This window comes from Haliscomenobacter sp., from assembly GCF_965225875.1.
Classification (GTDB): Bacteria; Bacteroidota; Bacteroidia; order Chitinophagales; family Saprospiraceae; genus Haliscomenobacter.
This window is the reverse complement of the sequence record NZ_CBDDBS010000001.1, coordinates 230,686-288,356: the sequence shown is the minus strand read 5'-3', so window position 1 is coordinate 288,356 and position 57,671 is coordinate 230,686. Positions and strand designations below refer to the sequence as shown.

General features: G+C 47.0%; 43 protein-coding genes (2 of these 43 only partly in view). 22 read left to right on the top strand and 21 right to left on the bottom strand.

What is annotated here, in order from left to right; translation table 11 throughout:
- The 3 genes from ACO08K_RS01080 to ACO08K_RS01070 form a co-directional block, all read left to right on the top strand.
- On the top strand, window positions 1–934 hold the 3' portion of the coding sequence (locus ACO08K_RS01080; protein WP_421794535.1) for a DUF2157 domain-containing protein. The gene continues 350 nt to the left of window position 1, outside the view; the window shows 934 of its 1,284 coding nt (coding positions 351–1,284); its start codon lies off the left edge, out of view; its stop codon occupies window positions 932–934.
- Window positions 931–1,464, top strand: a complete 534-nt coding sequence (locus ACO08K_RS01075) for a GDYXXLXY domain-containing protein (protein WP_421794534.1) — start codon at window positions 931–933, stop codon at window positions 1,462–1,464. The genes ACO08K_RS01080 and ACO08K_RS01075 overlap by 4 nt, the downstream gene beginning before the upstream one ends.
- A gap of 162 nt (window positions 1,465–1,626) precedes the next feature.
- The gene (locus ACO08K_RS01070; protein ID WP_421794533.1) at window positions 1,627–2,067 is read left to right on the top strand and encodes a hypothetical protein; all 441 of its coding nucleotides are present in this window, start codon (window positions 1,627–1,629) and stop codon (window positions 2,065–2,067) included.
- A 373-nt stretch (window positions 2,068–2,440) separates the two neighbouring features.
- On the opposite strand, the gene ACO08K_RS01065 is transcribed toward ACO08K_RS01070, so the two are convergent.
- The 3 genes from ACO08K_RS01065 to ACO08K_RS01055 form a co-directional block, all read right to left on the bottom strand.
- Window positions 2,441–4,636 carry a DUF5916 domain-containing protein gene (locus ACO08K_RS01065; protein WP_421794532.1) on the bottom strand — a complete coding sequence of 732 codons (2,196 nt, stop codon included), beginning with the start codon at window positions 4,634–4,636 and terminating at the stop codon, window positions 2,441–2,443.
- Between the two features lie 147 nt (window positions 4,637–4,783).
- Window positions 4,784–7,258, bottom strand: coding sequence for a hypothetical protein (locus ACO08K_RS01060; protein WP_421794531.1), 2,475 nt, complete (start codon window positions 7,256–7,258; stop codon window positions 4,784–4,786).
- Window positions 7,259–7,281: 23 nt separating this feature from the next.
- Window positions 7,282–8,427 carry a hypothetical protein gene (locus ACO08K_RS01055; RefSeq protein ID WP_421794530.1) on the bottom strand — a complete coding sequence of 382 codons (1,146 nt, stop codon included), beginning with the start codon at window positions 8,425–8,427 and terminating at the stop codon, window positions 7,282–7,284.
- A gap of 453 nt (window positions 8,428–8,880) precedes the next feature.
- On the opposite strand from ACO08K_RS01055, the gene ACO08K_RS01050 reads away from it, so the two are divergent.
- Together ACO08K_RS01050 and ACO08K_RS01045 are read left to right on the top strand one after the other, a co-directional pair.
- Entirely contained in the window at window positions 8,881–9,090 is a 210-nt protein-coding gene (locus ACO08K_RS01050) for a YgaP family membrane protein (RefSeq protein WP_421794529.1), read from the top strand.
- A 140-nt stretch (window positions 9,091–9,230) separates the two neighbouring features.
- Window positions 9,231–9,674 (top strand): DinB family protein, encoded by a 444-nt coding sequence (locus ACO08K_RS01045; RefSeq protein WP_421794528.1) that lies wholly within the window; start codon window positions 9,231–9,233, stop codon window positions 9,672–9,674.
- A gap of 110 nt (window positions 9,675–9,784) precedes the next feature.
- Here ACO08K_RS01045 and odhB read toward each other — a convergent pair whose 3' ends face one another.
- Together odhB and ACO08K_RS01035 are read right to left on the bottom strand one after the other, a co-directional pair.
- A complete protein-coding gene (gene odhB / locus ACO08K_RS01040) occupies window positions 9,785–11,047 on the bottom strand; it encodes a 2-oxoglutarate dehydrogenase complex dihydrolipoyllysine-residue succinyltransferase (RefSeq protein ID WP_421794527.1) in 1,263 nt (420 codons plus the stop codon).
- 108 nt (window positions 11,048–11,155) lie between these two features.
- The gene (locus ACO08K_RS01035; protein WP_421794526.1) at window positions 11,156–12,094 is read right to left on the bottom strand and encodes an SdiA-regulated domain-containing protein; all 939 of its coding nucleotides are present in this window, start codon (window positions 12,092–12,094) and stop codon (window positions 11,156–11,158) included.
- A 95-nt stretch (window positions 12,095–12,189) separates the two neighbouring features.
- Between ACO08K_RS01035 and hpt the strand changes: the two genes are divergently transcribed.
- Together hpt and ACO08K_RS01025 are read left to right on the top strand one after the other, a co-directional pair.
- Window positions 12,190–12,720 carry a hypoxanthine phosphoribosyltransferase gene (gene hpt / locus ACO08K_RS01030; RefSeq protein ID WP_421794525.1) on the top strand — a complete coding sequence of 177 codons (531 nt, stop codon included), beginning with the start codon at window positions 12,190–12,192 and terminating at the stop codon, window positions 12,718–12,720.
- A 29-nt stretch (window positions 12,721–12,749) separates the two neighbouring features.
- Complete coding sequence (locus tag ACO08K_RS01025) at window positions 12,750–15,965, top strand: UvrD-helicase domain-containing protein (RefSeq protein ID WP_421794524.1); 3,216 nt, start codon at window positions 12,750–12,752, stop codon at window positions 15,963–15,965.
- Between the two features lie 552 nt (window positions 15,966–16,517).
- On the opposite strand, the gene ACO08K_RS01020 is transcribed toward ACO08K_RS01025, so the two are convergent.
- Together ACO08K_RS01020 and ACO08K_RS01015 are read right to left on the bottom strand one after the other, a co-directional pair.
- Complete coding sequence (locus tag ACO08K_RS01020) at window positions 16,518–18,194, bottom strand: sensor histidine kinase (protein WP_421794523.1); 1,677 nt, start codon at window positions 18,192–18,194, stop codon at window positions 16,518–16,520.
- 79 nt (window positions 18,195–18,273) lie between these two features.
- Window positions 18,274–18,915 (bottom strand): response regulator, encoded by a 642-nt coding sequence (locus tag ACO08K_RS01015; RefSeq protein WP_421794522.1) that lies wholly within the window; start codon window positions 18,913–18,915, stop codon window positions 18,274–18,276.
- A 307-nt stretch (window positions 18,916–19,222) separates the two neighbouring features.
- On the opposite strand from ACO08K_RS01015, the gene ACO08K_RS01010 reads away from it, so the two are divergent.
- Complete coding sequence (locus ACO08K_RS01010; RefSeq protein ID WP_421794521.1) at window positions 19,223–21,658, top strand: ABC transporter permease; 2,436 nt, start codon at window positions 19,223–19,225, stop codon at window positions 21,656–21,658.
- 400 nt (window positions 21,659–22,058) lie between these two features.
- Here the strand turns inward: ACO08K_RS01010 and ACO08K_RS01005 are convergent, their stop codons facing one another.
- Window positions 22,059–22,505 (bottom strand): Hsp20/alpha crystallin family protein, encoded by a 447-nt coding sequence (locus ACO08K_RS01005; RefSeq protein WP_421794520.1) that lies wholly within the window; start codon window positions 22,503–22,505, stop codon window positions 22,059–22,061.
- A gap of 158 nt (window positions 22,506–22,663) precedes the next feature.
- Window positions 22,664–24,184, bottom strand: a complete 1,521-nt coding sequence (locus tag ACO08K_RS01000) for a GH3 auxin-responsive promoter family protein (protein WP_421794519.1) — start codon at window positions 24,182–24,184, stop codon at window positions 22,664–22,666.
- Between the two features lie 185 nt (window positions 24,185–24,369).
- Between ACO08K_RS01000 and ACO08K_RS00995 the strand changes: the two genes are divergently transcribed.
- A complete protein-coding gene (locus ACO08K_RS00995; RefSeq protein ID WP_421794518.1) occupies window positions 24,370–25,182 on the top strand; it encodes a hypothetical protein in 813 nt (270 codons plus the stop codon).
- Window positions 25,183–25,214: 32 nt separating this feature from the next.
- Window positions 25,215–26,747: a hypothetical protein gene (locus ACO08K_RS00990; protein ID WP_421794517.1), complete on the top strand. Its 1,533-nt coding sequence runs from the start codon at window positions 25,215–25,217 to the stop codon at window positions 26,745–26,747.
- A gap of 96 nt (window positions 26,748–26,843) precedes the next feature.
- Here ACO08K_RS00990 and ACO08K_RS00985 read toward each other — a convergent pair whose 3' ends face one another.
- The 3 genes from ACO08K_RS00985 to tsaB all read right to left on the bottom strand — a co-directional run bounded on the left by ACO08K_RS00985 (window position 26,844) and on the right by tsaB (window position 28,468).
- The gene (locus ACO08K_RS00985) at window positions 26,844–27,149 is read right to left on the bottom strand and encodes an ArsR/SmtB family transcription factor (protein WP_373550123.1); all 306 of its coding nucleotides are present in this window, start codon (window positions 27,147–27,149) and stop codon (window positions 26,844–26,846) included.
- A 202-nt stretch (window positions 27,150–27,351) separates the two neighbouring features.
- The gene (locus ACO08K_RS00980) at window positions 27,352–27,696 is read right to left on the bottom strand and encodes an ArsR/SmtB family transcription factor (protein ID WP_373550122.1); all 345 of its coding nucleotides are present in this window, start codon (window positions 27,694–27,696) and stop codon (window positions 27,352–27,354) included.
- Window positions 27,697–27,787: 91 nt separating this feature from the next.
- Window positions 27,788–28,468, bottom strand: coding sequence for a tRNA (adenosine(37)-N6)-threonylcarbamoyltransferase complex dimerization subunit type 1 TsaB (gene tsaB / locus ACO08K_RS00975; RefSeq protein WP_421794516.1), 681 nt, complete (start codon window positions 28,466–28,468; stop codon window positions 27,788–27,790).
- 346 nt (window positions 28,469–28,814) lie between these two features.
- Between tsaB and prfA the strand changes: the two genes are divergently transcribed.
- Entirely contained in the window at window positions 28,815–29,891 is a 1,077-nt protein-coding gene (gene prfA / locus ACO08K_RS00970; protein WP_421794515.1) for a peptide chain release factor 1, read from the top strand.
- A 72-nt stretch (window positions 29,892–29,963) separates the two neighbouring features.
- Window positions 29,964–31,550 (top strand): peptide MFS transporter, encoded by a 1,587-nt coding sequence (locus ACO08K_RS00965; protein ID WP_421794514.1) that lies wholly within the window; start codon window positions 29,964–29,966, stop codon window positions 31,548–31,550.
- 78 nt (window positions 31,551–31,628) lie between these two features.
- On the opposite strand, the gene purD is transcribed toward ACO08K_RS00965, so the two are convergent.
- Complete coding sequence (gene purD / locus ACO08K_RS00960; protein ID WP_421794513.1) at window positions 31,629–32,894, bottom strand: phosphoribosylamine--glycine ligase; 1,266 nt, start codon at window positions 32,892–32,894, stop codon at window positions 31,629–31,631.
- Window positions 32,895–33,043: 149 nt separating this feature from the next.
- On the opposite strand from purD, the gene ruvA reads away from it, so the two are divergent.
- The 4 genes from ruvA (at window position 33,044) to ACO08K_RS00940 (ending at window position 42,797) form a co-directional block, all read left to right on the top strand.
- Complete coding sequence (ruvA, locus tag ACO08K_RS00955) at window positions 33,044–33,634, top strand: Holliday junction branch migration protein RuvA (protein WP_421794512.1); 591 nt, start codon at window positions 33,044–33,046, stop codon at window positions 33,632–33,634.
- Between the two features lie 284 nt (window positions 33,635–33,918).
- Complete coding sequence (gene sprA / locus ACO08K_RS00950) at window positions 33,919–41,301, top strand: cell surface protein SprA (RefSeq protein ID WP_421794511.1); 7,383 nt, start codon at window positions 33,919–33,921, stop codon at window positions 41,299–41,301.
- A 160-nt stretch (window positions 41,302–41,461) separates the two neighbouring features.
- A complete protein-coding gene (locus ACO08K_RS00945; RefSeq protein WP_421794510.1) occupies window positions 41,462–42,226 on the top strand; it encodes a hypothetical protein in 765 nt (254 codons plus the stop codon).
- Window positions 42,227–42,242: 16 nt separating this feature from the next.
- Window positions 42,243–42,797, top strand: coding sequence for a hypothetical protein (locus tag ACO08K_RS00940; protein WP_421794509.1), 555 nt, complete (start codon window positions 42,243–42,245; stop codon window positions 42,795–42,797).
- Window positions 42,798–43,095: 298 nt separating this feature from the next.
- Here ACO08K_RS00940 and cysM read toward each other — a convergent pair whose 3' ends face one another.
- Window positions 43,096–43,980 carry a cysteine synthase CysM gene (gene cysM, locus ACO08K_RS00935; protein ID WP_421794508.1) on the bottom strand — a complete coding sequence of 295 codons (885 nt, stop codon included), beginning with the start codon at window positions 43,978–43,980 and terminating at the stop codon, window positions 43,096–43,098.
- 2 nt (window positions 43,981–43,982) lie between these two features.
- The gene (epsC, locus tag ACO08K_RS00930) at window positions 43,983–44,792 is read right to left on the bottom strand and encodes a serine O-acetyltransferase EpsC (protein ID WP_421794507.1); all 810 of its coding nucleotides are present in this window, start codon (window positions 44,790–44,792) and stop codon (window positions 43,983–43,985) included.
- A gap of 153 nt (window positions 44,793–44,945) precedes the next feature.
- On the opposite strand from epsC, the gene ACO08K_RS00925 reads away from it, so the two are divergent.
- The 6 genes from ACO08K_RS00925 (at window position 44,946) to ACO08K_RS00900 (ending at window position 50,247) form a co-directional block, all read left to right on the top strand.
- Window positions 44,946–45,722: an enoyl-CoA hydratase-related protein gene (locus ACO08K_RS00925; protein WP_421794506.1), complete on the top strand. Its 777-nt coding sequence runs from the start codon at window positions 44,946–44,948 to the stop codon at window positions 45,720–45,722.
- A gap of 9 nt (window positions 45,723–45,731) precedes the next feature.
- The gene (gene meaB, locus ACO08K_RS00920; protein WP_421794505.1) at window positions 45,732–46,814 is read left to right on the top strand and encodes a methylmalonyl Co-A mutase-associated GTPase MeaB; all 1,083 of its coding nucleotides are present in this window, start codon (window positions 45,732–45,734) and stop codon (window positions 46,812–46,814) included.
- 192 nt (window positions 46,815–47,006) lie between these two features.
- Window positions 47,007–47,597 carry a LemA family protein gene (locus tag ACO08K_RS00915; RefSeq protein WP_421794504.1) on the top strand — a complete coding sequence of 197 codons (591 nt, stop codon included), beginning with the start codon at window positions 47,007–47,009 and terminating at the stop codon, window positions 47,595–47,597.
- A 124-nt stretch (window positions 47,598–47,721) separates the two neighbouring features.
- Window positions 47,722–48,162 carry a TPM domain-containing protein gene (locus ACO08K_RS00910; RefSeq protein ID WP_421794503.1) on the top strand — a complete coding sequence of 147 codons (441 nt, stop codon included), beginning with the start codon at window positions 47,722–47,724 and terminating at the stop codon, window positions 48,160–48,162.
- 24 nt (window positions 48,163–48,186) lie between these two features.
- On the top strand, window positions 48,187–48,987 hold the full coding sequence (locus tag ACO08K_RS00905) for a TPM domain-containing protein (RefSeq protein ID WP_421794502.1): 801 nt from the start codon (window positions 48,187–48,189) through the stop codon (window positions 48,985–48,987).
- Between the two features lie 21 nt (window positions 48,988–49,008).
- On the top strand, window positions 49,009–50,247 hold the full coding sequence (locus ACO08K_RS00900; RefSeq protein WP_421794501.1) for a M43 family zinc metalloprotease: 1,239 nt from the start codon (window positions 49,009–49,011) through the stop codon (window positions 50,245–50,247).
- Window positions 50,248–50,312: 65 nt separating this feature from the next.
- On the opposite strand, the gene ACO08K_RS00895 is transcribed toward ACO08K_RS00900, so the two are convergent.
- From ACO08K_RS00895 to ACO08K_RS00870, 6 genes are all read right to left on the bottom strand, one after another.
- Entirely contained in the window at window positions 50,313–51,215 is a 903-nt protein-coding gene (locus ACO08K_RS00895) for a DUF5777 family beta-barrel protein (protein WP_421794500.1), read from the bottom strand.
- A gap of 5 nt (window positions 51,216–51,220) precedes the next feature.
- Entirely contained in the window at window positions 51,221–51,796 is a 576-nt protein-coding gene (locus ACO08K_RS00890) for a YceI family protein (protein ID WP_421794499.1), read from the bottom strand.
- Window positions 51,797–51,950: 154 nt separating this feature from the next.
- A complete protein-coding gene (locus tag ACO08K_RS00885; RefSeq protein WP_421794498.1) occupies window positions 51,951–52,619 on the bottom strand; it encodes a hypothetical protein in 669 nt (222 codons plus the stop codon).
- A 305-nt stretch (window positions 52,620–52,924) separates the two neighbouring features.
- On the bottom strand, window positions 52,925–53,431 hold the full coding sequence (locus ACO08K_RS00880) for a heme-binding domain-containing protein (RefSeq protein WP_421794497.1): 507 nt from the start codon (window positions 53,429–53,431) through the stop codon (window positions 52,925–52,927).
- A gap of 96 nt (window positions 53,432–53,527) precedes the next feature.
- Window positions 53,528–54,718 carry an efflux RND transporter periplasmic adaptor subunit gene (locus ACO08K_RS00875; protein WP_421794496.1) on the bottom strand — a complete coding sequence of 397 codons (1,191 nt, stop codon included), beginning with the start codon at window positions 54,716–54,718 and terminating at the stop codon, window positions 53,528–53,530.
- A gap of 27 nt (window positions 54,719–54,745) precedes the next feature.
- Window positions 54,746–57,671 carry the 3' portion of a CusA/CzcA family heavy metal efflux RND transporter gene (locus tag ACO08K_RS00870; RefSeq protein WP_421794495.1) on the bottom strand. It continues 1,424 nt past the right edge of the window, so only the last 2,926 of its 4,350 coding nucleotides appear in the window; its start codon lies beyond the right edge, outside the window; it ends in the stop codon at window positions 54,746–54,748.

The following is a 57,671-nucleotide window of genomic DNA, read 5'->3' as shown; positions in this document are numbered from 1 at the left end:
TTCCCTAGTGAGCCAGATTTATCATTTGTTGGGGGATCTAAGTTCCTTCCTGTTTTGGTGGACCTTGTTGAGTTTGCCGCTGATGTATTTGTTGCGCTCCTCGATGGCATCTTTGTTGTTCTGGTGTGGCATCACGTATTACGGTTGCCAAGCAGGATATTTTGAATGGGGGAAAACGGCGAGCCCCTGGTATTGGTTGTTTGTACTGGCGGCATTGCCTTATTATTACCAATTGAGCAAACGAGCGGCAGCCAGTAATTTTGCCAATTTTCATCATTTTCTGGTGCCCATGTCGTTGGTGGTGGTATTGGGCACGGAGTCGTACCAGCAATCATCCTGGATGTTTCTGGCTTATTTCAGTTTGTTTGGGTTGTTGCATCTGGTAGGCACCTGGATCAAGCAATGGAATCCGGTGAGCCATATTTCAGGGTATCAAATGGCGGGTAAACTGGGGCCTTTGGGCTTGTTGTTGTGGTTTAGTTTTGGGTGGGCCTGGAAGAATTTGCACTCTCATTTTAAAGCGGAGGCTTGGGCGAGCGCTCAAGAATTTCACTTGTTTTTGTTGCTCACTGTCCTGAACCTTGCTTTGTTACTTTGGCTGCATTTTCGAACCAAAATTAAAGTTTTTAGCCCCTTTAACTTGTTGCCCTTTGTTTTTGCATTCCTCTTTTTCCTTGCGCTATTTTATCCGCTGATTAGTGCAATCGTGACGAATTTGTTATTGCTGGGCATGGGCATTGCCACTGTGCTGGAGGGCAGTCGGACCAATTCCATCACCACTCTCAATATTGGTTTATTGACCATCACCGGATTGTTGATTTGCCGATTTTTTGACCTCAAAATCGACTTCGTAGTACGGGGAATCTTGTTCATCGTGGTAGGGGTTGGCTTCTTCCTGAGCAATTATTGGTTGATCAAAAAGAAAAAAGCATGACTACTCAACTGCGTTTTGGATTGTTCGTGCTACTGGCACTGCTCCAATTGTCCTTTCCAGCTAAACTGGTTTTTGACAGCAATAAAGTGTTGTGGTTGGGCACCACGCTCAAGTTTGAAACCCGTCCGGTAGACCCTGCCGATCCATTTCGGGGGCGCTATGTGGCGCTCAACTTTATGGCCAACCAATTTGTGGATAAGTCAGCAACCAAATGGAAACGCAATGACCCGGTCTTTGTACTCTTGGACCGGGATGCCCAGGGCTTTGCTCGCATCAAAGGCCTTAGTGCGGTGCGGCCTGCGGTGAGCGAACTGTTTGTCAAAGCGACAATCACTTACATTTATGGCGATCAAGTGACGGTTTATTACCCCTTTAGCAAATTTTTTATGGAGGAAAGCAAGGCACCGGAAGCAGAAAAGATTTATCGCGAGGCAGGGGAAGGCTATGCCTTGGTGAAGGTGTACCATGGCGAAGCGGTATTACAGGATGTTGTGGTGAAGGGGAAATCTTTGAACGAATTAGCGGAGTAGGGGAGGTTGCGAGGGATATATTTGGAATTATCTCCCTTTTTTGAGGACTTAATTCCAAATATGGGGGTGATATTTGGAATTATCTATCCATTTTGGGCACTTAATTCCAATTATAAGGTCAAATTTGGAACTATCTCAATAACATATCTCATGGTGTAATGTATGAAAAAGCTGATAGCCAGTAGTTTATTGATGATGCTTTTGTTTTTACTCTTTATTATCGGACTGGCACTCAATTTCTACCTCCAATCCACCCCCACTTTTCTCGATCGCCCTTACAAACTATCAGCAACTACCGAAACCATTGAAGTGAATTACATCAATTGGGCTTGCGATTGTGCCAATTTTATTGAAACCAAATATGCCCTAAATGACCTGAATTATGAAATTCGGGAGCAGGATTGCATTTTTATCGAACCCGCCAATGCTAAGCTAAAACTACCTGAACAATATTTTGAAAAAGACCATTTTGAAAAGAACCTTCGTTTAACCGGGCAGTTTTACCTTAAAAAGGGAATCCCTCGATTTCATGAGCAAAAAACACCGGAAAAACCAGCGCCAGCCAGGGTTTTTCGGTACAGCAAATTTGAAGTAGTAGATTAACGTGAATTTTGAATCATTTTTCTTAAATATCAAGGGGTGAATGAGATTTCGAACAATTTATCTCATACCTCAAACGTGTTTTAGCCGCATAGTTTCGCAGAGTACACACAGAGTTTCTCAGAGTTTAGGCCACCTTCGGTGGCAAAGATTACACAGAGGTGGAGTAAATGAACCCCCATGCAAAACAATCAAATTTTAAACGTACCCGACCTCCAGCCACCAAAGGTGGCGAAACTCCCAAAACTAAAAACTCCGAGAAACTCTGCGTGTACTCCGCGAAACTCTGCGGTAAAAAATAAATTAATTCATAACTCACGTTAGATTAATTTAGGTGGGTACCCACGTGGGACTGCCTTGAGGGCTGCCCGAGAGCTCAGCCATTCCACCAATAAGTTAACTTTGCCACCAGCGCCCGATTCCGAATCTGCAAATTCTCCGAATAATAATTATCCGTATAGACAATGAAGAAGTCCGAAGCAGGACTATATCGCCACTGCACCCGCAGGTTCAGGTTGACGTTTTTGTTCTGGTTGTTGAACTGGATGAAGTTGGTAAAAAACAACTTATTGGTCAGCGTGAGGTCGATGCGGGGGCCAATCAACCAAAAATCCCAATCGGAATTCTTCAACTGTTCCGGTAAAACCGCCGCATCACCAAAATCCAGGTGGTTATAATTCACACTCATGGTAATGGCAGCGATGGGTTGCAGGCGGTAACCCAGTTCTCCGCCCAGGCGCAAGCGTCGACCATCCCCGTAATATCCCCCATAACGCCAGGAAGCCGCGTAAGTAAATACACTTTGAGGTTTGGAAGTGAAGTCACCCCCAAAAGAACCCCAGTGGTGCTCCGTACCAGTTGCCAAGGTATACCCAGCAAAATTGGTTGGATCAAAAGGCGCCAATAATTTGACATAATCCCGGGCAGTCCACACCAAAAGTTCCCTTCGGTTTTGAAAACTGAAGCGGTACATGAATACATGGGTGAACTCGGTCTGTTGCCCGCTGGGATTGAGGTACTGGTTGTACATCAGCTGTGGACCATGATTGATCAGCAGTTTGGATTTGGGGAAAAACAAATACCCGGCTTGCGCATTGACGAATTGATAACCAGTGCGGGGCACGTAGCCCACCTCGGCGCGGTAGTCTTTGCCTACATTTTCGTATTGAAAACTGTAAGTCCAGCGGCGGGCATTGTAGGCCAGGTTGGCGGCCATGACCTGATCCTTGCTGTTGACGCCTGGCGAAAAGGATTTGAGGTACATCAGTTTTCCTTTCCAGATGTTGTTGGAGGAGAGTAGGTTGTATTCAAAACCTAGGTTGCGGTTGTACTTGCGTACTTTGGTAGGATCAGTGACCGTTTCAAAATCCAGGGTTTCTTTGTTGATGGCCAGTGCCGTGATGTTGGAGCGGGCAAAAATCTGGCGTTGGAGCGCCAAAACGGCAAAGTTCTGGCGAGGTGTACCTTGTTCATCCGCATTGGTTTGCATGTCCATCAAGCCGATGCGCCAGTTTTTATTCAATTTTCCACTCAAACGGGCACCATATTGGATAGGCGTATTCAAACCGATGCGGCGCGAGAAAAAGGGGCGAATGTTGGTGTACCCCACGTTGGTAAACAAGTCCCCGTTTTCCAAAAAGAACTGCCGCCGTTCCGGGAAAAACAATTCAAAACGATCGAGATTGGTTTGCTGGCGGTCTACTTCTACCTGCGAAAAATCGGGGTTGACCGTCAAGTCGAGGTTCAGCGCGGAAGTGATGGCGATTTTGGCATCTACGCCCACATCTCCTGATGTTTTTCCTGGGCCAGATTTGGTGTAATCTTTTGAAGTATTGGCCAGAGCATACGGAATAACTGAAAAGTTAGCCCCTGCAGGTGGTGGTGGTTCGTCCCAAACCAGGGTGCCTGTATACGCCAATGAGGCGGTTGGAAATTGACGTGGGACGGGTGTCCAGGATGATTTTTCAGTGGTTTTGAGGTCCAATCGACTAAAATTAATGCCCCAACGGGTGATCCCACTTTTGTAGCGCAGGGTTTTGAAAGGCACCGCCATTTCAAAAGTCCATTTGTCTTCTTCGGCTTTTACTTCCGAAGTCCATTTGTTGTCCCAGCTCAAGTTGGCGCTTCCGCCTTCAAACAACAAACCATCCCATTGTGCACCTTCGGCGTTGGAGCCAAAAGTAAATCCATTGGTGAGGTCGTCGAAGGGATCCATGAAGAGCAGGAAATTGTCGTTGCGGCCAAAATTGAAATCGCGGCGCAAGGATTCCACCATATAAGGCCCATCCAATTTTTCGTAACAAACGGCCAAGAGGTACATGTTTTGATCGTCGTACAACATGCGTACTTCCGTGCGTACCTTGGCTTTGCTGGTATCCATGGGGAGTACCATGTAAAAATCGGACACCATTTCCGCCTTGCTCCAGGCGGGGTCATCGCCACTGCCGTCTATTTTGAGTGGGCTGTCGGCGCGGTGGATGTGGTATTCAAAGTTGGCGTTTTTCTTTTGGGAAAAAAGCGAAAAAGTTACAAGTAGCAGTAGTGTACTTGTGCAGAGTCGAAAAAGGTTCATGTTGCAGGCGAAAGCTATACAGTTGAGGAGTTGAGAAGTTGAGAGGTTTAGGCTACCGCGAGCGACATGCACACCTTCACACGCACACATCACACTCAAACCCATTCTTGCGGTAGCCTCAACTCCTCAACTTCTCAACTCCTCAACCTATTTTTTAAAGTAATCGGCCAATTCCGGGCAAGTATTGAGGCAATCTTGAAAAACCTCGGTATGTCCGAATTGATCGCGAAAGGTATTGAAAATTGGGGAAATGTAGGGCTCAGTTTCATCTTCTTCCCAGTAAGGGTGGTCAAAGTCATGGTGGGCATACTTATCGCAGGTGCCCAACATAAAGGTGATCCGTGCCGCCAAATCTTCATTGGGTTTGGCTTTGAAGGCTTTTTGGTAATAAGCGTTGGCCCGGCTGAGCAGGAAGTACTCCTTGAAGTAAGTCTTCGAATTGGGTGCAAAGGAATAATTCTCCCACGCAACATAGGGTGAATGGTACAACTCACCCACGGATTTGCCATAGGCGAACATCATCCAGTTTTTACCCCAGTAAGTAAAATTATAATAAGCATTGCCCAATAAATAGCAGGCCTCGGCTTGTTGCGGACCGGGCTGTTCGGCTTGTTTTTGTAGTTCCAGCATGCGCCGCAGGATGACTTTTTTGTTGTAAGGCTCCATGGTTTCACCTTCCCATGGATAAGTTTTGGTGCTGGCGAAGGGATCTTGATAGAGATAGCCACTAAAAGCGTAATTTTTTTCCCAATAATCATCTGGAAGTTGCTCGAAAGCAGCCAAGGCTTCTTCCAATTTATTTTGCCGGAATGCAACGGTTCCTTTTAATTCATAGGCTTGATCCAGAGAAGGGGCTGATTCGACTATTTTCGGTTTGTATTCCTCATCGTCTCCATCATAGTAATAAGGCAGTTTTTCCCAAGGGTCGAGTGGCACCAGGAGCATTTTTTCCAAAGCCGATTGTTCCTTTTTTTGGTGCAAGGCAATCAAGGCATCCAGGTCGGCTAAAGTGGCAAAACGTTCAAAATAACTGATCCTTTGGTAATATTGGTCCCAACTTTCGTAGTTGTTTTTGGGGATGGTGACGCTGCGATTGTAAAAGAGCCCCGCAAAAAGCCCATCGTTTTTTTGCTGGTACATGCGGGAAAAATACAGCATAAGTTTGGGGTAAAGGCGGCTGCTTTCATCACTTTGAGGCAATAATTCCTTTAGCCGACTGAGCCCCCGTGCAATTTCGTCTTTGGCTTCAGCACCGAGGATATTCATTTGTTGGGGCATAATCAGCAACTGAATGAGTTGTTTTTGCAATTGAATGCGAGCATCCCCACGATTTGCGATTTGATTGAGCTGCGCTTCCGCTTGAACGGGTTGCTGATCCAGGTAATACAGTTGAGCCTGGGCCAGGTGGGCAAAATCCGGCTTTTTTACCGCTGGGTTTTTGCTCCACTTATCTAGTACCTGAATCAATTCTTTGAGGTAAATATGGTCTTTTGCCAGGTTTTTGCGGAGGTAAGGAATGTCTTTTTCCAGTAAGCCCATACTTTCTCCCGGCATAAAATTGTCGGGGTCCTCATCTTGTTCAAAGGAAAAAGTGTGGCTTCCTCCTTCAAAAAAGGTGAGTTGGGGGGTCAGCATCCAATCTTCCAGCTTGTTGATTTCGCGGGTGATCAACTGCGGCAGGAAACGAGAACCTGGGTCCAATTGGATCACTTGCTGGATTTGATCCAGGGCCCTACCCGAAGTCATCAGCCCAACCAGGGTATGGAGCATGGCTTTTTCCGGGGCAGTTTTGGCATAACGCCAGGTCTCGTCCAGTTTTTCCAGGTCAAAAAGTTGGAATACCCGCAATTTTTTGGATTCACATTGGGCAAACACCTTCGACAAGAGGTAATTCGCTTCGGCAATGTTGCTTTGGGTGATCAGGCATTCGGCTTTGTGGTACTGGGCCCAGGGAACCAGGATACTCGGGCTGCTGTCCCAGGCAAAATACTCGTCGCAGTAGCTGCTGCACTCATCAGCATTTTCGGCGTAGCGGTACTGCACCACCAATTGATAAGCGTAGCGGCGCTGCAAAAAGGGATCATTGAGGCTTTTTACTTTTTGCTTGGCTTCCTGGATGATTGGGGTGATTTGTTTGAAAAAATCAAAATCTTCCTCTTCGAGTCCCCAGGGGTCCGTGCTGGAAAAATGGGCAAACTCGGCGCGCATCGCCAAATTCAGGTAAGCCAGGGCTTCAGCGTGGCTGGGCTGGAGGAGCTGTTGGATAAAAGTGTTGTTCTTGAACCGAGTACCGAGTTGGCCTTCATCCAGGATGTTGAGGAATCGTTCGGGGCCGATTTTGTACAAAATTTGTAACACATCGGCTTCCTTTACCTCCGGCCCCAGGTAGGTAGCCCACTCCTGACAGTTGCGCCGGTAATCGAGCTGCTCGGGATCAGCCGGGTATTGAAACTCAAAATAGGTGTTGTAGTGAAAAGCCCGTAGTGCTGCATCGTTGATCAACAAGGGGTTGAACCAGGCAATGCGGTATTGCTCGTGGTGAAAATAAGTGCCACAGCCGTTGGTTCGTATGGTTGGCACCAGGAAGAGAAGGAGAAAAATTGGAGTGAAACGAATCATCATGGCTACGGGTTTTTTACCTGGTTTTAATTTTTTTTCAATGCATTAAAATAGGCCTGTACGTTCGCTTGATTCTCTTTGATCTTTTTGTATTCCCAATCAAAAAACGCCACCCGGGAAATTCGCCGTCTCAGTTGTACTTGTAGCAATTTTAAAGTTTCCTGCATTTGTTCGGGTGTACTGCCATCCATCCGAATCAGGTCACCTTCGCGTAGGTAGTCTTGTCGAATTACGGTGTCTTGTTTTACCCGGTATTGATTGTTTTGTTCTTTTTGCAAATAAGTTTCCATGCCTGGCGTATCCGGCGATAAATCGCGCAACAAACCCTGAAACACTCCGACCCGGTACCAGGCCCCCCAATTGAATTGAGGTAGGGCCAATTCCATTTCGAGGGGGTATTTTTTGCCTTTGAGGTATTGTTTGACCACCTTGGCGTCCAGGATGGCGTTGGTCTCGCTGGCATTTTTGGGGTCGCCCGTATTGTAACACATCAGCATCACCTTTTTTACGGGCGGGATACCCATGGTCGAGCGGTCGCGGTATTGGTGCAAGCGAAGGGTACTGGAGACAGTAAAATCGGAAGCGGAGGTCTGTAGTGATTTTAAAAAAGTAAAATATTTATCCCGGGTACTGAGCGTCCAATCACAATCGATCTGAATTTCTACAATTTTTTTACTCCAACTCCGCTTCAAAGAATCGACAATGTCGCTGCGTTCCTCCCAGGTAAGGCGCTCTGGGAAACGATCGTAATAGGAGTAGTTGAATACCGTACCCTCCAGGTCTTCATTGATTTGAGCAATTTTACGCGCTACCTTGGAGGCCAGCACCGGAATGTCCTGTTCCTTGATCTGTGTAAATGTGCGATTGGTGATGTATACGGTTGGGGTTATGGTTTTTTTATCCCATCCGTGGGCACTCCTGATTTCAAGCACTCCGGTGGGAACCGCGCTGCTATACCCGGCACTCCAATCCACGTCAAAATAGCGCAAATAAAAGTGTTGACTACGCATTTGATCAGCCAGTCCTGCATCAGCGGTATCGAACTGCAGGGTGGTTTTCCAATAATAAAATGCAGGGCCAGCATCTTTAATTACCTGGCCTTGGCAACTGGGTAAAGCCAGGACAACACTTGCGATCCAGAGGATTGAAACAAGTCGGATTTCGTGCAACATGGATAAAGTTTAATGGTAGAAAGATAAGGAAGCTAGCCGAATTTTACGTGGGAAATTTGCTCAATATTACCAAAAGCAGCTGGAAGTAGGGCAAAATGTTTTGCTGGGTGATCTTGATCACTAAACCGGGGGGGCTAGTGCTTTATTTTTGAATCAGATACAGCGAATATGAGCATCAAAGACTGGCATCCTGCCGCAAAATTACTCCTGGTTTGTATCCTTTGCCTGGCTTTGGCGGGGCTAATCGGAGGAGTATGGTATTGGTGGACAATTTGATGATCTACTGTTCTCACAACAAGATTCTATTCACCTTATGATGACGCAAAAAATTACTTCCCAATTTTTTTTGGGGGCTTTTGAATAGGAAGCTCACTTGAAATGAAGCGTTCGACTTCCTATTCAAAACCCAAATTGGGAAGGTAATTTTTCTGCGTTATTTAAAACTTCATCGATATGAAAAAGAATATGGGCAATCTGGACAAAATTGTACGCCTGATTTTGGCGGCAGTGTTTGGGTATTTGTTTTTCTCTGGCGCGGTCGTAGGCGTATTGGGCTATGTTTTGGTGGCATTGGGTGCCATTTTTATCGTGACCAGTTTCATCAGTTTTTGTCCACTTTATGCAATAGTCGGACTTTCTACTTGTCCGGTTAAACAATCGTAATTGGTCTTTTCGCTATAATGTTAGTGTTTCCTCGAGCTGTTTGGGAGTTATTCCTGAACAGCTTGTTTTTTGAAAAGCAGGGTTTGCTTTGGAACAAAGCACAAAGACGAGTTGTATATGGATAAAACACGCTTAAATCCATGAAAGCATTATTTGAAAAGCTCTACACCTTCCAACGCCATTACAACCTGCAAATGGTGGAACATTTTGAATTGTACGGGGCTGCAGTACCCGAACGCGACATTCCCTTGTTCAGTCATGTGCTCAACGCCCACCAAATCTGGAATGCCCGGATTTTAGGACTGGAGCCATTTAAGGTTTTTGACGTGCATCCTGTAGCCGCTATGCGCCAAATCGTGGAAGACAACCACAAAAATTCCTTACGTATCTTAGAGGAGTGTGATTTGAGTCAGCGATTCCATTACCGGAATTCGCAAGGGGAGGATTTTTCAAACCTGATTGAGGAGATTCTGTTTCATGTGGTCAATCACACCACTTACCACCGGGGGCAGATCATGTCGGATTTTCGGAAGGCGGGTCTGGAGCCTTTTGCGTCGGATTACTCTACGTACACCCGGCAATAAACTATGCTTGTCTTAGGTGATTCTTAAGTGCCTTAGGTTTCTAAGGTGGTAAAAAAGAAATATTCACCACCTTAGAAACCTAAGGCACTTAAGAATCACCTAAGTAAGAATTAGATATCCAACAACATCGCGATCGGATCTTCCAGTAACTCCTTCACCTTCACCAAAAAGGTCACCGAAGAACTACCATCGATTACCCGGTGGTCATACGACAATGCCAGGTACATCATCGGACGGATCTCAATTTTATCTCCTACGGCTACTGGACGGTTTTTGATGCCGTGCATGCCGAGGATCGCCGATTGTGGTTCGTTGATGATGGGCGTGCTGAGCAATGAACCAAACACTCCACCGTTGGTAATGGTAAAGGTACCCCCACTCATTTCTTCGAGGGTGAGGCTGCCATTTCGCGCTTTGCCCGCCAGATTTTTCAGTTCAACTTCAATTTCTGCGAAGCTCAAAGATTCCACGTTGCGGATTGGTGGCACCACCAAGCCAGTTGGCGTAGAAATGGCGAAAGAGATATCGGCGTAGTTGTGGTACACAAAATCTTCGCCATCGATCATGGCATTGACTTCGGGCATTTGCAACAACACCTTGGCGCAAGCCTTGGCAAACAAGGACATAAAGCCCAGTTTGATGCCGTATTTGGCCACAAATTTATCTTGGTATTTTTCACGCAGTGCCATCAACTCGGTCAGGTCAACCTCATTGAAGGTGGTCAGCATCGCCGTTTCATTTTTGGCACTTACCAAACGTTTGGCGATGGTGCGGCGCATGCGCGTCATTTTTTTGCGCTCGACTTCCCGGGAAAAGGCAACTGCCGGAGCACTGGCCTTGGGCGCAGGAGTAGCGGCTGGAGCCTCTGTCTTAGGTGCAGGCGTGCTGGCTTTGGCATCTACTGCCTTGATTGCATCTTCTTTGGTGATGCGGCCATCACGACCAGTACCAGCTACATTGCCAGCTGGAATATCATTTTCTTTCAAAATTTTACCTGCGGAAGGAGAGGGGTGGCCCGTAGCGTAGTTGCTGGTGGCTGCAGGAGTCGGCTCGGCAACTTTCGCTGCCACAGGTGTACTGGCTGCTGCGGGTTTGTCGGCTGGTGGTGTACTGGGTACATCGGCACCGGCACTTACACTGGTGTCGATTTTGGCCACCAGGGCACCAATTTCCAGATCATCCCCTTCTTTGGCGACGTGAATGAGTTTACCCGTAGCTTCCGATGGAAATTCCAGGGTCGCTTTATCGGATTCGAATTCACAAAGGGATTCGTCAATTTTGACAAAGGCTCCGTCTTCTTTCAACCAACGGGACAAGGTCACTTCGTTTATGGATTCACCGATTGCGGGAACCCTTAATTCTACTACACTCATAGTGATTTCGAGGTCAAATATTGTCGGAATAGCAGAGCGTTTAAGCACCGCTCTTTGGCGCTGCGAAGTTCTGGCAATTGTGTTAAACAAACAAACAAAAGGCCGGGTTTATTCCGCTCCTAAAGGTTTAAAGTAATAAATCATACCTGGCATGTCATCCCTTGCTTCGTTGGAGATAAACATTCCCCCTTTGGAGTCAAAACAAATGCCTTCGGGTTGTTGATGCACCTTCCCTTTCAGCTTCTCCAAATAAACAACTTCACCCTGGAAATTGATCACCATAAAAATATTACCTACGGCGGACAAGAGGTATAAATTGCCATTCAGGGGGTGCACTGCGATGGAAGAGGGGCTGAATTCAAACTCATTGGGGTTGGCAAAAAATTCAATGACTTTTTCCAAGCGGGCCTCCTTGGCATGAGCTTGAAGGTATTTTTGTACTTCGGGCTGGCCAATGGTGAGGATTGGGGTGGGATCTAACGCCTTTTTGTTCAAATCAAAGGCATAAACGGCCTTGCGATTTTGTAGTTCAGGGGAATTACCGGCTTTTCCTTTACAAGCCAGCAAAAGGCGGTTGTTGTTTTTATCATAGCCCAATCCTTCTACATCATTCTCCTTGCCGAGTTCTGTATTGAAAGGCTCGGTAGTCTGTTCGTCACGTTGATCTACATTCTTAATGAGGGTCAAGGTTCCCGTATTTTTGAGGATGTACACGTCCTTGCCCACAATTTCTACACCTTCATAATCGCCGAGTTTGCCAAAGGGAATCTCCCGTTTTACACTGCCCGTGGCTTGATCGATGACAAACAGAATTCCGGATTCATCTTGCACTGCAAGCAGGTATTTGTCACTGTAACTCATACTTAAACCCGAAATTTCGTTGAGCAGCCTGGGCATGGGCATGCTTCGGTCTGGCTCATTCGGGTTGTACGGGAATGCGGACTTGGGGAAAACCTCGGTGGTTTTTAAACTGTCCACTGGTTTTGGTGTAGGCTGACAAGCCCAGGCGAGGAAGCTCATAGCGAGGGTCAATAACATTGTTTTCATTGGTTTGGAATAAAAAAATTGATGCATTTTACTGGCCTAAGTTTAAGTTATACTGGCCTATTGTTGCTATCATTGCGCTTCATTAATACGCAAAGATGATTACTGTTAATAACCTTCATTTTAAACCATTTATTGCGGCTGAAACCATTCAGCAGCGGATTGAGGAATTGGGCATAGCTTTGCGCGAAAGATATGCTGGTCAACGGCCCCTTTTCATCGGTATTTTAAATGGTGCTTTCATTTTTACTGCCGACCTGGTGCGGGCTGCTGAGCTGGAATGTGAAATAACCTTTATGCGCTTGTCTTCTTACGCAGGGCTACAATCCACTGGGCAAGTAACCACCAACATGGGGCTGGACATCGAGATCAAAGACCGCCACGTCATCCTGGTGGAGGACATCATCGATTCGGGGCGTACCTTATATGAACTGACCAAAAAAATGCGCGAACAGGGGCCCGCTTCTGTAGCGATTGCCACCTTGCTGCTCAAGCCTGATGCGTTGCAATTTCCTTTGGAGGCTGACTTTGTAGGCTTTTCGATTCCTTCCAAGTTTGTGATTGGTTATGGTCTGGATTACAATCAATCGGGGCGGGAATTGAAGGAGATTTATCAATTGGCGGAGTAGCTTTATATTTATGATAGGCTAAAAATAGAATGAACATCAAAATCATCTCCGCTGGTGCCGGCTCCGGCAAAACCTACCGCCTTACCCAGGAAATGGTGCGCCTCATGCGCGAGGGCGTACGCGCCAGTGGCATCATTGCGACCACTTTTACCAAAAAAGCAGCAGCAGAATTGCAGGAGCGGGTGCGGGTCAAGTTGTTGTCCGAAGGACTCAATGAACAAGCTGAAGACCTTACCAATGCCCTGGTAGGTACGGTGCACAGCTTGGGCGTCAAACTCCTCCAACGCTTTGCTTACGAAGCGGGCATATCTCCCGAAGTAGCCATCATTGCCGAAGAAGACCAACAAATCCTCTTCAACCAATCCCTCGCCACAGTACTTACGGACGAAAGAGTAGAAAAAATGACCCTGCTTTGCGACCGTCTGGGCCTGAGCAGTAATGAATATTTTGACTGGCGGCGCGAAGTCCGCCAAATCACTGAGGTGGCCCGCGCCAACGATTTTTCCCGTGAAGTGCTAGAGCGCAGCCGCGAGCGTTCCTTTGAAAGTTTTCGGGTTTTCCTGGGTGAGCCCGCCAAAAAAAGCGCCGAAGCCTTCAACGCTGAACTGAGCGAAATGCTCAAATGCAGCATTGAACGCCTCGAAAGCAATGCCGATGAAACCCAGGTCACCAAAAACGTGGTCAAAGACCTCGTAGAACTGGAGCGCGAGCTGCGCCTGCGCGGCGAACTCAGTTGGCGCAATTGGGCCAAAATCAGCAAACTCAAACCCGGTGCCAAAAGTAAGGACGACGTCGCTGACCTGCTAGAATTCGCCAAAGTCCACGAACAACATCCCCAGTTTCAACAAGACATTCAAGCTTTTATCGACCAGGTTTTTGAACTCGCGCTGGCAGCCCTGGACGAATTTGCGGCCTACAAAAAACAACGTGGCCTGATCGACTACACCGATATGGAGGCCCTGATCATGGATTTGTTGCGCGATGAGCAAGTGCAAACTGTTTTGCGCAATGAATTGGACCTGCTTTTGGTGGATGAATTTCAGGATACCAGCCCGATGCAATTGGAAATTTTTCTGAAACTCTCCCAATTGGCGCGGCACAGCATCTGGGTCGGCGACCCCAAACAATCCATCTATGGCTTTCGGGGCGCAGCACCGGAATTGATGCAGGCCATCATCGAGCAAAGTGGAGGGGTAAAACCAGAAGACATTCAGGAAAACTCCTGGCGCTCCCGTCAAGATCTGGTCTACGCCAGCAACGCCATTTTTGTCAAAGCTTTTGCCGACATGCCACCTGAACAAGTGGCACTTATTCCCAAACGGACAAAAAACGAAGAAGCCATCGAGGCATCTGACGCTTTGGTGCACTGGTATTTTGAAGAAGAAGAGGAAGAAGGCAAAAAACGCAGCGGACGTACTCCCGGCAAACCCTGGCCCGAAAACTGCACCGCTTTCGCCCTGCGCGAATGGCTACAACGCAAGGTATACGTACTCCCCAAAGGTGAAAAAAGCCATCGACCTGCCCAGCCCGGCGATGTGGCCATCCTTTGCCGCTCTAACACGGACTGCCAGAACATGGCCGAAGCCCTCAATCGGGCGGGTTTTAAGGTGGCGATTGCCCGGGCGGGTTTGTTGAATACTGCGGAGGCCAAGTTGGTATTGGCCTGTTTGAAATACTTACTCAACTACCACGACTCCCTTTCAGTAGCCGAAATTTTGCTACTTGGCGCAGGCAAAGACATCGAAACCATTGTAGAAGATCGCCTCGATTACCTCAAAAATTACGACGCTGGTGAAATCACCAACCGTTGGGCAACCAACGATTTTCTGATTCGACGCCTCGACGAATTGCGCACCGAAACCATCGAGTTGTCGAGCGCAGAAATCCTGGACTTGTTGGTAGAAGACCTGGATTTGCGCCGCCGCATCGTCAGCTGGGGCAAAGCCAATCAACGTTTGGATAACCTGGATGTGCTGCGCAAATTGGCCTTGCAATACGAGGAAGCCTGCAATCGCCTGCAATCTGCGGCTTCACTGGGCGGCTTGTTGTTGTGGTTGAACGAATTGGAGTCGGAAGAACGCGACTTTCAGGCCGCTGGAGAAAGCCCGGAGGCCATTAACGTGATGACTTATCACCGGAGCAAAGGGCTGGAATGGCCTATCGTGATCTGTTACAATTTGGAAAAGGACATCCGCACCGAACTGTGGGGCTTGAACATCGAGCAGGAAGAAGGCACCCAGGTGGATTTGAATAACATCCTGAGCAATCGCTGGTTGCGCTACTGGGTGAACCCGTACGATAAACAGTTCAAGGGAACTCCACTGGCCGAAAGGTTGGCACAGAGTGAGGTTCAGGCGAAAAAAATTGCGCAGGCTACGCAGGAAGAAAACCGCCTCTTGTACGTAGGGCTTACGCGTGCGCGCGACTACCTGATTTTTCCAACCACCAATACGCCCACCAAATGGCTCAACCGCGCCTGGCACGAGGGCAAGGATGATTATCCTACCCTGGATGCCAGTGTAAGCGACACTCCCTGGGAGTGGGCGGGTGTCATCCTGAACAAAGAAACCGAAACCTTTACTTTTTCGCGCGATTTCGAATTGTTGGACATTGAAGAATCGGAAATTCTCTTTTTGGAACCACGGGCGGGTAAGCAAAAACACATTCCACTCTACATCGATACCTGGAAGGAAAACCTCCAGGATCAAATCCCTTCCTTCAATACAGGGGAATTAATGACCTACGCCTCTGCTTTTCACATTGAATCTTTGTTGGCTGATTTTAATCAAATTTCCCGGGCAGTTAAAGCTTTTTTTCATGCCTGGCAGCCAGATTACGATACAAATGAATTGAAGGCAATCACGGAGGGCTTGTTGCAGCGCTTTGAAGTAGAGGAGTGGCTCAGTGCCGAGCAATTGCTTCCAGCAGGGCAGGCTTTTCGGGGCTTTTTGGATCAATATTTTCAAGCACCATTTTACCACCAACGTTATCCTTTGCGTCATTTTCATGGGGTACGAATTTTTGAGCGTGAAATCGACCTGTTGTTGGAAAGTGAAGATGGTATTGCCCTCATCCAATTTTCAAGTTATGCGGGAGACATGAAGCGGTATCGGGCCAAGGCCGCGGAAATGGCGCCTTTCCTTTATTTTAGCAAAGCAGGCGTTCAACAGATTTTTCAGGAGGAAAACATCCGCACATTTGTGCATTTTGTGCTGAATGGAGCTATGGTGGAGCTGTATTTTTAAAAAAAAGTTGGGCTACCTTTTTCGGAAGGTAGCCCTGATAATTCCTCAGCGGCATCTAGCCCGGAAAGAAGATGCCTTTAGGGGGGAATCATCCAATAGCCAGCCCGTTGCAAGTCCAGGCCGACTTATTAGTAAGAGGAACAGCCTGAATGGAAATCGAGATCTACGAAACTAAATACTAAAACAGGAAGTTTGGTGCGGTTGCGTTATTTGCTTTTGTAAATGCATATGGTGATTTGAAACGAAGTACCTAATGATTACTCCAGCAAACAAAATTTGAATAGGAAAATGGGAGGTGTGATTATGATTCCTAGGCAAGAAAGAGTGGCTGCTTCCTCCGCGGAAGCAGCCTTTCCAAGTATTATTTCCAGCCTGTTGATTTGGTAATCAACTTTCTGATTTCGTGTATCTACACTCCGAAGTCAGAAAGAGACTCCTGCTGAAAATTTCGAGGGAGAAGAACAATCATTTCGTTCTTTTTGATGATACAAAGTTAGGACTGTTCAGCGTCGTAGCCAATAGGGTAAACCCGTAGCTTTAATAACCTAGGGTTTACCCCAGGTTTTTGGAGGGATTTTGTAAAGGAACCGATAAGATTACTGCGGTACCCTGTTGAGGAGCTGTTTGCCAGATGATTTGACCACCAAGGTAGTCGATGCGTGAACGAATATTGCCAAGGCCATTTCCTTCTTTAATTAGCTTTAAATCAAATCCTTGTCCGTCATCTTCTACATGTACTGAGAGCTGTTCGGGTTCATAAAAGATCTGTAAGGTAATTTGTGTAGCCTGTGCGTATTTGGCCGCATTGTTGAGCAGTTCTTGCACGATGCGGTAAACCATGAGCGCAATCTCTTCGCTAATCTGGGGCTCGTCCCCATAACTATCAAAAATAACTTCGGTTTGGGGCAATGCAGTTTGTGTTTTTTTAACCAAATCACCCAACGCAGAATTAAAACCGTATTTCAGTGAAAAGGGCCGCAAATCGTGGGAGATGCTGCGGGTTTCGAGGCAAGCGTCGTCGATGTTTTTCGCCAACGGATTAAGCAGTTGAGCCTGGATTTCCGGAGCGTGTTTGTCCCTTTGGCTTTCTATAAACAACTTGATACTCGATAAATTGGCACCTAACCCATCGTGTAAATCTTTGGCGACCCGATTGCGTTCTTTTTCCTGGCCTTCAATCAAGGATTTCATCGATTTCAACTCTAACATGCTGATCTTACGCTGATTAACGAGGTCTTTTTGGCGTTGTTTGAATTTAATCCGTTGATAAGTGATTATCCCACCTAAAACGAGTATGCCGATGATGAAACAAGCCACCACTTTCCAGAGGAGCTGTTTTTGATCTGCAAGCTCTTGAGTCATTTTCATTAACTCGATCTGATTGTAAACAGGTTCACTCCGGGTGGATTTAGTTTCTTCAGAATTGTAAAATCTGTTGATGGATTTTGCAGTTTTTTCCCAATAGAATAGGGCTTGTTCTTGATTGTTTAATTGGATGTAGCACTCAGCCAGGTTTTGGCAGATGTGTTGCCGGAGGTATTTATTGTTACGAATCTCAGCGAGGAGTTCACTTTTTTTGAAATGAGTTATGGCCTCAACGTAATTCTGATTGTATTTGTCAATCAGGCCTTGTTGAAAAAAATTCCGTAACTCTAAGAGTGTCTTTGGTTTGCTGACTCCAGCGCTCAGTTTTAAGTATTTTTGGGCTTCATTGAGCCGCCTTTTTTGTAGGTAAAAAGATGAATATAGATAATATCCATAGGCCAAATAACTATTATCTTGAAGGTTTTTACAAAGTTGAATGGTTTCAATCAATCCTTTTTCAATCCCATACTTAAAGTGTTTGTTTAGTTTTTGAGTGTTTTTAAGGCTATCTTTATTGATAAGTATATTTAGTAGCTCCAATTTGCATGAGGCAATTTTGACTTTGTTGTCTTGTTTTACATAGTACCCCAGAACTTCGTGGTAATAGATTGCGGCATCTTCGTATAGGACATCATCCATGGAGAGGAGATCAGCAATGCGCTTTTTTACGCGATTTTTCGACTCCTCATCTTCAATCTTGAGGTAATACTGATAACTGGTGAAGTAATTGTTGACACTTTTGGTGCCATAGAAGAAGATGTTCTGAAAATACAATCCTCTTAATTCATAAATTATCCCTAGTCCTTTTAAGTCTTTCTGGGCTTCATAGACGATGATTAGACTATCAATTTTAGAGGGGGGCAACTTACTATTTAAGCTAGGATAAGATTTCTGGGCCCAAACTGCGCTAAAGAGCAGCGTGCAAAAAAAGGAGGATAAAATTTTACGAAATGAATTCATATTCAATGGCTTCCTTAATCATGGAAGGAGTGTTTTGGGTGCCAAACTTGGTCAACAAACTGCTCCGATGAAACTCCACGGCCTTGATGGTCACGAAAAGCCTATCGGCAATTTGCTGAGTGGTCAAGCCCTCCGCAATCAACTCCAATACTTCTTTTTCCCGACGGGTTAGATGGGGCCGCCCACCCATCGCCGGATTCTTTTTGGGTTTGTCTTCACTTTCCAGCAGCAACTGCATGAGGTTTTCATTGTAGTATTTTTTGCCGCTGTATACTGTACGAATGGCCGCCAGGAGTTCGCTCTTGGTCGTGTTTTTCAACAAATAGGCCATTGCGCCTTTTTTGATCATTTTTTTCACCAAACTGGGTTCGTCGTGCATGGTTAGTGCGATGACCCGGGTATTGGGGTATTTGCGAACGATTTGCTCGCACAAATTTAAACCACTTACATCGGGCAGTGAAATGTCGAGCAAAACCACATCAATGTTGTTGCTGTCCATCACTGTCCAAAATGACTCCGCATTGTGACATCGTGCCAGGATCTGAATGTCGGTCGCATCAGAAAATATGGACTCCAATCCTTCTGCAAATATTACATGGTCATCAACGATAGTCACTTTAATCATTTCAGGCTGGTATTTAATACAGGTAACTAGGCAGTTAAATCAAATGCAGCTTGTACTCAAGATGCAATCCTGCCTTTTACTTAAACTCAAAAGTACAAAAAAGGTTACACTAAATCTGGACAAGAGTGTAAGATAGAGGTCATTTAATGATTGAGTCAGATGGGTTGAAATGTCCGAATTCAGCATAACGACTGTCCGAAAACGAACAAGTTTGCCTGATTATTTTACATTTTATCCTGATAATCTGGTGCTTGTAATTTTGGCATTGCCTTTGCCAACAAAGAGATAGACTCAAAATACCTGCGCCATGTTTAAAAATGTACTCCAAATTGCCCTCCGCCGCCTCTGGCAACACAAGTCATTTAGCCTGATCAATGTATTGGGCTTGTCTTTGGGGATGGCGGCCTTTTTGGTCTTGGTGCAATACCTGCGCCATGAATGGAGCTACGACCAGCAGTCGCCTCATGCAGGCCAGATTTGGCGGGCTTACAATGAAACGATTGCCGATGGCGAGGTACTTACCCGAGATGCCAATACCCATTCGGCTTTGGGACCAGCCTTAAAGCAAGACCTGCCTGAGGTGGAGGACTACACTCGTTTGTACAACCGCAATGAAAACTCGGTCACCTTTATCATGCCAGAGCGCCCCATCAAGCTGGAAGGGGCCTGGATGGTCGATCCCGGCTTTTTGCGCCTATTTCCGCAGCAGTTTTTACAAGGTGATGCCCAAACCTGCTTAGCTGACCCTTTTCAGGTCATTTTGACCCAATCGGCTGCGCAAATTCTGTTTCCTGGGCAAAAGGCCATGGGCAAAGTATTACAAGTGAATGGTGGTGCATTTGAGGGCAAGTATACCGTGCGGGGCATCGTAGCAGATCCACCACAAAATACCCACCTGAAATTCAATGTGTTGTTCAGTATGCAGACGCGTTATGCCGCCGGATTTGAAGACAATTGGAGCGGCTATTGGGATTACAATTATTTCCAGCTGAGCGCAGCGGCTGACCCTACAAAAGTGAAAACCCAACTCGATCGGTATTCAGATACTCACCTCAAGGATGAAGGCATCCGGCTGAACATGCAAGCCCTGAAGGACATCCATCAGGGCTCCAACTTAATGTACGAAATTGAACCGAATGTCGATCCACGTAGCTTACAAATGTTGTTCCTGATTGCCTTGTTTATTCTGGGTATTGCCTTTGTCAATTACGTCAATCTCAGTACGGCTCGTGCTATGGAACGGGCCAAAGAAGTAAGCCTGCGCAAGGTGATCGGTGCCAAACGTTGGCAATTGATCGCCCAGTTTTTACTGGAGGGTTTTTTGATCAATACCGCCGCCCTGTTGGTGGCATTGGTGCTGCTGCATTACTTTGCGCCAGCCTTTGCCCGTTTGACGGGCCGCGATATTTTACAAATTCCCGGGTATGATGGCACCTTTGTGGCCTTGTGTTTCGGGACTTTGCTGGCGGGTTTGGTACTGGCGGGTTTGTATCCTGCTTTTATTCTTTCAGCCTACGCGCCGGGTGAGGTATTGCGCAGTCGCTGGATGGGTAATGCACAAGGTGGGAATTTGCGGAAGGCTTTGGTGGTCGTTCAGTTTGCTTGCTCGGTTGGCCTGATTATTAGTGTATTTGTAGTACAGGGGCAATTGCATTTTATGCAAAAAGCAGATTTGGGTTTGTCCTTGGATCAGGTCGTTTCGCTCAAAACGCCTGCCTTTAATTGGCAACAAGACTCGATTCAGCGCAACAAAATGGCGGTGTTGAAAAATGAGATCGAACAGATACCCGGAGTGAGTAGTGTAGCAAGTTCGGAGATTGTGCCGGGCTTGGGGATTTCCACCATTTCGGGCACTAGTAGTGGGATGTATTGGTTGAAAAAACCAGTCGCAGTGGCCAAATCTACCATCTATACCCTGGGCACTGACGAAGCTTTTTTTCCCACTTTTGATGTACAATTTTTGGCTGGCTCTTTTTATCAAAGCATGGACCGCCGCCATGCTTACGAAAACCTGATCATCAATGAATCGGCCATGCATGCCCTGGGTTTCCCGAACCCTCAGGCAGCCGTGGGGGAACAAATTGCTTATCAGGGCAATACCGATGGTTTTCGCATGACCATTCGGGGCGTGGTTGCTGATTTTCACATTGAAAGCTTGAAGGAACCAGCTCGGCCCACCCTTTATCAATGTGTGCCTTCGGTGGAGAATGGCTACCTCTCGCTCAAATTTGATGCTGCCCAAACGGCCAGTCTTTTGCCCGCGCTCAATCAAGCCTGGAAAAAGGTTTTCCCTGAACATCATCTCGATTATTGGTTTCTCGATCAGCAGTTTTTGCAGCAGTACCAGTCGGAACAGCGCCTGGCGGTGGTTTTCAGCATTTTTGCAGCCTTGGCAGTGGGTATAGCTTGCCTGGGTTTGTTTGGCTTGGCGGCTTATCTGGTGGTACAGCGGCGCAAAGAAATAGGGGTACGCAAAGTGCTCGGAGCTGGGGTAGGGCAAATCGTAGCCTTGCTCAGCAGCAATTTTTTAAAACTGATTTTCATCGCTATTCTGATTGGTTCTCCAGTTGCCTGGTACGTGATGGAGCAGTGGCTGGAAGGTTTTGCCCAGCGCATTCCTTTTCAGTGGTACTTTGTACCTTCTGCAGGAGCGCTGGTGATTGGGGTAGCTTTGGTGGCAGTGGGTGCGCAGAGTGTAAAGGCGGCGCTGGAGAATCCGGTGGATGCGTTGCGGGGGGAGTGAAAACAAAAAAGGCCGACTACAAGACGTGTCGGCCCCAAAAAACACCTAAAACCCTATTAACTAACCTATAAACTTTTCGTTGATAAGTCCAGCAAGCTTAGCAACTTACTGATACCTTATAAACCATATTTTCAAGCAAAAAGTTTCGTCTTGTGTTTTTTTCTGCGTCATAGAGGCGACAGAAATCAACTTTGGTGAATGTATTGTCTTGAACAGAACCCAAGGTAAAAAGTTCATTACAATCTGCCTTGAATATATGCATTTTATTATAACAAGACAATATCAACGGCGAAAAAGTTGGCGGAAACGGTAATTTTTTTTCAATAGTTATGAATGATGAGTGATGAATTGGCAACAGCGTTGCTTTGGAAAAATTCATCACTCATCATTTACAACTAAGTTAACCAATCGTGATCTGGCGAGACTTTGGCAGCGCCTCCTCTTTTTTAGGCACAGTCAAAACCAAAACACCATTGTCATAACGTGCTTCGATGGCTTCAGCGTCTACGGTTTTGGGCAAAGTGAAATTGCGTTGGAAGCTAGTGTAAGCAAACTCGCGCACTTTTACTTTTTCACCTTCTACAGCAGTGCTTTCTTTTTTGGCAGAAATGCTCAGGGTGTCTTTTTCAACTTTGATGTCGAAATCTTCCTTGTTCAAACCTGGCGCAGCCAATTCGATGCGGAAATTGGTTTCGGTTTCCACGATGTTCACAGCAGGGCGATTTTCAACCCAATCGCGGTAAGGACCAAAAGATACTTCCGGGCCAAAGAAACGATTGATCAATTGGTCGAAAGATTTGTCGACAAATACAGATGGAACTTGTGGTTTAACAGCTACAACTTTCATGGCAGTTGGATTTGTTGTTTTTAAATGTTTTCTGCTTTCCTTTAAGCAAACCACATTCCAATGCCAGAAGAGGGTACAAATTGGCAAGAAATAAAATCAGAAGTGACATTTTGACTGAAAAACAAAAATTGTAATGACATTTTGGCGTGTAGGGAGGGTCAAGCTCCTACATGCCCCAATATCTCATCGATGTAATTCCGATGATTGGCCAGGCGAGGTACCTTATGTTGGCCGCCCATTTTGCCTTTGGCGCGCAACCAATTGTGGAAAGTACCTTTGGGAACCACTTTGATGCTCAGGGGGAGCATAGCCATATTGCGGAAACGTTTGGCTTCGTAATCCGAATTGATCTGCTGAAGTTTGAGGTCTAACAATTGAGCAAAAGCTGGTAAATCAAGAGGTTCCTTCACAAATTCGATGATCCATTGGTGGCCACCTTGCGCGGAGCCTTCAAAATATACGGGGGCCACGGTGTATTCGTGGACTTCGGCACCAGTGAGCAAGCAGGCTTCGGCCAGGGCTTTATCGGTATTGTCTACCATGACTTCTTCACCAAATGCATTGACGAATTGTTTGGTGCGGCCGCTTACCTTGATGCGGTAAGGATTCACCGAAGTAAAAATGACCGTATCACCAGGCAAGTAACGCCAAAGCCCGGAATTGGTGCTGATGACCAGTGCGTAATTTTTTCCCACTTCTACCTCCGCCAGGGAGATGGCCTGCGGGTTGTTTTTTCCCCATTCACTCATGGGGATGAACTCATAATAAATGCCATTGTTGAGCAAGAGCAACATCCCTTCTTCGCCCAAAACATCCTGTACGGCAAAGAAACCCTCCGAGGCATTGTAAATTTCCTGGTAATCAACAGTAGGGGAGGGGAAAAAACTTTGGAACTGCTGGCGGTAAGGGGTGAAACTAACCCCACCATGGGTATACACCTGAAACCTGGGCCAAACTTCCAACATATTGCTTTTGCCCGTGATCTCTAAAATGCGCCGGAAGAGCACCACAGTCCAGGTCGGCACTCCACCAATCATCACCACATTGGCTGTACGAGCGCCTGCACGAGCCAGTTTTTCCAGTTTTTCTTCCCAATTGGGCAAAAGAGTTGTTTCTACATCAGGAATAAAAAAAGGCCTCGCTACCCAGGGCATGTGCTGGATCATGATGGCACTTACGTCGCCGACAATCGTAGCCGGGTGAGGGGGGAAGGCACTGAGGCTGCCACCCATCAACACACTTTTATCGGCAAACTGAGAAGCATTAGGGCGATTGTGGTAGTACAGGCTCATGGTATCCCAAGAACCCCGCATGTGACATTTGTAGAGATTTTGGGGAGAAATGGGGATAAACTTACTCTTGTCGTTGGTGGTGCCGGAAGATTTGGAAAAACAATTCACTCGCCCGGGCCACAATACGTCGCGTTCACCGAGCATCATCCGGTTGATGAAGGGTTTGAGGTCTTCGTAATCCGTCAGCGCAATGGCCTGGCGAAAATCTTCGGCAGTATGTATATCGTGGAAAAAATGCGACTTGCCCCACTCAGTGTCCACAGCAAAGAGCAAAAGCTCTTGAAGTTGGGCTTGCTGGATCTGGTGTGGTTTTTCCATATAGCTCCGTATCAAGCGGTAGCGATAATGGTGCAGGCGGTGGAAAAAGGCGTTGAGAAGTATCCGCATAGAGATCAAGGTACATATTATTTGTGGAAATGGAAAAAAAAGTTGAGAAGTTTAGGGGTTGAGTAGTTGAGGCTACCGCAGCGATTTTGAAGAAGATCTTGTGCAAGTCGCTGCGGTAGCCTCAACTCCTCAACTTCTCAACTTTCTCAACCTTTTTTATTAGCTTAGCGCAAAATCTTGTGCCAATGCCGAGCAATCCTTTTGATGCTTTTTTTGAACCACCAGGCGGAACTGGTGAAAAAAAAGACCAGCAAGTGGAACGGGAAGAAGTTTATCCTCCAATCGAGGATCATACGATTTTTCCAGAAGATGGAAAGGAATCGCTGGATGAGATTTTGGAAAAAAACAAGCAATTTGAACAGCATGCCGCAGGTTTTTCTAAATTATTGAGTCAAACCCGTGCAGTTGACCATGAGCCCGTTGCTTTTGCGGGCAATACACTGGTGCAATACCTGATCGACATTCACGACCCCCACGATCAAGGTAGCATGCGCGGTGAAAAAGCTTATCACCAAATTTTGGAAAACAAGTTTCGGGCGATCATTGAGCCGATGATTGAATTGGCGCGTCTGCACTGTGATGTAGTCAATCAATTCAATCAGGACATTGATGAGCATTATTATTCGGTGGAAAAAACCGACCGAGAAATCAAATCAGATCGAGCGATCGCGATGGAAGGTTTGCTTTTTCAACGCAAATTACTGGGAAATGCGGCCCGGGATTTGAGCATCCTCAGCAAGGCAATGGAGGTTTGTGAAGTACGCCTCAAAAAATACATCGATGCAGGTGGCGACAACAATATCTCCGATGCAGAACAAGCCTTAATTGCTAAAAACCGGGAATACCTGAGCTCGGGAGTAGAGCATCATTTTGACTACGCACTTTTTAACCTCAACCTGCTAGACGAAGCAGCCCTTACTTTTCGTTTGTTTACCAAACAAACCTTCTCTCAATACGTACAACGCCTGGAATCGGCGTTCAGGAACAGGCAGGCCTAAAAAAGGTATATTGTTCCTCAAACCCAAAAACCATGAAGCACTTCCTTTTATTTTGTCTACTCCTCCTGATAGGCACGGCTTGCAGCAAGCTCAATAACCTTGAAGACTGGGAAGTTTCCAATTTTCAGCCTGAAGTGGCCTTTCCAATAGTCAATTCCAATACGACCTTACAGGAAATCCTGAATAGTGTGGAAGACCTTTCCTCTATTGTGGTTGACCCCAATGGAGGGATCAGGTTTAGGTACATTGGAGACATCATCACCCGAACCAGTGATGAGATTTTTGGCACCCTGACCAGTGCACTGCCCCCCTTGGTGCCTGTACTCAGCAAAAAAATGCCCCTGCCCTTTAATTTACCCAATGGGGTCAAAATTGATCGGGTAGACTTAAAACGGGGTGAATTTTCGTATTACGTAGAAAACCCCAATGCTGAGCCCATTACTGTCAAACTGACCATGCCCCAATTGCTCAAAGATGGCAAACCGTTCACATTCTCCACTGATATTGCGGGTTACAGTGGCTCTGGTGCTCGTCCTTCGGCTACCAACCAATTGAGCCCTGCATCTTTAGTCGGCTATACTTTTTTACCTAAAAATGATACCGTTTATATTGAGTACGAGGCTAAAACACCAGCTGGGGCTTCGGTCAATGCCGGTTTGTTTTTGGTGCGCATTACCAATTTACAGTTTTCCTATGCGGAAGGCTTTTTTGGCAGCCTCTTGTACGAGGGTGGGCGAGATACGGTAAAGATTGATTTTTTTCAAAATTACATCAAAGGGGACATCTATTTTGCCGACCCGAAAGTGTCCTTTTTTCTGGAGAATGCTTTTGGCATACCTTCCCGCTCAATCGTCCGCGACTTTAAAGTATTTACCGTAGATGGCCGTCAACTGAGTATTGAAAGTGTATTTCTACGCAATGGAATCGAGTTCCCTTATCCTAGAATTAATGAAGTGGGGCAAACCAAACGCGATACCTTTACTTTTGATAAAACCAATTCGAATGTAGATGTACTATTTGGTTCGGGGCCAACTGCCGTCGCCTATGACGTAGATGCCTTTACCAATCCCGAGGGCAATACGGGCCAAAAGGGCTTTATCACCGACAAGAGTTTTTACCGGGTGCAAGTAGAGGTGGAACTGCCCTTGTACGGCAGTGTATCCAACTTCGTTGCTCAAGATATCTACGACATTGACCTGGAGCAATACAAAAAGATCAAAGAGTTGGAATTTAAAATAGTGGCAGACAATGAAATGCCCCTCGATATTGCCATGCAGGGCTACTTTTTGAGTGGCACCGGACAGGTGCTGGATTCCTTGTTTCAGGGAACCGCCCAGATTATCCCTGGAGCAAAAACCAATGCAGCAGGAATCAGCACCACTCCTGGCAACAAGACAACCACAGTCAAATTTGAGGAAATTCGTTTTGCACGGATGCGTACAGCGAAAAAGCTGCGCTTACAAGCCTATATCTCTACGCAGAACAGCAACCCAGGTAAGTCAGTAAGGGTGCTGGCCAGTCAAAAAGTAAATATCAAGGTGGGAGCGAAAGCGACTATCCAATAATTTCGGATCTCAGGATTTCGGATTTCAGCAATGTTCTACCGAAATCCGAAATCTTGAAACCCGAAACCATCAGCCTTAGAGCTTGTTAACGAGCTCTTATTTCTTCAGAAAATTCCGAATGGCTTTCACCGTCTGATCGATTTTGTCATAATCGACCCGGTAGTGAATGAATTTGCCTTCACGCTCCGTGCTGACCAGGTCAGTAGTGCGCAAAACCCGCAAATGCTGAGAAGTAATGGACTGCTCCAACTTCAGCGTATTGTAGATTTTGTTCACATTGATTGCATCGTTTTGATCAATGAACTCAACGATTTGGAGGCGGAGTGGATGTGCCAACGCGCGAAGAAGCTCTGAAGCAGCTTCTAGCTTTTCAGGATTAATTCCTACTTGTGTGTTTCTCATAGTAATGTTACATTAAAAATTGCAAAAGCAAATATGCATTTTTTTTTATTTCCTCACAAGAAAAAAATTCATTTTCGCCTGATTTTCAGACAAAAGCTTCGGACTGCAATTGCATATTTGCAAAAAAAAGAATGTATAAACCTAAAAAATACAAATCGTAATAGTACAAAATGGCAAAGACGCAACAAGTGCGTCTTCGCCATTATTGTTGCCCGGTAAGTTCTTCAACCAGACGGGAAATTTGCTCGATGCGATCTTTGTTCAATGAATAGTGGATGAATTTACCACTGCGATCCGTTTGTACAACTCCAGCACGGCGCAGGATAGCCAAATGTTGGGAAGCGACTGACTGCTCCAAGCGGAGTTTGACGTAAATTTCAGTCACAGTCATGGCTTCGTTTTCTTCCAGCAGATCAATGATTCTTTGGCGAAGCTTGTGGTTGATGGCACGTAGTACCAGTACCGCTTTACGCAATTCTGCGTAGTCAAGTTCGATTTCGGTTTGCCCTTTTTTAAGGGTGATCACGTCGTTTTTTTGCTTTCTCATTTCATGCACTTTGTTAAAAACACAATGGATTTTTGCCTCTTATAAAGCTCAACATACAAAACGTATGCCAAATTTTATTAATAATTAAAAATTACGATCCCAGCTGTATTTTTTTTGGAACCGTGATATTTGGAGGTTTTAGGTAATGGGGCTCCAAATAAGCAACATCAGCAAATGCCTTTTGTTGAAATGCCTTTTCTGCTAAAGTTGGCATATAAGTGGCGCTTGAGCGTACCGAACTAAAATGAGCAAAAGGTGATGAGGTAATGGGGGCAAACTTGGGCGCACCGTTGCCCGCAAAAACCAGCGAGACCCCGCGGTCAAAATAGTCGCTGAAACTTTCACTGGTCAAAATCATGGCAGAGGACTTTTCAAGAACTTCTCCCGATGCAGAATATACTGCTGTGTATACTTCCATCCTGCGGGCATCAATCATGGGTACATAAAGGCTGTCTAAAGCATCCTTTTGCTCCTGAATACTGCCTGCGGCAATGATACTCAAAGAATCAATGGACAACAGTGGCACATCCAGTCCATAACACAAACCTTTTGCGGTACTAAGTCCACTTCTCAGGGATGTGTAAGACCCTGGGCCAATACTGATGGCAATCGCATCCAAATCCGCTAATTTACATTGGCTTTGTTGCAGTGCAGCATTCACCAATAAGGTCAATTGGGCGCTGTGCTCAAAATCACCGGAAGATGTAGCTTGCCCAAGGATTTTGCCATCGTTTGCCACCACAATGGAACACCGTTCAGTTGCGGTTTCCATGCAAAGAATTAACGCCATGTAAGAAAGCTTATTGTATAAACGACTACTTACCGCATGCTTATGCTTGTGATTTTTGTCGCATAGTAAAAAGACTTCAACTTTGACGTGAAATACCTCTAGCGGTCACGTCAGTTGGTAAAACGGATTTCCTATCTATGTTCATGACAATTAAACGGGCTATAGAGGCGAACAGGCTGGATAATTTTCTGCAAGATGCAAAAAATATGATAATTTTGCGAACAATATTAAGTTTTTTTTAGATTTTAAGTTCATTCTGACATATCGTCATTTTAAGAACTTGGTCTAAAATAAAACTTTTAAACGATTTTCACAATCTATCAAGGTTATGTTGGACAAGCTGGAAGCCATTTATGATCGGTACCTGAATTTGGAGGAGCAGATGTCGGATCCCGACATCATTATGGACATGGACCGGTATAAAAAGGTGAGCAAAAATTACAAAGACCTCAAACCTATTGTAGAGGCTTACCTTGAATACAAAAACTTGTCGAGCAATCGCGACTCGGCCAAACAAGCACTCAACGACGAAGATCCGGAAATGCGGGAAATGGCCCAAGAGGAATTGGATCAGATCCTGCCGCAGTTGGAGGAGTTGGACGAAAAAATCAAATACCTGTTGATTCCCAAAGACCCAGAAGACGCACGCGACGTGATTTTTGAAATCCGTTCGGGAACTGGTGGAGACGAAGCCAGCCTTTTTGCCGGCGACCTTTACCGCATGTATACCCGCTACTTTGAAAGCAAGGGCTGGAAAGTGGAGGCCATGGAAATCAATGAGGGTACCGTAGGTGGATACAACAAACTGGTATTGGAGATTCAGGGTGAAGATGTGTACGGTACGCTCAAATTTGAGTCGGGCGCCCACCGCGTACAACGGGTACCCAAGACCGAATCTCAAGGCCGGGTACATACCTCCGCTGCAACCGTTGTGGTCATGCCCAAATTAGAGATGGAAGACCTGGAAATTCGCAAAGAAGACCTCAAGGTAGACACCTTCCGCTCCAGTGGTGCGGGTGGCCAGCACGTCAACAAAACGGAATCGGGCGTACGTTTTACCCACCTTCCTACCGGGGTGGTTGCGGAAAGTACGGATGGCCGTTCACAGATTCAAAACCGGGAAATCGCCATCCAACGTCTTTACCAAAAAATCTATGACCAACGCAAGCAAGCTCACGAATCGGAGCAAGCTGCCAAGCGCAAGTCGCTGGTTGGGAGTGGCGACCGTTCGGACAAAATTCGCACCTACAATTTTCCCCAAAACCGCCTCACTGATCACCGCATCAACCTGACCCTGTATAACCTGGATCGGGTATTGGAAGGGGATATCGAAGGCATCATCGAGGCGCTACAAATGTATGAAAACACTGAAAAACTGAAGGCTGGCGAAGAAATCGGCGCGTAGTAGGGTCAACCCTTGCGGTTGACCTATTAGAACCATAAGGGCACCCGCAAGGGCTGCCCCAACGACCAAATTATGCTAGACATCGCTCAATTGCTCCTGATTTCAGGCTGGGTATTTGTACTGATCTGGATACCGATCGTCATTTATGCCAACCGAAAAATCCATCCCAAGGCCATTGTGATCATCTTTCTCACCGAGATGTGGGAACGTTTTTCCTACTATGGCATGCGGGCTTTGCTCACTTTATACATGGCCAAGGTCTTGTACGCCAATTTGGGTGAGCAGCAAGCCAATACGAAGGCACTGGGGGTATATGGAGCATACACAGCGATGGCTTATTTGTTTCCGGTTGTGGGCGGGATGATTGCTGACCGCTTTTTTGGTTTCCGGCGATCGGTCATCATAGGCGCCGCTTTGATGGCGATCGGCCACATTACGCTGGGTATGCAGGGCTTACCCGGTTTCGAGAGCAACCAGACTATTTTTTTCCTATCACTGGCCATCATTATTGTGGGCAATGGGTATTTTAAACCCAATATGTCGAGTTTCCTGGGTACGTTTTACGAGCTGGACGACCCTCGGAAAGACAGTGCCTACTCCATTTTTTACATGGGGGTCAATACTGGTTCCTTGCTCGCGATGCTTACTTGTGGGTACGTTGGTCAGCGCGTGGGGTGGCATTATGGCTTTGGGTTGGCCGGGATTGGGATGACCTTTGGCTTGATCCTGTTTGCCGTGTTGGGGCCAAAATATTTTGGGGATAAAGGTTTACCTATCGACCCACAGGCAGGCAGAAAACCCTTGTTGGCGGGCCTCAGCGTCAATTCCATTATCGTTTTGGGTACACTCTTACTCATTCCGGTGGTGATGTTTTTACTCAACCCCAATGCGATATTGAACCGGGTATTGCTGATTGTGAGCATCGGTATTTTGGGCTATCTCGTTTGGTCTGCATTGAGGATGCCAGATCGAAAGGAAGGCCAACGACTTCTGGTGGTGGTGTTTTTATTCTTTTTTTATGCCGTTTTTTGGATGTTGTTTGAACAGGCCGGAGGATCTATTGCCCTGTTTACCGATAAAAACGTCAACCGAATGGTGGCGGGAATGGAGATTCCTGCGGCTCAGTTTGGTGCGCTGAATGGCTTTTTCGTCATATTACTGGCCCCCATTTACTCCTGGTTGTGGCTTTGGTTGGGCAAAAGAAAATTAGAGCCCAGTACCCCTTTAAAATTTCTGTTGGCATTGCTCCAAATCGCGATTGGCTTTGCTTTAATTGTATGGGGTGCCCGCTCCTTCGGAACAGATGGTTTGATGCCCCTGGTTTTCCTGGTATTGATGTATTTTTTCCATTCCTCTGGCGAGTTGAGCATCTCCCCGGTAGGGCTTTCTATGATCAGTAAATTGTCGCCGCCAAAAATGTTGGGTTTTGTAATGGGGGCATGGTATTTGGGCATTTCTCTGGGCAACAGTATGGCCAGTGAGATTGGCAAGTTGACCGCAGGTGGGCATGCAGATGGTGCCGACTTGAGCAGAACTGAGTCCTTGGTAGCGTATACGGATACTTACCTGTTGTGGGGGATCTATGTGGTGCTGGGCGTCATGGTGGTACTCGCTTTGTTGATTCCGCTGTTGCGGAAGTGGATGCATGGGGTGCATTAATTAACCTTTAGCCACAAAGAAACGAAGCCACAAAGAATCAACTAGTTCTTTGTGGCTTCGTTTCTTTGTGGCTAAATCTTAGTGCAAATCAAACCCAATATCCCGCCGATAATACTTCCCTTCAAACTTGATCACCTCGGCATTGCGATTGGAAAAGACCAGCGCTTCATCAAAATTATCGCCATAGGAGGTCAGCGCAATGACGCGGCCGCCGTTGGTGATGATCTCCGAACCGGCCATTTTTGTTCCAGCCTGGAAAACCATACTACCTCCCACTCGTTCCAAACCGCTGATGACTTTACCTTTTTCGTAGTCACCCGGATAGCCGCCGGATACCAGTATTACTGTAGCCGCTGAACGCGGATCCATCACAATTTTTTGCTGATTCAACGTGCCTTCTTCGGTTGCGATGAAAAGGCTTACCAAATCATTTTGCAAACGGGGCATTACCACCTCGGTTTCGGGGTCCCCCATGCGGCAATTGTACTCGATCACATAAGGCTCATTGCCCACTTTGATCAGGCCAAAAAAGACAAAACCTTTGTACACTATGCCTCGCTTGGCCAGGCCCTCAATCGTGGGGCGGATGATTTTGGATTCTACTTTTTGCATCAATACCTCATCCACAAAAGGCACCGGAGAAACCGCGCCCATCCCACCAGTATTCAAACCTGTATCACCCTCACCAATTCGTTTGTAATCCTTGGCTTCTGGTAAAATGACATAATCCTTGCCATCAGTCAGGGCAAAAACCGAGAATTCGATGCCAGAGAGGAACTGTTCAATAACGACCTTGGCACTAGCTGCGCCAAATTTTCCGCTCAACATCTCCCGCAATTCTTCTTGAGCAGCTTGTAGATCGTCCAAGATGACCACCCCTTTTCCTGCGGCCAAACCATCGGCTTTGAGCACAATGGGCGGAGTTTGGGTCAAAATATAATCCAAGCCTTCCTCTAAAGTTGCAGCGGTAAATTCGCGGTATGCAGCGGTGGGTATGCCCATTTCGAGCATAAATTCTTTGGCAAAAGCCTTGCTACCTTCCAGTTGGGCACCAATCTGTGAAGGGCCAATTACAGGCAAGTTGGGAAAATGATTTTGAAAATAATCATAAATGCCGCGTACCAAAGGCTCCTCCGGTCCAACGACCAGCATGTCGATTCCTTCTTGCTGAACCAAGGCCGCTACTGCTGGAAAATCGTTGGGATCGAGGCTAATATTCGTGCCTAGCTCAGCTGTTCCGGCATTGCCCGGTGCAATCCAAAGGGCTTCACAAAGGGGGCTTTGCCGCAGTTTCCAGGCCAATGCATGCTCTCTTCCTCCACTTCCCAGCAATAGAATTTTCATGGTTTTTCCGATTTTGGCCGCAAAAATAAGAATTTAAAAGGGAATCTGTTGATTTGCTCTAGAGTTAATTTGTTGAGTGGAAATCTATAAAAATACTAATTTTGCCGCCGATTTCGTCAGCAAATCAATTCATTAGCAGCTTTACCATTATGATTACATACTTGAGAGGAGACATCACCCAAAGGACACCAACTTACGTAGTCGTAGATGTCAATGGGGTGGGCTATTTGGTGCACATTAGCCTGAATACCTATAGCCAGATTGAGAAAAAAGATGAGGTAAAAATTCTAACCCATCTCCACATCAAAGAAGACAGCCATACGCTGTACGGTTTTGCAGACGAGGCCGAACGTAGCCTTTTTCGTCACCTGATTTCGGTCAGTGGGGTGGGCCCAAATACCGCTCAAATTGTACTGTCCTCGCTTAGTGCTGATGAATTGCGTGCCGCCATCATCGGTGAACAGGAACAGGTTTTCCGCGCCGTAAAAGGCATCGGCCCAAAAATGGCCAAGCGGATCATTCTGGACTTAAAAGACAAATTGGTGAAAGATTCCGGCGATTTGCCATTAACATTTCCTTCACAAAACAATACTATCCGGGAAGAGGCGTTATCTGCATTGGTAGCGTTGGGCTTCCAGAAGATAGCGGTACAAAAAGTCCTGAATCATCTCCTGAAAGACCAGGCCATCCAAAGTGTGGAGCAGCTTATCAAGCTCGCTCTCAGAGAGCTATCTGCATAAAAAAAGGGCATTAGGGTTCCAGGGTTCAAGTGTTCCAAGGTTCCAGGGTTGGGTTTGCAAAAACGCTTTAATCCTGAATTTTGGGAGCCTTTAACCTCAGAGCGCTCCCCCTTACCTCCCAAAGACGCACCTAAGCTATTTCCGGAAAACCGATTTTTTGGTTCCTGGGCCCTAAAGCACCAGCGTTCCATGACACTTGTTCTACTACAGGGTCTTAGAACGATGAAACTTTGGAACTCTTGAACCCCGAACCGTTATTATCCCGTGTGCAGCAGTTTGTTAATATGAATAAGACAATTTTACCATTCAGCTTGTTGTTAGGAATTGCCGTTACCCTGAGCGCGGTAGACGTAACCTATCATCCGACATTCAAATTTGGCACCAGGCCTGGCCGGAAAAGCAGTGCTGCTTTGACCGACACCGTGCCGATCAAGGACCGCAAAGACAATTTTATCAATGCGCCCAAAACCAATCCCTTTGACATCAAGGACCCTAAGGCCATTGATAAAAAAGTGGAATACGACCCTAATTCGGGAAACTACCTCATCGAAGAGCGCATTGGTGAGGATTTTTTCCGCCCACCCTCATACATGACTTTTGATGAGTACACCAAGTACCGTCAAAAACAGGACGAAGCGTCTTATTTCCGCGAATTGTCCTCCAAGACCAGAGGCAAAAAGGATGACAAAAATCCATTGGATCCCTTCAGCAAAATCGACATCAAAAAAGATTTGATCGATCGTTTGTTTGGGGGAAATACCATCGACATCAAGCCACAAGGTAACGTCGACCTCACCTTTGGTTACGACTACCAACGCCTCGAAAACCCCATCCTGAACCTGCGCCAACGCGATCAGTTCCTGTTCGATTTTGACATGAACATTCAAATGAACGTGCAGGGAAAAATTGGGGAAAAGCTCAACCTCAATACCAATTACAATACGGGTGCAGCTTTTGATTTTGACCAGGTGATCAAATTGAACTATGACAGTCAAAAATTTGGAGAGGACGATATCCTGAAAAAAATCGAGGCAGGTAACGTGAGTATGCCCCTGCGAGGAACCCTGATTCAGGGCGCCCAAAGCCTTTTCGGGATCAAAACCGAACTCCAGTTTGGCCACTTGCGCCTGACGGGTCTGGTCTCTCAACAAAAATCGGAGCGCAAAAACATCCAGATTCAGGGCGGTAGCCAACAACAGGAATTTGATGTCAAGGCTGACGAATACGACGAAAACCGGCACTTCTTGCTTTCGCACTACAACCGCGAAGTATTCGAACCTTCCCTGGAGAACTTACCCCAAATCCGCTCCTTGTTCAAGTTGGAAAACATCGAAGTATGGATCACCAACGACCGCAACGAGGTGGATAACGTACGCGACATCGTAGCCATGGCCGACTTAGGCGAAGGCCGCGAAGAATGGTTGGTCAACAACAACTCCGTTGACATTCGCCCCGGAGCACCTAAAGACATCACCGGGATTCCACTGCCCGACAACCGCGCCAACAACCTCTACGACCGGGTGATTGGGCAAGGTGACGCGCGTGCCATCGAAAAATCGATCAGTACCCTGCAAAGCCAATTCGGCATGGTGCCAACCCGCGACTTTGAAAAGGTAACCGCGCGTAAGTTGAAACCAACCGAATATACAGTTCACCCTGAGTTGGGCTTTATTTCCTTGCGCATCAACGTATTGCCCGACCAAACCGTGGGCGTAGCCTACCAATATACCTACAATGGCCGGTCCTATAAAGTAGGGGAATTGTCCAACAACTCCGAAAACATTCGTCCCGACTCTTCGCTGAACGTGTTGTATGTCAAATTGCTCAAAAGCACCATCCAACGCACCGACGTAGCTACCTGGGACCTGATGATGAAAAACATCTACCCTACTGGTGCCGTTCAGGTAGATCAAAAGGAATTCCGCCTGGACATTTATTATGAAGATCCAGGTAAAGGGGTAAAACGTTTTTTACCTGAAACCAATTTGCAAGGTGTGCCACTGTTGCGCGTATTCAACGTGGATGTACTGAACATTCAGGGTGACCCGCAGCCGGATGGGGTCTTTGACTTTGTGCCGGATCTGACCATCAACACCAACACTGGACGCATCATGTTCCCGGTTTTGGAGCCCTTTGGTTCGTCCCTCCTCAAAAAAATCAAGGATACTCCGACGGATATCGCCAATAAGTACATCTATCAGGAATTGTACGACTCGACTTTGTTCCGGGCACAGGAATTCCAGGAGAAAAACCGTTACGTGATCAAGGGTACCTATAAATCGAGTGTTTCTTCTGAAATCTCTCTGGGGGCCTTTAACATTCCGCAAGGATCGGTCAAAGTGAGTGGTGGTGGCCAACAACTCGTGGAAGGCCGCGACTACGAAATCGACTACAACCTGGGGCGTTTGCGCATCCTCAACGACGCCATCCTGGCTTCGGGCGCTCAAATTAACGTTTCCCTGGAAGACAATACCCTTTTTGGTTTCCAAAACCGGAGTATGTTGGGTTTACGTGCCGATTACGAAATTGACAAAAACTTCAATATCGGTGCAACCATCATGAAGCTCTGGGAGCGGCCATTTACCCAAAAAGTAAACATCGGAGAAGACCCCATCAACAACAACGTTTATGGCCTTGATGTCAACTTCAAAAGGGACGCACCCTGGTTGACCAAAGCCCTAGATGCCATCCCTTTTCTTTCAACCAAGGCACCTTCCAGCATCAGTTTCACCGGTGAATTGGCAGCCATCCGGCCCGGTCACGCCAAAGCAATCAACCAAAACCGCAAGGACAAAGGTGGGGTCGTGTATGTGGACGACTTTGAAGGAGCCAACAATACCTTCGACCTGCGCCAGCCAGTGATCAACTGGTACCTGGCCAGTGCACCTCAGGATCCAACCCCTGGTAACCCTGCTGCGCGCCCGGAAGCACTGTTCCGTGACGATGTAACCTATGGCTACAACCGGGCCAAATTGAGCTGGTACCGCATCGACAACTTTGGTATTCGTTCTGGGCAGCAGGACAACGTCAACCCTTACACCAGGGTTATTCCACAAAACGAAGTATTCCCTAACCGCCAATTGCAGCTGACTGAATTGCCCAATATTCAAACTCTGGATATGGTCTTTAATCCCGAAGAACGGGGACCTTACAACTTTGAACAACCCAACGGTAGTGCTTTTTCCAAGGGTTTGGCATTTGTAGGTGGAGAAACTTTACTGAAGGATCCTAAATCTCGTTGGGGGGGGATGATGCGGGCCTTGACAACCAATGACTTTCAAGCCGCCAACATCGAATTCCTTGAATTTTGGATGCTTAGCCCCTTCCTCAGTGAAGAAGGCACTTCCATGGTTACCCCAGCACCTGATGCTGATAAAAAACAGGGCTACCTGACTTTCCAGTTGGGTAACATTTCCGAAGATATCCTTAAAGACGGTTTGCGTTTTTTTGAAAATGGTTTGCCCAGTAACTTCAACAAAGATCGCCGCACCAAAGAAACTTCCTGGTCAAAAGTACCCCTCACCCAGCAGGTTACCGCCGCTTTTGACAATGATACCACTTCGCGCCGTTTGCAGGACGTTGGTCTGGATGGCTTAAGCGATGCAGGTGAACGGGCAAAATTTGCACCCTGGTTGAATGCTATCCGCGCCGTGAATACCAATGCCGCAGCCCGTCTGGAGCAAGACCCTTCTGGTGACAACTTCCGCTTTTGGAATGACCCCAGCTTCCCATCCAACGTGGACGTAGTTACCCGTTACCGCGACTTCAACAACCCGGAAGGCAACTCTGAAACCAACACCAGCCGCCAAAGCCAAAGTTCTTCCACCAACAACCCCGATGCGGAAGACCTCAACTACGACAACACGCTCAACGAAACGGAAGCTTATTTTCAATACCGCATTCCGATTTTCCATGATAAAAATAATCCAGGAGAGCTTAATCAGGATTCTGCCAGACTGCGCGATGGTGGGGTGAAACTTATTACCGACCGCATCGAAAAAGATGGCCGGGTCTGGTACCGTTTCCGCATGCCCCTGAGCCAGTTCGACCGGGCTGTTGGGGGGATTCGAGATTTTCGCTCCATTCGTTTTATGCGGATTCTCCTCGATGGTTTTGAAACCCAGGTCAACTTCCGTTTTGCCACCATGGAATTTGTGCGCAACCAGTGGCGGAAATACACCCAGGACTTATCTCCCGATGTCAACTCTCCTTGTAGCATTGACGCAGGAACTGTTTTTGAGGTAGACGCGGTTAACATCGAAGAAAACACTGATCCAAGTAAGGCTCGTCCATTTGGTTACGTACTGCCCGCTGGTATCCAACGTGAACAATCCGTCGGTGGAGTCATCAATACCTTGCAAAACGAACAGTCGCTTTCTTTAACCTTGCAAAACTTGTGTGAAGGCGACGAACGAGCCGTATTCAAAAACATTGGACTGGATATGCGGGTGTACGAACGATTCAAAATGTTTGTCCATGCTGAAGATTTCGACTCTGAAAATCCCCGCGACTCCTCGGGTTTGCGCATCTTCGTGCGTTTGGGCAGTGATTTTAAGAACAACTATTACGAGTACGAAATTCCAATGGTTTTTTCAGATGCGAGCAAATTACCGAGAGACACCATCAGAAACTTCAATCCGGCAATTTTACCAGGTTACAAGGAAGAAGTTTGGAAGGTGCAAAATGAATTTGATTTTGCATTAGCAGACCTGCGCCAAGCGAAAGAAGAACGAAATGACAAGGCCATCAATTTGGACGAAGAATACGTTAAGCGAATTGAAGTGACCTTGGAGAATGGGGAAAAAGTGCTGCGCTGGATCAAAGTACGAGGAAATCCCAACCTGGGAAATGCAAAAACGGTAATGATTGGTATTCGGAATCCTTTGGGGGGCGAATCTAACCCCGTTGGCGCCGTAGTTTGGGCCAATGAAATGCGCCTCACTGGTCTCGATGAGCGGGGTGGGGTAGCAGGTATTGCCCGCATGGACATCCAAATGGCCGACTTGGGCAACGTAACCGTGGCTGGTAATTTTGGAACCATTGGCTATGGTGCCATCGACCAAAAAGTACAACAGCGTAGCCGTTTTGACAACTCCGGTTTCGACATCGCGGGTAACCTCGAATTGAATAAGTTTTTGCCTAAGGATTGGAACTTGCGTCTGCCTTTTTATGCCCAATACTCCCGTAGTGTCGAAACGCCAGAATTCGACCCTTACGACCTGGATGTGATTTTGAAGGAAAAAATCCGCAAAACGGATAACGCCACCGTGCGTGACTCGATCGAACGGACTACTCGCGAAATCAGCACCGTAAAAAGTTACAACTTCACCAATGTGCGCAAAGAGCGTGGTGGCCAAAACCAGAGCAAACCGATGCCCTGGGATATTTCCAACGTATCGCTGAGTTATGGTTATACAGAAACAGAACGCAGTGACCCCTTTATCGAAAGTGATGAAATTCAGAAATACAACGCTGGGGTCAATTACCAGTTCAGTACTCAGACCAAGTACATTCAGCCTTTGAAAAAACTCAAGGGCAGTGCACTCAAGCTGATCTCCGAACTCAACTTCAATCCACTCCCCAGCTCCTTTACTTTTAGTTCTTTGATGGATCGACAGTTCCAGACCACCAAATACCGCTTTACCGATCTGGATCCCAAGTATAGCACCTTCTTCAACAAACGATTCCTTTGGGGGCGTGACTACAACTTACAATGGGATTTCACCAAGGGCTTGAAATTCAACTTCAACGCAGCCAACGACGCGGTGATCGACGAACCCGATGAATCGGAATTGCGCGAGCGCGGCCTGCCCTTGGCGGAGCAAAACCGCTACCGTCGGGACAGCATCTGGAGCAACGTCAAAAACCTGGGGCGGACCAAAAACTACCAGCACGAGTTTACGCTCAACTACACCGTGCCAACCAAGCTGATCCCCTACATGGAATGGGTGGGCATCAAAGGGCAATACCGGGGCAACTACGGCTGGACCGCAGCAGCCCTGAATACTGACTCACTGGGTAACGTGATCCAAAACGGCCAGAACATCCAGGCCAACGCCGACTTCAACTTTGACCAGTTGTACAATAAAATCCCTTTCTTGCGGAAAATTGAACAAGTGTCCCGCTCGGGAGGATCCACTCAGGAACGTCGTAGTACCCAGGGAGAAGATAAGGATAAAGAGAAAAAAGGCAGTGCAGAATTGTCTCCAGGGTTGAAACTGATCTTGCGGCCCTTGTTGTCCTTGCGCAAAGCTCGCTTCAATTACTCCGAGCAGCACAATACGGTAGTGCCAGGTTATACTCCGGCTTCCCGTTTGTTGGGGATGAACCAGTTCAATTCCCCAGGCTGGGATTTTGTAGCAGGTGTGCAACCGCGCATCGCCAAATTGCGGGAAGATGAATACGGTACCGAAAAAGACTGGTTGGCCAAATCGGCGAACCAGGGCTGGATGTCGAGTAGTGTGTTCCAAAACCGCGAAGTAACCCAGCTATCCACTCAAAACTGGGATGCCCGCGTGACCATCGAACCCTTCCGCGACATGCGTCTCGACCTGGACATCAGCCGTAGTTATACCCAGAACCATTCGCAGTACTTCAAGGATACTTTGTTGGACAACAACACCCGCTTTGTACACGCTATCCCTCAGGATGTGGGTACTTTGACGATGTCTTATTCAGCACTCAAAACCTTGTTCAAAGGTGATACTGCCGATTTGCGCACCCTCTTCAAAACGTTTGAGGACAATCGGGTCATCATTTCGCAGCGTTTGGGCAATGGTGAGCACGTGGATACAACCCTGGCTCAACAAGGCTATACCTTTGGTTATGGGCGTACCCAGCAGGAGGTGTTGATTCCGGCATTTTTGGCCGCTTATACCGGACAAGACGCCCGGGGCGTCAATTTGAATTTGTTTGAATTGCTCCCACAAGTCAACTGGCGCTTTACCTACAATGGTCTAAGCCGTTTGCCTTTCTTTAAGGAGTATTTCCAGAGTTTCAGTTTGACGCATGGTTACAAGTCCGCTTTGACCATCAATACGTTCAACACAGGTTTGGACTTCCTGCGCACCCGTGATCAGGGCTTCCTCAACGAGTTGAACAACAACTTCTACCCACGCCTGGAAGTACCCGAATTGGTGATTCAGGAAGGGTTTAACCCGCTGATCGCTGTGAGCGCGGCCATGAAAAATGGCATGACTTTCAACTTCGATTACAAGTTGACCCGAAACCTGGCCATGAGTTTTGTGAGCAACCAGCTGGCAGAAACGCGGCGGAAGGAGATTGTCTTTGGTTTTGGCCACAAAATCAATGATTTCGACATCAGCTCTCTTTTTGGTGGAACCAAAAAGAAAAAACGCCCTGCTCCAAAACCTGCTCCTGGCTCAACTCCTGGTAGTACGGCCATTGCACCGAGAGGTCTGGACTTACAGTTCAACTTCTCCCTCAGCGATGACGTGACCTTCAACCACTTGCTCGATCAAGGGGTACGAGAACCTACACGTGGTAGTTACAACCTGAGCATTTCTCCTTCGGCTGAATACAAACTGAACCAGCGCCTGTCGCTGCGCTTCTTTGTGGATTATCGCCGGAGTGAACCCAAAACCTCTGCGGGTTATCCAAGAACGGATTCTTCGGGTGGGGTAGTGGTGCGATTTGCGTTGCAGTAATTTTTTAAGCGAAAAGCGAAAAGCGAAAAGCGAAAAGTATTTTTTCAATACTGGTTGCTGAGGCTTTTCGCTTTTTTATTTTTAGGCTGTAAGGTAGACTTCCGCCCCCCCTGTATCTTTGGGTTTAAACCCTGTTAACACTACCGATAAGTAGCACCAAATGAAAAAAGCTGATTTTCCTTACACGGGTTTTTGGACGAGCTGGTTTTTTGAAGACCCAACTGCAATTGAGTACGAACAATACCTCATTGATCGAATTGCAAGTCCTCAGATTTGCGAAGACATCAAACAAGTTTTACTCATTTTAAAAAAGTACGAGCTTTTGATCCCTACTTATGTTCAAGATCGCCCACGGGGAAAGTTTGAAATAAAGGCCGACAATGTAGAAGATTTTGTGGCTGAACTTGCAGCGTTGATCAAACAACAAAAAATTGATACTGAGATTGAAATCGGAGGGTATGGCGTGGTGTATGATGAAAACAACGAGCCCTTGATTCAAGAGGACTTAATAGGGGTCGCCATTAGATTTTTTCAAAGACAAGTGGTTATCTCAACAACCAAAGGGATTTGGGTGCCTATTTCCATTGCTAAAAACCATGACCTAGATTGGCAAATCGAGTTGGCTCGGAACAATTGTTACCGCCTGGAAGCCTGTTTGCGGGAAATACATGCTGCTTTGGGCATGCAGATGAGCCCTGATGAGGAGGAGATTGACCGGGACAACCCTATTTGGATCAAAGGTTTTCGGCCCTATATCAATCCTTCGATTCTTATTTCTCAGTATAAGCATAGACCCCTTTCGCAACCTTTCAACTTCAGTGAGTTTTTGCTTGAGCAATACCCAATGAAAGAAACAAACATATTGCAATCTTTTGGGGATACAGAATGGCCAATAACCGCTACCAACTCCTCTACGCACAACTAACGATAAATGTTTTGATATGCTTGAATATGAAATAGGTTTTGCCGTAAATAAGTTTGACGGGATAAGTAGAACTTGTAGAAGTGGGCTTTTTTTTAAAGACACAAAATCGCTTTGGGCAAGTGGCATTAACCCCTGCTCTTATGATTACACCTTAACAGTTCTGGAACAACTTGAAAACGTTACTTTAGGAAAAATCCTTGAATTTGAATGGGGTGGGGGAGAAAGGACTTGGTTTATTTCAAAAAAGGAAGTGACGCTTGCCACTGATAACTTTGCTTGGGTTGAGGCTCAAGAATTGCCTACCTCAGAAGTAGTACATATGCTACAAGCAAGAAAGAAACTGATAGAAATTTGGCCCAAAGAAGCAGTTTTTGCGTTGCTTAGCACATCCTTCGAAAGGATAAAAAATGATCCGAACAGTTTTTTGGAAAATGAAGAAGGCCTTCTTTACATATACAAGGCTATTGATATTGGTATTGTTGTAAAATTGGTGCTTCAACAAGAAGATTTTGAATTAACTACAAACGAATACTCGAGCCAACTCAGTTTTAATGCGGAGATGCCTATCTGATAAATTAAACGAAAGCAGATAAAATCACGGAGTGATTGAATCTTGAATAGCCGCGGTCGTCCGCGGTAAAATGCCCAGAGGAATGTTTCACAACCGCGGCAGCGGTTGAACAAAATTAGGCAAAATTCAACAGCTACCGCGGTTGCGAAACTGCTCAAAACCTCTAAGCCCGCGGACGACCTCGGCTATTCAAGATTCAACCGCTACCGCGGTTTGATTTTTCTAAATTCGCGATGATTAATGTTTAGCATAACCATTCGCCCTTTTGTCTGAGGTACACATCATTTGCACCAACATCTCACTTGCCAAACACCCCCGACGACAAATACCGATCTCCCCGATCACAAATGATACACACAATTACAGCCTCGTCCAGTTCCTCCGCCAATTTTGAGGCAGCAGCCACCGCGCCGCCACTACTTACCCCGCCAAAAATGGCGTCTTCCTGGGCCAGTCGGCGCATCATGGCAATGGCTTCATCTTGAGATACATCAATAATGCGGTCCACTCTATCAGCTTCGTAGATTTCGGGCAAAAACTCAGGGGACCAACGGCGGATTCCAGGAATGTTGGAGCCATCCGTGGGTTGCACACCAACGATTTGTACTGCTTCGCTTTGCTCTTTCAGGTAGCGCGAAGTCCCCATGATGGTGCCAGTGGTACCCATGGAGGAAACGAAGTGGGTGACTGTGCCCGCAGTGTCGCGCCAAATTTCGGGGCCAGTGCTGCGGTAGTGTGCACCCCAGTTGTCGGGGTTGGCAAACTGGTTGAGCATGAGGTAGCCGCCCTGGGCCACCATTTCTTCGGCCAGCTCACGGGAGTACTCGATGGTGCGTTCCGCTGGAGTCAGCAATACCTCGGCGCCGAATGCTTCCATGGTTTGTACCCGCTCGGCGGTTGAGTTGTCGGGCATAATCAGGGTAATGTCGACATCAAACAATCGGGCAATCATGGCCAGCGCGATACCGGTGTTGCCACTGGTTGCTTCCACCAAACGAATGCCAGGTTTGAGCTCGCCCCGATCCAGGGCACCTTTGATCATGCCATAGGCGGCGCGATCCTTGACACTACCCCCAGGGTTTTGACCTTCTAATTTTGCGTATACCTTGATGCCTGGTTTCTGAATGACGTGGCGTATTTCCACCAAAGGCGTATTCCCGATCAGGTCTGCTACTGAAGCCATAATTAAACGTTGGATTTTTGCTGGTGACTGTCGTTGGAGCTGTAATACACCCGACTAAAGGGTGGTACACTTTTGGTGACCCATACGTTACCACCGATGATGCTGTTGTTGCCAATCACGGTTTCGCCGCCTAAAATGGTAGCGCCGGAGTAAATCACCACATTGTCTTCAATCGTCGGGTGTCGTTTGGTGGCCGCCAGTTCTTTTTTAACACTCAAAGCCCCAAGGGTAACTCCCTGATAGATTTTTACATTGTTGCCAATGTTTGAGGTGCCCCCAATAACAATTCCGGTACCGTGGTCAATACAGAAATTTTCCCCAATTTCAGCCGAAGGGTGAATGTCCACTCCGGTGCGACTGTGCGCATATTCGGTCAAAATCCGGGGAATGAGCGGAACCCGCATCTCGTACAACTCGTGTGAGAGCCGATACACCGCAATGGCGTAAAACCCAGGGTAGGTACGGATCACTTCCGGCAGATCAGTTGCAGCGGGGTCACCTTTGAGGATGGCCTCCGCGTCCTTGATCAACAACTCGCGAACTTTGGGCAGGCAGGACATAAACTCGCCCTCCAATTCTGGTGCTTTGGTGTGCAAGGTACCATCGGCGGTATCCAGAATTTTATTCAATTCCAATTTGAGCATGTGGTAATGTTGCTCAAATTCACGGGGATTGGCGTAGCGATGGTCTGAAAATTCAGGAAACAAAAGCCCCAAAATGCCGTTGAGCCAGGTTGAAATCGCCGAAGGCGAAGGCATCTGTTGGGCTTGTTGATGCGATTCGTACAATTTTTGAATAAACTGCTTCTCCATGGGAAGAATTTTGTAGCATTAGTCTGGTTTCGAAGGTACAGATAGAACAAGACAAAGCAACAGAAAGTGAAATGAGAAATTCACTTTTTTTCAAAAAATCCTTTTTCCCATAGTACATTTGAAAAGAACAAAGCCGTAATGCAATAAAACCAAATGGAAAGTATCCTTTTTGAAAAAATTGGCCAGGTTGCTCGGGTGATCTTGAATCGGCCTACGGTGTACAACAGTTTGAATCGACCGATGGGTAAAGCCCTTCAGGAGGCGTTGAAAATCTGTGCCAGTGACAACGAAATTCGGGCCGTGTACCTCAGCGGAACGGGCAAGGCTTTTTGCGCAGGGCAGGATCTCAATGAACTACAGGAACCGAACCCGCCCACTTTTGACGAATTATTGGGCGAACACTACAACCCGATTATTTTACAAATCAACAACCTACCCAAACCGGTGGTAGCCGCCGTAAATGGGGTTGCAGCGGGTGCTGGGGCCAATTTGGCCTTGATTTGTGATTTGGTGGTAGCCACTCAATCCGCCAGTTTTATCCAGGCTTTTAGCAAAATCGGGCTGGTGCCAGATAGCGGAGGCAGTTTTACCTTGCCCCGTTTGGTTGGCAAACAGCGGGCGACTGCCTTGATGATGTTGGGTGAAAAAATCAGTGCTACTGAGGCGCGTAATATGGGGATGATTTATGAAGTTTACCCGGATGAAGACTTCACAACTGCCTCCTGGGCGCTAGCAGAAAAACTGGCTGCCATGCCAACTTATGCCTTGGGTTTGATCAAACAAGCCATCCGAGACTCAGACGGTCATTCCTTGGCACAACAATTGCAGTTGGAAATGGAATTGCAGGGGCAGGCAGGGGCAAGTGCTGATTTTGCTGAAGGGGTGCAGGCTTTTTTGGAAAAGCGGCAGCCACAATTTAAAGGCAAGTAGCAGTAACCTATGGCAGATCCAAAAGACCATACCACGCCTTCTGTTCAAAAAGGTATCCCACAACCGGCTTCGCTGAATCCGGGCTGGATACCCAAAACCAGGCGCAAGCTCAGCCAGGCGGACGAATACATCGCGGGTATTCTGAACGGGGATCGGGTCTTGTTGAGTCAGGCCATTACCTTGATTGAGAGCAAACAAACCAGGCATCAGGCTTTGGCTCACGAGATCATCGAAGCCTGTTTGCCGCATAGCGGAAACTCCATTCGCATTGGGATTACCGGGGTACCTGGGGTGGGGAAAAGCACCTTTATCGAAGCCCTCGGACAAAACCTGAGTGCGAATGGCCACAAATTGGCCGTATTGGCCATTGATCCCAGTAGCCAAATCAGCAAAGGCAGCATTCTGGGAGATAAAACCCGGATGGCCAAACTGGCTATCGATCCCAACGTATACATCCGTCCTTCGGCGGCTGGAGAATCCCTCGGCGGGGTGGCCCGCAAAACACGGGAAACCCTGATTTTGTGCGAAGCAGCGGGTTTTGATACCCTCATCATCGAAACGGTCGGAGTAGGTCAATCCGAGGTGGCGGTACACTCTATGGTCGATTTTTTTCTTTTATTGCTACTTCCTGGCGCTGGTGATGAACTTCAGGGCATCAAAAGAGGTATAGTAGAGATGGCAGATCTTATTGCGGTGAACAAAGCGGATGGAGACAATCAGCCGAAAGCCAAACGTGCCGTTGCAGATTACCGCAATGCGCTACACCTTTTTCCGCCCAAAGCCAGCAATTGGACCGTCCAGGTATTGACTTGTTCGGCATTGAGTGGAATGGGGATAACAGAGATATGGGGATTGGTAGAAGAGTTCAGGCGTTTTTCAGAGGCAAATGGCTTTTTTCAGCGCCAGCGTCAGTCTCAGGCTCGTTACTGGCTGCACGAAAGCATCCAGCAGTCTCTGCGGGAGCAATTTTATCAACACCCCCAGGTAAGGGCATTGCTGGAAGAGAAGGAGCTAAGTGTACAGGCACAGAAACAATCGCCCTTTCATGCAGCAGAAGATTTGGTTCGATTGTTTTTAGAATCGAGAAGTTGAGCATCGATGTTGGAAACCTAAACTTTCTCAACTCCTCAACTTCTCAACTATCACAAAAAACTGTACCTTGGTCAAAGCAAAAAAGCCCCAATTCGCCGACAATTTGTAGCAATTGGGAGGAAATTTTTCGGGGACAGTTCTTTTCAATCCAATATTGTTCCAGATTTTGAAAACTTCTAAAAAACCAATACGATGAAGAATTTAGTTAGTGCAGTAGTACTTATCCTCGTGGGACTGATTGCACTTTTGGGAGGTTGCAGTACCTACAACGGAATGGTTAATGCCGACGAAGATGTTGACAATGCATGGGGCAAAGTACAATCTGCTTATCAGCGGCGGGCTGACCTCATCCCCAATTTGGTCAGTACTGTAAAAGGAGTTGCTAATTTTGAAAAAAGTACCCTTACAGCAGTAATTGAAGCTCGTTCGAAAGCAAGCAGCATCACCATTGATCCTGCGAATGCTACCCCCGAACAATTGGCTGCTTTTCAACAAGCTCAAGGTGGAATTTCCCAATCCCTCGGGCGCTTGATGGTGATCGCGGAGCAATATCCCGAGCTCAAGGCCAATCAGTCGTTTTTGGAACTCCAATCACAACTGGAAGGTACTGAAAACCGCATCAAAGTGGCACGAGACAATTACAACGATGTATCTACGGCCTACAATAAAAAAGTCCGTCGTTTTCCAGCCAGTCTCATTGCAGGTATGGCAGGCTTCAAACAAAAGTCTCAATTCCAGGCAGAGCAGAATGCACAGGATGCTCCGGATGTAAAATTTGACTAAAAGTTTAGGAGGTTGAGGGAGGTTGAGAAAGTTTAGGCTGCCGCGAGCGACATGAGCGCTCACATCCAATTTAGCAGCTCAACCTTCTCAACCATCTCAACCTTTCTCAACTCAACGCGCCATTATGATCAAATTTCTGTCCTCCGACGAAGAAAAGCGTGTTATCGACTGCATCAAAGAAGCAGAAGGGGCAACGACCGGTGAAATTCGCGTGCATTTACAAGGTAAAGTTCACAAAACAGCCTGGGAAGATGCGCTTGGAGTATTTGACCGCCTCAAAATGGCCAATACCCAGGATCGAAATGGGGTGTTGATTTTTATCGTACCTAAAGATCATCAGTTGGTTATAATCGGCGACAAGGGGATTCACGATCGGGTGATGAACCATTTTTGGGTAGGTGTACGTGATGAAATGCTAAAACACTTCCGCAACAAGGATTTTGCTGAAGGCTTGTGCACAGGTGTGCGCCTCATTGGTGCCAAACTACACAAACATTTCCCTGCTCAAGCCGGAGATGAAGAAAACCCGAACGAACTACCAGATGATATTTCCTACGACATGTAGGCTCTTTTTCTTAAACCAATTGTGATGAAAATGAAATCCCTGCTGTTGTTGTTGAGTTCACTGTGGCTACTGAATGGGGTTTTTGCCAAAGAAATTCCTGCTCGTCCACAAACGATGGTGAACGATTACGCGGGTGTATTGAGCCCGGCCCAATCCAGCGCATTGGAGCAAAAATTGCGGGCTTACCAAGATTCAACTTCTACTCAAATTGCGATAGTTATTGACCGATCCCTGGAAGGCGAGGATGCTTTTGAGTACTCCTTCCGTTTGGCTCAAGCCTGGGGTATTGGCCAAAAGGACAAAGACAATGGGGTGCTGATTTATGTGGCTCAAGCCGAGCGCAAAATCCGCATCGTCACCAACGTGGGGGTACAAGGTTTCCTGACCGACGCCCTTTCCAAACGCATCATTGAAACCACCATCACTCCAGCGTTTAAAAAAGGTGATTTTTATGCTGGCTTGGACGGTGCTGTAAATGACATCATCAAGGTTGCTGCCGGTGAATACACCAATGATTCCAAAGGTAATGCTGCTGCTGGTGGTGCCATTTCTTTTTTGATCTTGCTGGCCATCATCATCGCAGTTATTGTCATGTTCTCCGTGCTGTCACGTCGTTCCAACAACGGCGGACGTGGTTATTATGGTGGTGGTCGTTACGACGACCGTGGTTATGGCCCCGGCGGCGGCTGGATTATTTTCCCTGGTGGCGGCTTTGGCGGAGGTGGTTCCGACCGCAATAGCGACTGGGGCAGTGGTGGCGATGATTGGGGCGGTTTTGGCGGTAGTGATGGTTTTGACGGAGGTGGTGCTGGTGGAGACTGGTAAATGAAGTTCAAACCATTGGCAATGAAAAAATCCTGGAGTTTAACCTTACTACTTATTCATCTTTTTTCATTGCCAGGGCTGGCACAAAAATGGCTGCCTGCCAAAAAAATCATCCGGCGGGAAGCTACTGCAAGTGCCGAGCAACGCCCGCGCCGACTGAACATCATTTACCACAATCCGGAGCATTATATGCCGGATACTGCACACCTTGAGCATACCCCCATCCGCTACCTGCGTATGAATGTGCATTTTATGAACACCCGGAGTCGGGCGTACAATTACGAAGGAGAAGAAGCCGTCCGTTTTGCCAAGGACTTGATTTATTATGCCAATCTGGATCTCCAAAAGAACCACAAACTCTGGCAGCCCTATCGCAATAACTTACCGGTCATTCAGCCTCGATATCAGTACGAGTTGACGCCCTCCGCACCTGGAGCGCCAGACCAAGGCGTTTATTTTCATTATGACGATACTTTGAGCTTTTACATCCACAAAGGCCCTGATGCTAATTTGGATCGGATGGAAGTAATTAGAAAATACCAGGTACAAGGTGATTCAGTACTTAATATTTTCATCATGCCCCACCATCCTGAACACCAGGGCGGTGGGGTAGGAGTAATGCTGGGCAATGCCATCAAAATGGCCGGTATGTTTGAAAGCAAACAAGCGGCCTGGGTACATCGAGGTATTTTGAATCACGAAGTTGGACATTTCCTCGGGCTGGCTCACGCCTTTTACAACGATGGTTGCGACGATACTCCAGCGCATGGCAATCCCTGCTGGAACCAAACTCCTGACCCGCCCTGCGATACTGCTGCCTCCAACAACATGATGGATTACAACGCCCTGCAAAATGCCCTTTCGCCTTGTCAAATTGGCACCATGCAGGCTCGAATGGCGGATACCAGTAGCTTCGAGCGGCGTTTTTTTATCCCTTATTGGTGCAAACGCCAGCCAAATTATGATTTAACCGTTACAGATACCGTAGTATGGAAGGGAGATAAAGACCTGTACGGGAATCTCAAGATTGTTGCAGGAGCGGTGCTGCGCATTCAAGCCAGGGTATCACTTCCTGAAAATACCCGCATTACCATCGAACCTGGGGGGCGCTTGGAACTGGGAAGTGGTGCCCTTTTGCACAATGCCTGTGGACTGAATTGGGAAGGAATTGATGCACCACATCGTTTTTTAGGACCACGTGGAAAATTAATAGCAGAAGAGGGAGCAAAAATTAGGGGAGCAAAGATGATCAGTTTGTAGCTAAAAACATGAGTCATCCCAAATTTTTGGGATAACTCATGTAGGATATAAAACGCATTACTCTATTAAGACTTCTTGTTCTTCTCCTTCAACTGGAACACCCGGGAGAGGTTGAAACCAAATTGAATTTCACCCTTCAACCAACTGCCGTTGGCATCGGTCAGGAAGGCGCGCTCGTTCATACCCACTGCATTGGAAAAATGCAACTGGAAAACGTGACCACCCGTATCAATGTCAAACCCGATTGAGGTTGGGTTGTAAGTTGGATCGTCTGGAAAACGATTAAATGCATAGTAGTAATCTACCACCAGGGCGACCCGTTTGACAAACTTGTACCGTAGACCCATACCTAAGGCTACCATGTCGTTCGATTCCAACTCATTCTCCACAAGGTTGCGGTGCAACAAGGTTGGAACCAACTGTGCCGAAAATTTTTCACTAAACTTGCGGCCCACAATAGCTTGGGCGTAGTAGGCCGTCCGGCGTGCAAAGTTCGGTTCAATTTCCAAGCTGGCGAAAGGCTCTTTCAAACCATTGTGGGTAAGTCCTCCGACCAAAACCACTGAAACCGGAACACTTTTACTGCCCCTGCTTTGCCACAAGAGGCGGTATTTCAGAAAGCCATCGAGTTCTTTGCGGGAAGTACTACGACCAATACCCACCGTAAGATTTGGGGTGATGCCATAATCAAAGCCCATTCGCATTGAGGCATTGTCCAAACCAAACATGTCGTAGAAGCCTTGATTGATCTTGCCGAATCGGTGCAAAATCCGGAAATCAAGTGCACCTGCATCCAGCATTTCCATGCTGTGGCCATTGATCACCCGGGGTGATTTAAAGGCGTTGACTACTTTGTCACCTGTTTCCTCTTCGCCTAATAGACCCAGCAGATCATCCTGTGCGTAGAGATTACCGCCAATGTTGAGTAAAAGCGCGAATAGCGCTAATCGTTGCCAGAGTTTTTTCATTGTGCTTATTTACCATTTAGGATTTCCAGGGCTGCGCTTACCGTGACTTTGGCACTTTCCGCAATTTTGACAAATACCACTGTAGGGATATCAATTTTGTAATCCTTAAGCGGAATGTCAAAACCCGAATTTACCAGAATTTTTCCTTTTTCGACCGTGATGACACCTTTTACATTCACTTCTTTGGTCACGCCATGTAGGGTCATGGTTCCTGTTACTCCAACCGGATAGGTTCCATCCTTGTCAAAGTTGACTTTGCTGATGTCATTGATTTTACCTTTAAAGGATGCTTTGGGGTATTTTTCACTTTCAACATAGTTTTCGTTGAAGTGTTTCTGCATCAGGGAGTTGGCAAAAGCAAATTTGCTCATGGTCACTGCCCATTCCATTTGTCCGGTAGCGGCATCCAATACACAGGTAGCGGAAGTATTTTTGGCTTTGATTTCTTCAATGTCATCTAGTTTCCCCTCGGCATCAAAGATGACGGTTCCGGTACGGGTGAAGTACTTGGATTGGGCATTGGTAGTTGTAATGATGCTGGCAAGCAGCATCAGCAGATAGAAAAAGCGGGTTGCGTTCATAGAATTAAAGTTTTTTTCTTTTTTCTCTTCGAGAATCCCACGGCTAAAGCCATGGGTTGATTTTTATGGTGGCCTCTCACGGATTTATCCGTCCCACGAATAAATTCATGGGGTAAAGCTATGGTGGCCTCCCACGGATAAATCCATGGGTTGGCTAGTTGTTCAGGGCGCCCAGGCGAATCCATTCCTTGATGGAACTGATTTCGCAGGATGGAAGCTTGGCTGCCCCATCAGGCATACGTACAAAACCAGCGTCATGGTTTATACTTCCGAATAAACTTCCGTCCTGAACGTATCTTTTAACGTTTGCATGGGTTGAAAGATCTATGTTTCCGGAAGGAGCACTGCCAGCATGGCAACCATTACAGGAGCGATCCAGGATGGGTTTTACCGTTTTGGCAAAAGTCACTTTGCTCACATCGCAGGTTGTACTGGCACAAGTGGTATTTTTGGCGCCTTGTTCGATCCAGAGGGCGATGGTGCCAATCTGCTCGGAGGTAAGGCGATTGTAAGGTTTTTGAGGCATCAATTCTTCGCCCACTGATACCAATACCCGATACAATTTGCTGCTTTTGTAGTCACCAGGGTTTACGCCATTGGAAACGATGGTCGCATAAGAAGTCAGTTCAATTCCTTCTTCCCGATCCCGGCTATTGTGGCAGCCACTTTGTGTACAGTTGGAAATAAAAATCGGTAAAACGTCCTTCTCAAAACAAACCGGATTGACGTTTACTACTTTTTCCTGTGTACAAGCACTAAAAATGAACAGAACCCCTAATAAACTGGGGGCGAGATAGTCAATAAATTGTTTTTTCACCGTCATGTTACATTTACATTATAAGTAGGGATTCAGTTTTTTGTACTCATGTAACTGAATCCCTACTTTCTATACCGCAAAATTTCTTTGGGAGTTGCCTTAAGGCATGGATTTCTCCCTCGAAAAATAGTTAAAGATTTTTAACGAAGGGGCGATAAAAAAATAAGTGATCATTTTACCAGAGGATTAGATAAGAAAACGTTTCATTTCAAGTGCCTTATCTAATCCTCTGGCTCAGGAAAAATGATCACTTATTTTTGCCCCGCTACCAATTACAAAATCACCTTTGTGACGTGGTATCTAACGAAAAATCAATCATCATGGTCCTCTCCCTCATGGTGATTTTTGTCACCCTCGGTTTGGCCAGTAGCCCGACTTCCTGAGTTAAACCAGTCGATCAGGGTCCGTTTTTCCGCTTCGCTCAGTTTCGCTTCAGGATGCATTAATTTGTAATCCCACAAGGGCATTTCCTCTTCGGCAATGACTTCGGGTATTTCCTCCGCTGCTTCGGCGAGGTCCTGACCTGATGAATTGCTCCCCCAGGTTGAAAAATTTAACTTGGATCGCCCTTCCTGGATGTGGTTTTGTATCAAAAAAGAGACTGGTGCAACATAGGAATACCAGGGATACTTCGCTTCATTGGAGTGACAGTCGTAACAGGAGGCTTTGAGTAAACGCGCAACCTCAGCGGGTGCAGCACTTACTTTGAGGTAATCCTGATTGGGGTCAACAGCTGGATTGTTGCGGTTGACCGGAACAAATTGAATGGCAATTGCTACCAATAGCAGCAAAAGGCCAATCCTCTTGAGCAGTTTCATGGCATTGTAGTTAAGCGATGAGACAAGAGTTGAATGGGTGTCCCACCACTAGTTTAGAAATTTTCCATAACAAGCATCATCAATACATATCGTAGTCTATTCTTCTGCGCTTACCCCTCCATTAGCGGAAACATAATAAGCGCCTTTCAGTACAATGGCTGCACCTTGTGGTAATGTTTCAAGTGGTTCAACGGCAACAAAGCCATCATTGGCTGGGCCTCGTTTGACTGGGACCCTGTGAAAAGTGACACCCGCCGCATCCTTTTTTTCCTGGTAAAAAATAAAATAGCCACCTTGTTCCTGGATCACCGCTTCCTCAGGCAGCGCAGGTAACATGCCCGCATCCGCCAAGGCAATCCGGGCATTGAGAAAACCTCCTTTGGCCATTTGCTGATTTCCGGCTGCACTGGCATTGTCAAATCGGGCGTGTACCCGGACGGTTTTGCGTTCAGCATCAACGCTGCGTTCCAGGTAGTCGATATGGGCATTGAACACTTGCTCGTTGCCTCCCGGGAATTTCAACTGTACTTTTTGACCCGCTTTGACCTGGTTCAGGTTTTTTTCAAAAACATAGAGGACCGGGTGTAAATAGGCCAGGTTGCTGACCTCACAAATGGGTTCTCCCAGGTTCAGGGCTTGCCCCAGGCTAGCATCCACCCGGGTTACCACTCCTGCAACTGGAGAAGTGATCAGCAACTCAGTGCGCAAATTATCGGCAGTAAGTTTGGCCGGATCGATCTGATACTGGCGCAATTTGGCAGCCAGAAGCTTGGCAGAGGTTTGTGCAGCCCGCCAATCCGCTTCGGCTTTTTGGAAATTCTTGGTAGCGGTAGCATCATTTTCTTTTAAGGCCTTGTAACGTTGGTATTCAGTTTCGAGGAATACCATCCTATCCTTGTTCTCCAGGTATTGTTGCTGCAAGTCCAATAAGTCTGGTTTGCGCAAAACGGCAACCACCCCACCTTTGGCGACACTACTGTTGTTGCGAATGCGCAATTCACTGATGATTCCTTCGGTAAATGCACTTACCTGAGCGGTATTCTCCTTACCCAAAACCAATTCCGCGTTGACGTCTAGATAATCACTCAATGGGCGGAGGGTAAAGGTTCCAGTTTGTATGGCCGCTTGCTCGGCTTGTTGTGCACTCAGTGTAACGGTGTTGCCACTCATTTCAGGGGCAGCAGCTGCGACTTCAGTGCTTTCACTGCTTGGTTCTGCTTTTTTACCACAAGCCAAGGTGAATAAGGCGAGGGCAAGGAGGATACTGCTATATTTAATGCGATTCATTTCTTAGAGATTTAAAAGGGTTTTGGACTATTGTCCGGCAATAAACTTCAATTCCACAACGGTCAGACTCAGTCCGTACAAGTTTTCTAGGTAGTTCATCTGGATGCCAATTGCCTGCTCCACTTGTTGTGACAAGGTGGTGTAATCAATTTCACCCTCCTGATAATTCAGACCGGCATTGCGTAACAACTCATTGGACAAAGCCTGCCCCTGGGTTTGAAAATACTCAATCAAGGTGTTGTACTTCTCTTGTTCGTGCAACAAATGGGCCATTTGCGAGCGCTGTTGGAGCAATACATCCTGGTAATTGGCTTCGGCAATCTGGACGTTCAAGGCCGCCGACTCCACCGCTTTGTGGCGAGCCTTGTTGACCAAAGGCAGGTTGATGCCCAATTGCCAGCCCGGATAAAACGCCCCGTTGCCTAACACCTGGCCGTAAGCACCAGTGGAAAAACTGGGTGCAAAACGCGACTGCTCAATTTGTTGTTGGCTTTTGGCCACACTCACTCCGGCTAATCCCGCTTTGGCACTAGGTGCCTGAATGATCAAAGCAGTATCGGCAAGACTAAAGGTTTGTTTGCGCAAAGGTTCGGCGATCGCACTTACGGCCTGAGGTAAACCCAATAATTGGCCTAAAACCACTTGGTCAAAATTCAATTCGTGATCGATGGTTTCCAGAATCAAGCGAACTTGTGCGGCCTTGTCTTGTGCGGCCAGTTTTTCAGCCAGAGCCGCATCACCTGCTTTGTAGCGTTGTTCAGCAATGGTTGAAAAGCGGGTGTATACCGAATCCAATGATCGATACAATCTGGCTTTGGCATCCAAATATCCCAGATGTTGGTAAATTTCGCGCACTTGCCGGATCAGGTCTTGTTCAGTATGTGCCAGGACTGCTGAGGCCTGACTTTGTTTTTGTTGATAATAACTGGCAGTTGCCCGCGTGGCCTTGCGACTGGGGAAACTTTGACTGATGCCAAAAGTAGTGGTACCCAATAAGCCCAAATCAGGGTCAGCGGTGACGTTGTGGAACAGGTTCGCTGGGTCGTACATTTTGGCCGTACCTTGCAGCCCTTGTTGATGCTGTACCTGAAGGTTGGCTGAACGGACAGCAGGATGGTTCTTTAAAGCCAACGTAATGGCGTCATTTTCCCGCAACGCATTTTGCCCCTGGAGCGAAACTCCGGCAAAGAGCAATGGAATCAACAAAATACCTACCGAGGTTGGCACTTTGAGGAAACGTTCGCGTTCAAAAAACAAGGCATAAAGCACGGGTAAGACAATCAAGGTTAGCAAAGTGGAAGTAATCAAACCTCCAATGACCACCGTAGCTAGTGGGCGCTGTACTTCTGCCCCCGCGCCATGCGAAATGGCCATTGGCAAAAAGCCGAGAGAGGCTACCGCCGCAGTCATGAGTACGGGCCTCAAGCGGGCAATGGCTCCAGAGCGAATCCGCTCGGGTACACTTTCAATGCCTTCTTTTTCCAATTGGTTGAAATAGGTAATCAACACAATCCCATTCAGCACCGCAACGCCGAATAAGGCAATAAATCCAACCCCGGCCGAAATGGAAAAGGGCATATCCCGAATCAGTAGCGCAAAGACGCCCCCAATCGCCGACATGGGGATGGCAGTGAAAATCAACAAACTTTCCTTCATGGAGTTGAACGTGAAAAACAAAAGCAGAAAAATGAGGGCGAGAGCTACAGGTACTGCAATTGATAACCTGGCTTTGGCCGCTTGCAGGTTTTCAAATTGGCCGCCATAAGTGGTAAAATAACCTGCGGGTAGTTTGAGCTCGGCATCCAATTTGGCTTGTACTTCCAAAAATGCACTTTCCACGTCGCGGCCCCGTACGTTGGCACCCACTACAATCCGGCGTTGGGCGTTGTCCCGGCTGATTTGGGCGGCACCCAGGCGATAATCTACGTCAGCTACCTCACTCAGTGGGATCAATTCGCCATTCGGAGTGGTGATGGGCAATTGGCGCACATCTTCCAAATCGCTGCGGTTTTGATCATCCAGGCGCAGTACCAGGTCGAAGCGCCGGGCTTCTTCATAAACCACTCCCGCCGAAGTGCCCGCAAAGGCAGCCCGCAGAGTGGCATTGACATCGCGAATGTGCAAGCCGTAACGGGCAATTTTATCGTAATGGTAATTGACCACAATTTGGGGCAAACCCTCCACTTGTTCTACTTTCAAGTCGGCCAGGCCGGGAATATTCTTGAGGAGTTGCTCTACCCGGTGGCCTGCATGGGCTAGAGAATCCATGTTTTCCCCAAAAATTTTGACCGCAATATCCGAACGCACCCCGGTCATCATTTCGTCGAAACGCATCTTGATGGGTTGGGTAAATTCAAAGGCCATGCCCGGGATTTCGTGGACTTTTTCTTCAATTTTGCTGACCAGTTCATCTTTGGTTTCTGCTTTGGTCCATTCCTCGATGGGTTTGAGCAGGATGATGTTGTCTGCGGTTTCGATCGCCATGGGATCGGTAGGGATTTCGGCGCTACCAATTTTGGAAATCACTTGCTCCACTTCATCGGGGAAGTTTTTCAGGATGATGTTTTGCGCCAGGCGATGGCTTTCCAGCGTTTGATCCAGGGAGGTGCCCGGGCGTAAAAAGCCGTGCATCATGATGTCCCCTTCGTCCAAGGTTGGAATGAATTCGCCACCCATCCGCGAGAATATCAGCAAAGAAAGCACCAACAAGCCCAGGCTGAGCCCGATTACCGTTTTACGCCAGCGTAAGGCCCACATCAAAACCGGGATATACAGGCGTTGAATCGCCAAAATGATTCGATCAGCTAGATTATGATGGTGGTGCAATTTGCGGCTCAAGGTCAATGCAGAAACGGCCGGTACGTAGGTCAAGGACAAGAGCAGTGCGCCCACCAATGCGAAAGACACTGTTTGGGCCATGGGTTTAAACATCTTGCCCTCGATACCCACCAGA

Bases quoted from the DNA above. Each gene is read 5' to 3' on its own strand.
- ACO08K_RS00945 (WP_421794510.1), top strand. From the start codon at position 41,462: ATGAAAAAAGCTGATTTTCCTTACACGGGTTTTTGGACGAGCTGGTTT.
- sprA (WP_421794511.1), top strand. From the start codon at position 33,919: ATGAATAAGACAATTTTACCATTCAGCTTGTTGTTAGGAATTGCCGTT.
- ruvA (WP_421794512.1), top strand. From the start codon at position 33,044: ATGATTACATACTTGAGAGGAGACATCACCCAAAGGACACCAACTTAC.
- ACO08K_RS00980 (WP_373550122.1), bottom strand. From the start codon at position 27,696: ATGAGAAAGCAAAAAAACGACGTGATCACCCTTAAAAAAGGGCAAACC.
- ACO08K_RS01025 (WP_421794524.1), top strand. From the start codon at position 12,750: ATGAACATCAAAATCATCTCCGCTGGTGCCGGCTCCGGCAAAACCTAC.
- purD (WP_421794513.1), bottom strand. From the start codon at position 32,894: ATGAAAATTCTATTGCTGGGAAGTGGAGGAAGAGAGCATGCATTGGCC.
- ACO08K_RS00890 (WP_421794499.1), bottom strand. From the start codon at position 51,796: ATGAACGCAACCCGCTTTTTCTATCTGCTGATGCTGCTTGCCAGCATC.
- ACO08K_RS00910 (WP_421794503.1), top strand. From the start codon at position 47,722: ATGATCAAATTTCTGTCCTCCGACGAAGAAAAGCGTGTTATCGACTGC.
- ACO08K_RS00885 (WP_421794498.1), bottom strand. From the start codon at position 52,619: ATGACGGTGAAAAAACAATTTATTGACTATCTCGCCCCCAGTTTATTA.
- ACO08K_RS00905 (WP_421794502.1), top strand. From the start codon at position 48,187: ATGAAAATGAAATCCCTGCTGTTGTTGTTGAGTTCACTGTGGCTACTG.
- ACO08K_RS01055 (WP_421794530.1), bottom strand. From the start codon at position 8,427: ATGTTGCACGAAATCCGACTTGTTTCAATCCTCTGGATCGCAAGTGTT.
- ACO08K_RS00985 (WP_373550123.1), bottom strand. From the start codon at position 27,149: ATGAGAAACACACAAGTAGGAATTAATCCTGAAAAGCTAGAAGCTGCT.
- ACO08K_RS00895 (WP_421794500.1), bottom strand. From the start codon at position 51,215: ATGAAAAAACTCTGGCAACGATTAGCGCTATTCGCGCTTTTACTCAAC.
- hpt (WP_421794525.1), top strand. From the start codon at position 12,190: ATGATTACTGTTAATAACCTTCATTTTAAACCATTTATTGCGGCTGAA.
- ACO08K_RS00995 (WP_421794518.1), top strand. From the start codon at position 24,370: ATGCCGAGCAATCCTTTTGATGCTTTTTTTGAACCACCAGGCGGAACT.
- ACO08K_RS01060 (WP_421794531.1), bottom strand. From the start codon at position 7,258: ATGATGATTCGTTTCACTCCAATTTTTCTCCTTCTCTTCCTGGTGCCA.
- tsaB (WP_421794516.1), bottom strand. From the start codon at position 28,468: ATGGAAACCGCAACTGAACGGTGTTCCATTGTGGTGGCAAACGATGGC.
- ACO08K_RS00965 (WP_421794514.1), top strand. From the start codon at position 29,964: ATGCTAGACATCGCTCAATTGCTCCTGATTTCAGGCTGGGTATTTGTA.
- ACO08K_RS00900 (WP_421794501.1), top strand. From the start codon at position 49,009: ATGAAAAAATCCTGGAGTTTAACCTTACTACTTATTCATCTTTTTTCA.
- ACO08K_RS00925 (WP_421794506.1), top strand. From the start codon at position 44,946: ATGGAAAGTATCCTTTTTGAAAAAATTGGCCAGGTTGCTCGGGTGATC.
- ACO08K_RS01005 (WP_421794520.1), bottom strand. From the start codon at position 22,505: ATGAAAGTTGTAGCTGTTAAACCACAAGTTCCATCTGTATTTGTCGAC.
- odhB (WP_421794527.1), bottom strand. From the start codon at position 11,047: ATGAGTGTAGTAGAATTAAGGGTTCCCGCAATCGGTGAATCCATAAAC.
- ACO08K_RS00875 (WP_421794496.1), bottom strand. From the start codon at position 54,718: ATGAATCGCATTAAATATAGCAGTATCCTCCTTGCCCTCGCCTTATTC.
- ACO08K_RS01000 (WP_421794519.1), bottom strand. From the start codon at position 24,184: ATGCGGATACTTCTCAACGCCTTTTTCCACCGCCTGCACCATTATCGC.
- ACO08K_RS01075 (WP_421794534.1), top strand. From the start codon at position 931: ATGACTACTCAACTGCGTTTTGGATTGTTCGTGCTACTGGCACTGCTC.
- ACO08K_RS01070 (WP_421794533.1), top strand. From the start codon at position 1,627: ATGAAAAAGCTGATAGCCAGTAGTTTATTGATGATGCTTTTGTTTTTA.
- ACO08K_RS00915 (WP_421794504.1), top strand. From the start codon at position 47,007: ATGAAGAATTTAGTTAGTGCAGTAGTACTTATCCTCGTGGGACTGATT.
- ACO08K_RS00880 (WP_421794497.1), bottom strand. From the start codon at position 53,431: ATGAAACTGCTCAAGAGGATTGGCCTTTTGCTGCTATTGGTAGCAATT.
- ACO08K_RS01065 (WP_421794532.1), bottom strand. From the start codon at position 4,636: ATGAACCTTTTTCGACTCTGCACAAGTACACTACTGCTACTTGTAACT.
- ACO08K_RS01010 (WP_421794521.1), top strand. From the start codon at position 19,223: ATGTTTAAAAATGTACTCCAAATTGCCCTCCGCCGCCTCTGGCAACAC.
- meaB (WP_421794505.1), top strand. From the start codon at position 45,732: ATGGCAGATCCAAAAGACCATACCACGCCTTCTGTTCAAAAAGGTATC.
- ACO08K_RS01050 (WP_421794529.1), top strand. From the start codon at position 8,881: ATGAAAAAGAATATGGGCAATCTGGACAAAATTGTACGCCTGATTTTG.
- ACO08K_RS01035 (WP_421794526.1), bottom strand. From the start codon at position 12,094: ATGAAAACAATGTTATTGACCCTCGCTATGAGCTTCCTCGCCTGGGCT.
- epsC (WP_421794507.1), bottom strand. From the start codon at position 44,792: ATGGAGAAGCAGTTTATTCAAAAATTGTACGAATCGCATCAACAAGCC.
- cysM (WP_421794508.1), bottom strand. From the start codon at position 43,980: ATGGCTTCAGTAGCAGACCTGATCGGGAATACGCCTTTGGTGGAAATA.
- ACO08K_RS01015 (WP_421794522.1), bottom strand. From the start codon at position 18,915: ATGATTAAAGTGACTATCGTTGATGACCATGTAATATTTGCAGAAGGA.
- prfA (WP_421794515.1), top strand. From the start codon at position 28,815: ATGTTGGACAAGCTGGAAGCCATTTATGATCGGTACCTGAATTTGGAG.
- ACO08K_RS00990 (WP_421794517.1), top strand. From the start codon at position 25,215: ATGAAGCACTTCCTTTTATTTTGTCTACTCCTCCTGATAGGCACGGCT.
- ACO08K_RS01045 (WP_421794528.1), top strand. From the start codon at position 9,231: ATGAAAGCATTATTTGAAAAGCTCTACACCTTCCAACGCCATTACAAC.
- ACO08K_RS00940 (WP_421794509.1), top strand. From the start codon at position 42,243: ATGCTTGAATATGAAATAGGTTTTGCCGTAAATAAGTTTGACGGGATA.